Source organism: Paenibacillus larvae subsp. larvae (assembly GCF_002003265.1).
GTDB lineage: Bacteria > Bacillota > Bacilli > Paenibacillales > NBRC-103111 > Paenibacillus_H > Paenibacillus_H larvae.
This window is the reverse complement of sequence record NZ_CP019687.1, coordinates 856,098-913,768: the sequence shown is the minus strand read 5'-3', so window position 1 is coordinate 913,768 and position 57,671 is coordinate 856,098. Positions and strand designations below refer to the sequence as shown.

Sequence of the window (57,671 nt, the reverse complement as noted above, 5' to 3'; positions counted from 1 at the left end):
AAACATCATCATAATAAAGCGTCCGGACATAAAACGTGCAGTTCCTATATAAAATTGATGAGTGTCGGGATCAGCTAACTGTGCAAAGAAGATTCTCTGAGTTCCTTCAATGAGCTGGTCATTTACAACCATCGATCCGCCGAGGCTCGTTGTCCAAAACGGCATATAAAAGATGTGGTGAAGACCGAACGGGCCAAGCATGCGAAGAATAAATCCATAAAAGAAAGTACCAACGTAACCGGTTGTTTCAACAAGTCCGCCCAACTTAAAGATGCCGCTTTGTACAACGGGCCAAATTATAAACATAAGTGAACCAATAATGATGGCTGAAAACGAAGCAACAATTGGAACAAATCTGGATCCGCTGAAAAATCCCAAAAATTGTGGCAGTTGCGTTTTGTTATAACGATTATGAAGCCAAGCTACTAATGCTCCGACTACTACCCCTCCAAACACGCCGGTTTCAAGGGTGTGTATTCCTAGTATCATCCCTTGTCCTGCGGCAGCGGGGTTTGCCGAGTTTATGGTTCCTGTAATTGTCAACAAAGCAGATATAGTGGCATTCATCACCAGATAGGCAAGAACCCCCGCAAGCCCGGCAGTACCTTTATCCGACTTGGCTAATCCGACAGCAATACCTACTGCGAATAATAAAGCTAAATTGGCAAATACTACGTTACCTGCGCTTGACATGACAGTAAAAACACATTGCAGCCAAGCAACATTTAAAAATGGATAAGCTTGAATGGTATTTGGGTTAGAAAGCGCTCCTCCTATACCTAGTAAAATACCGGCAGCAGGCAATACAGCAATCGGGAGCATAAAAGATTTCCCGAATTGCTGAGCTTTCTCAAAGAAACTATTCATCAGTCACCACCCCTTGATGTAAATTATTTTCACTCTTAGTATAAAAAAATAAAGGGTTTTCAGCAAGTGTTTTTTTATATATTTCCCTACACAGCCGAAGCCAGATCCATCCTTCCTTTTTGTGAATGAGCCAGAAGGAAACACAGATTCAAAAAAACAGAATCGTATGATCGTTCGGAAACGAATTATCGATTGCATGGTCAATAAGCTTATTGACCTGCGGGAGCTCTGCAAATGGCTGATGATGCGAGTATAGCTTTCCGGCCATTTTTGCCGATGATTTCAGCAAGTTCATATCCGCTTTGAATGATTCAGGCCATGAAAATAGCCATTCCTGGAAAAATCCAGTATGACTATTAGGTAATTATATTTTTATACGAAATCTTTGTCTATCTGGAAAACTTGACTTAAGGCTAATGTGAAATTTGTCGCCTGCTTGCAGTATTTACCCATCTTTTCTTTTAAAGATTGTAAATTTTGTTCATCATTCCATAAAGTTAAAATTTGATTTTCTATATCTGTATGTTTCCAATCGTTCAAGTGCAAAACTAATTTTTGCTCTAAAAGCCGTTCTAAATTAATTTCCTCCTGACCCGGCAGCGTATGGTACACAAGAATGGGAATTTGTTTGGATAAACATTCACTAATTGTAACTCCTCCCGGTTTGGTCAGCACGGCATCGATACAATTATATAAACGATTCATCTCTTCTCTCGATTCTATATATGCCATCGGAATAATCCGCGGATGCTTCTTGTCCATAAGATATTTATATAATCTTTTGTTTTTACCGCATAAAACAATATAATTTATCTTTCCTGACTTTCCAATATTTCGAATGAAGGGTTTAATCACCCCGGCACCAAGACTTCCCCCTGAAATCAATATGGACAAATTGGAGGAATGGGCCATTTGTTTTTTATGAACACCTGTAAGCTCAGGGTGGATGGGAATGCCCGTTATGATAATTTGTTCTTTTTGAATTTCTCTTTGAATTAACCATTCTTTCATACGAAAATCCGGAACGAAATGGTAATCGATTCCTCTTCTTCCCCAAATATCATTAATAAAAAAATCTGTATAAACATTAATAACCGGAATGGAAATGATCCCTCTTTCCTTAATCCGGCTTAATAAATAAGAGGGTAAAGCATGGGTACAAAAAATATAATCAGGCTGTTTTTCATGTATTAATTTTTGTATAAATCTTAAAAAGATGATTTCCAATATAAAATACCGTCTTTCTCTTTCAAAATTACCGCAGCTCTTTCGGTAAATCCAACTATACATAAACGGCAATAGATGAATCCATTTTAAATAAAACTTAGACACCACTTTTTCCGTTTTGCCGTAGCTATAACTTAAAATATCAACTTTTTCACAATGAATGGAAGAATCCATTACTTTGATGTGCTCAATCAGCGCATCAGCAGCTTGATGATGACCGGATGTTATTTTCAAAAAAGGCAAAAACAAAACCTTTTTATTCATCTTATTCCCCCGCTACTTTTTACCTTTTCACTTAATAGTTTTTTTAGTATGTGCGGGACAAAGGCTAATCATACATTCCAGACCCATGAATCGAAAACCCTTTATAGCCATGAATTACCGCTGACAAGTTTCAATTATCAATCTATACTGGTTTATATAGAAAGGAGCCAATACTGATGTCTTTAGTTTCAACCGGATTCATCTTGATTATGCTGGCAGGCTTTCTGTATAAAGCCTATACTAATACCCGGCAAGTTAAATTTAATAAAGTGGATTTAGATATCTCGGACTGCAATGATCAAACTAAACAGCTACTAAATGTGCTGCAAATCTCGGATATGCATCTCGAAAATATTTCGGTTCTACCGGAGCAATTATATGAGAAACTCAAAGATCAGAAAATCGATCTTATTGCCCTGACTGGAGATTTTCTTGATCGAAAAGACAGCATTCCCAAACTAATACCTTATCTTAAGGTTTTGAACAGATTGCAGGCGAAACATGGAATCTATGCCGTTTTCGGCAATCACGACTATGTGCTGAAAGGCCAAGATTTTACTTTATTAAAGAACACTTTGGATCGTTATGGATGCAGAACGATGCAAAATGAATATGATGTAATTAGGATCAACGGAAAATCATTGCATATCATCGGAATAGACGATTTTAGTACTAAGCGCAGCAATATAGCTGAATCGTTCGAAGGAATTAAAGAACATGAAGGTTATACTCTCGTTCTTACGCACGATCCGAATATAGTGCTAAACATGAAAAATGTTCATTACGATTATTTGCTTTCCGGGCATTTCCATGGAGGTCAAATTCATTGGCCTAAACCATACCATCTTGTTAAAATGGGCCAACTCGTTCAAATGAACATGATTAAAGGGCTTCATATTTATCACGGAAAACCATTTTATATCAGTGAAGGATTGGGACAGACCGGAATTAACATCCGCGTAGGAAGCCGCCCTGAACTGACCCTTCATCAGCTGGCGGTATAACATTCCCTTATTCATTATTATTCCGTCGGAAGGGGATAAAACCTTATTCAGGAAAATAAGCTTCCGTCCGGGGAATTATAAAACATTCCTCAGCAGCTACGAACAAAGCAAACTCCAGATACAGGCAGCATATGAGAGGCAGAAAAGAGAAATTGGCAGGCTGGAAAGCTTTATACAAAAAAATCGGAACCGCAAGGCCAGACAAGCAAAAAGCCGTCCGGACCAAAGCCCCGTTTTATGTTTCATGTTCATGCTAATCCCGTACACCGGATCATAGAGGCCACCAATCTGATAGTCGGCTATTTTGAACCACTGTTCGGACCGATCGATTTATTGGTCAAACGTGGTGAAAAAATTGCGGTCGTCGGCCATAATGGTATCGAATCTATTCTTCGAGAAAAGAGAAGACCCCGAATAATCGCAGTTATTCAGGGTCTTCGTTTTGATTATACTGTGTTGCGGTTCATCCGAAACATTTTCTGCTGAAACTTCGCGATGGCTTCATATTCCTTATCCAGCTTTCGGAAGAAGGAAATAAAGATCGGAAGAAGCTCGTGATAGATTTCTGCATTTTTTTTGACTGGTTTATGTTCATGGGTGACCCCAACCATTCCGGAAACAACACTTAAGGAATCTGTCCTGCCAGTGGCGTACAAACCAAGTACAACGGCACCAAGACAGGAACTTTCTATGCTCTCGGGAATCACCACTTCCTGATCAAAAATATCAGCCATCATTTGCCGCCAAAGTACGGAACGGGCAAAACCACCTGTAGCGTGAATTTTACTTGGCCTGCCAATCTGCTCTTCCATAGCCAAAAGTACAGTATACATATTAAAAATGACTCCTTCTAAAACGGCGCGAATCATATGTTCTTTTCTATGGTGCATAGTTAATCCAAAGAAAGAGCCGCGCGCGTCCGAGTTCCAAAGCGGTGCCCGTTCCCCGGTCATATATGGATGAAAGATCAGTCCGTCCGCCCCAGGATTTACCTGTTCAGCGATTTTCGTCAATATATCATACGGATCAACGCCTAGTCGTTTCGCTGTCTCTATTTCGGATGAAGCGAACTCATCCCGTACCCATCGAAATAACATTCCCCCATTATTGACAGCACCACCAATTACCCAATGTTTATCAGTCAGAGCGTAACAGAAAATTCTTCCTTTAGGATCCGTTACCGGGTGGTCCACTACCGTTCGTATCGCGCCGCTTGTACCAATTGTAGCCGCGACCACTCCCGGCTCGATTGCGTTAACTCCAAGATTGGAAAGAACACCGTCACTAGCTCCTACAATAAACGGAGTGGATGCCTTAAGTCCCATCTCTTCAGCATATGCCGGGTCCAGGCCTTCCAACTGATAGGTGGTTGGAACAAGCTTGGATAGCTGCTTGCTTGAAATACCGGCAATATGCAGGGCTTCTTGATCCCAATTGAGATAGTTTAAATTCAGCATCCCGGTCGCCGAAGCAATGGAATAGTCCACCAAATATTCATTAAATAGTTTAGCAAATACATATTCCTTAATAGAGATGAATTTATATGTTTTCTGAAAGATCTCCGGGGCCTCATGACGCATCCACATTAATTTTGTTATAGGAGACATTGGATGAATAGGGGTCCCTGTGCGCAAATAAAGCTCGTGTCCGTTCATTTCGTATTTTAATTTGCCAGCGTACTGACTGCTGCGGTTATCCGCCCAAGTCACACATGGAGTAAGAGGCTTACCTTGAGTATCCACCGCTATCATACTGTGCATGGCTGAACTGAACGAGACGAATAGAATGTCATCAGGGAGGATTCGGCTTTGAGTCATCACTTGCCTGACCGATTGGATGACCGCTTGGAAAATTTGTTCCGGATCCTGCTCCGCTATAGTCGAAGCGGGTGTATATAAAGGGTACTCCCCGTTTCCTCTCGCTACAACTTTCCCGTCCTCTTCGAACAGGACGGCCTTGGTGCTTGTTGTTCCGATATCAATACCGATCATATATGTTTTCCTGTTCAAATGGTACACCTTCTTTACTGGAGTTCTGGCTATCTTACATTACTGTACTGATGAGAAGTGTAAAAAGCAAGCCTACAACGGACAAGACCGTTTCCATCACTGTCCACGACTTCAATGTCTGAGGTACAGACATATTGAAAAACTCCTTTACCATCCAAAAACCGGCATCATTAACGTGGGATAAAACAATGGACCCCGCTCCTGTTGCCAGTACCACCAGCTCAACATTTGTTCCGGGATTCATTGCAAGAACCGGAGCTATGATCCCTGCGGCTGTCGTCATGGCAACGGTCGCCGAACCGGTCGCAACACGGATTAACGCAGCTGCAAACCAGGCAAACAGAATAATATTCACGTTGGTTTGTGTCGCGATCTCGGCAATAGCTCCACCTACTCCACTTTTAATCAGAACTTGTTTAAAAGCTCCTCCCGCACCAATAATCAGAATAATTGTAGCAGTAGGTGCCAGGCACTCCGTTGTAAAACGGGATACTTCCTCCTTCGTAAATCCTCTTCCAAAACCAAGAGAAAAGAATGAGAATACCACTGCAATCAGGAGGGCAATAATTTCGTTTCCGATGAACTTACAGAATAGTGCAATGCCGCTAATTGATTGAGGATCTATAATATCAGCAACGGAACCAAACAGCATCAAAATAACCGGCAGCAAAATGGTAAATAAGGTTATACCGAACCCTGGAAGCTTCCGTTCCGTCTTAAGTGTAAACTGTTCGGCCAGCTTAGCCGGGGGCTCTACTTGAATGCGCTTACCAATGAACTTGCCGAATAAAGGACCAGCAATGATGGCTGTTGGCACTCCAATTAGAAGGGAATATAGAATCGTTTTACCTAAGTCCGCATGATAGGCATCAATGGCAATCATTGGCGCCGGATGAGGTGGAACTAGACCATGCACGGTTGAGAGTCCGGCCAAAATTGGAATACCGATCTGTAACAGAGACATCTTTGTTTTAGTTGCAACCGTAAATACAATCGGAATCAGCAGAATCAGGCCTACCTCAAAGAAAACCGGAATCCCCACTATAAATCCGACGATCATCATCGCCCAATGAACCCTTTTCTCTCCAAATTTATCTACCAGGGTCGAAGCAATTTGTTCATCACCTCCAGATTCTGCCATCATTTTACCAAGCATTGTGCCAAGTCCAATGACAATGGCAATCGTTCCTAGTGTGCCTCCTAATCCGCTTGTTATTGCGTTGACCACGTCTTGAGGTTTCATACCGGCAAGGAGTCCCAGCATCAAAGCAGAAAGTAAGAGCGTAACAAAGGGATTCCATTTGAATTTTGCTATAAATACAATAAGAAAAACGATTGAAATGAAGGTCCAAAAAAATAGCGTTACATTGTGACTGAGGACAAATAAACTGCTCATACACAAATCCTCCCTTATCAGCTGGAATCTCTCTTGACTACGTTAGCATACCCATTTTGAACTAGTATACTTGTCGACAACTGAATGCGCAGTTTGAACCACTTCCCCAATTAAAATTGGGGCAGACTATTATGTAACGTTTGTCGTGAATCCGCAAAATAGGTCCGGACCGTCTTAAGAATAATCTCTCCATTCTTGGACTCCAGCCCTCTTATAATTGTCCGGTGTTTTTCAATAACGGATTGCTTCTTCCGCTCTCCCATAGAGAAAACTTCTTCCGTTGTTATCAGCATAACAGTCATTACAATATGCCGTATGCTTGTCCAAAGGTAAAAAATTCGGTTATGTCCCGCCGCAGCCACAGTCGTTTCATGAAAGGAAAAATCCTGATAAGCAAAGTCGGCAATATCGTTATACTTTACAGCCAGTTCCATTTTATCGATAATTTGATTTAATTTAGTCATTAACGGTTCTTGATTAATAGAAGCAAGACGCTCCTGGACAAAACTTTCGATCAGAAACCGGACATCATATAACTCTTCAACATCTTTGGAGCTTAAACCAAGGACCACTGCCCCCATCCGCTCTAACCGGATCAATCCCTCATTCGATAACGTTTTCAAAGCTTCTCTTACCGGAGACCTGCTTGTGCCAAAATCGGCAGCCACCCTGTTTTCAGAAATGACTTCTCCGGGTTTAATCGTTCCATTTATAATTTGTAATCTTAATTCACAAGCTATTGATTCACCAAGTGAAACTCCTTGCAACCATGCTGATGGATAATGCATCTAATCCAACTCTCCTAATTTAAATGGTCATCCGTTTGACAAAATGACAGATAGTTCATTCTAACATATATTCGTCTGACCATTCCATTAGGACATAATAGTCCCCCTTCCCCTTAACGATTCTGTACTATTTCATGACCCCCGAACTCATTTCGTAACGCTGCTACAATTTTGCCATGGAAGGTATCGGATTCAAGCGAACGATATCTCATGAACAAGGACATGGCGATAACAGGTGCACTAGCTTGAATCTCCAAAGCAGTTTCCACGGTCCATTTCCCTTCACCTGAACTGTGCATGACGCCAGAGATCCCTTCCAGCTTCGGATCTTTCGAGAAAGCATTCTGTGTCAGCTCCATCAACCAGCTGCGAATAACGGAACCGTTCGACCAGACCCGTGCCACTTCTTCATAATCATAATCAAAATCGCTTTTTTCCAGCAGCTCAAATCCTTCCGCAATCGCTTGCATCATACCGTATTCAATACCATTATGGATCATTTTCAGAAAATGGCCGCTACCGCTACCGCCGGTGAACAGATACCCTTGATTGACTGCAATATCTTGAAATAGCGGTTCCAAGATTGCGAAAGCTTGCTTATTTCCTCCGATCATGAAGCACCCTCCCTGTGCCGTACCTGCGGTTCCGCCTGATGTACCCACGTCAAGGAAATGGATTCCATGTGTACTTAATTTCTCACCACGAACTATGGACTGTTTATAATGGGAATTCCCTCCATCTATAACGATATCCCCTTGTGAGAGAAACGGAATAAGAATGTCAATCACTTCACTTTATCCACGATCTCACCTGCCGGTACCATCATCCAGATGATACGTGGTGCTTTCAAATTGGATACCAGTTCTTCGATCGTATCAACAGAAACAGCACCTAAATCGGCTAATTTCCGTCCCGGTTCCGGATTCACATCATATGCAACAATCTCGTGTTTATGGCGGAGCATATTATTTGCGAGGTCCCATTTTACCGAGACCAATTATTCCTAACTTCATCATTTTCACTCCTTAAGACAACAAGTATACTTGTATACAACTTCAATTTTACTTTTTAATCTACTGCCCCTTCATCAATCTGTAAAGAAGAAATTTGTAAGCGTTATTTTGAGGAAATGGATAAAAGAAAGCCAGACCATGCGGTCATGACTTTCTTCATAAGATTAATTTTCTTTTAATACTTTAATGCCTTTGACAATGTTCCAAATAAAAAAGTAAATCCCGATAACAGCGAAAATACAAAAAGTTGCTACTGCACTATAGCTGGCTACTGTTCCGGTACCTTCGTTAATTCCGGCCACTCCTGTTACTACCAAACCTATAATTAAAGCCACATAAGGAACAAGATGCGTCCATAATGCTTTCTTAGCATGATATTTAACTTCTCCATTTGCTAAGAAGTACACAACGATCGGGAATAAAAACGGTGCAAAAAAGATACTAAAATAACATAGAGAAGATAAAACATTGTTTTCTTTCATAGTGCTCACCTCGAGAAATTTTTGATCTGTTTTTTGATTTAAAGAATAACCTTGATTTCCATCCGAAACGGTATAAGATACAGAAATCCGGACCGTATTTATCTATATCTTCTCCTTTAAACGCTCACCAATTCTTTTTTATGAAATTGATTCTTTATTAAAACATACTTATAATGCCAGCAATACAACACAATAAGACAAATCCACCTAAACAAGAAACCGTAACAATCTGGCTAAATATTAAATTTTTTCTTTTATCAAAACTCCGCACCTTCATATATAGCATGCAGGTTTGATTGCTTGACCTGTTTTCGGATTCACATCATATGCAACAACCTCGTGTTTATGGCGGAGCACATTATTTGCTAGGTTAAATCCTATTTTACGAGACCAATCATTCCTAATTTCATCATTTCCCCCCTTAAGATTATAAGTATACTTGTATACAACTTCAATTTCATTTTTTAGTGTACTGCCCTTTAATCAGTCTGTAAAGAAGAAATTTGTAAAGAAGGAATTTGTAAGCGTTATTTTGGGGAAATGGATAAAAGAAAGCCAGACCATACGGTCATGACTTTCTTCATAAGATTAATTTTCTTTTAATACTTTAATGCCTTTGACAATGTTCCAAATAAAACAGTAAATTGCAATAGCTATAACAATTGCTATTATAACCAATCCTCCCATTCCTGTTTCTGTTCCCCCCTTAACTCCAATTACTCCAGATGCTACGGCTCCAATAAGAATAGCTATATAAGGAATAAGGTGGTTCCATAATGCACTCTTAGCATGATATTTGACTTTTCCATTTGCTAAGAAGTACACAACGATCGGGAATAAAAATGGTGCAAAAAAGATACTAAAATAACATAGAGAAGATAAAACATTGTTTTCTTTCATAATGCTCACCTCGAGAAAATTTTTCATCTGTGTTTTTATTTATTGAACTTAAATTTTTATATTCGAATCAATTTCACAACCTATTTCCATCCGAACCGGTACAAGATACAGAAATCTCAACAACCGTATTTATCCACACCTTTTCCATATCTTCTCCATTAAACGCTCACCAATTCATTTATGAAATTGAATCTTTATTGAAACATATTTATAATGCCAGCAATACAACATAACAAGACAAATCCGCCTAAACAAGAAACCGTAACAATCTGGCTGAATATTAAATTTTTTTCTTTCATCAGAACTCAGCTCCTTCTATATAGCATGCAGGTTTGATTGCTTGATCTGTTATTAGTTTACATTCGATTAAAAATCCGCGACATCGAAGTTCCTTTCTGGTTTATTACATTTTTGTAAGCTAGATTGCAGGTGAAAATATGAACTGCTTTTCTCCTGTTAAAATTTATATTTCCTCTTCACTATTTTTTTTCAAATTAGAAACAATCTTCTATGTAAATGATTATCTTTTATTTCACATTGTTGCAATACCTTGAGTAAACGATCATTAATTTCCATTAGCATGAGATCAAACCCTTAATGTAGTATGGATTACCTATAATGGTGTTATGCTTCGACTTAAAAATGAAATCGCTTTCAAAATTCGTATCAAACCGTGGGCTTAAACCTAACGGGTCTTTCTTCCTGCCGCCTACAAACACCTCTTTATGCTTTTGCAACCAACCGTTTGTGTCAAAGAAACACAAAAAAACAGCCAAATGACTGGTTAATGTGGTCCGAAATCTTTGTTAGTCCTCTACTGTAAGAACACTTCTCTAGATGCGAATCTATTTTCTATAAACAGCGGCAACTCCCATGTTTTCGTAGATGCACAAGCTAAAGCTAAAACCTTTGCCGACGCTCTTGCAAAATCTAAACAGCATCAAAAAGAGGAGCAGGATCAGAAACAAGACCAGGACCAAGATCAAGATAAGTAAACTAAATTAACTCTGCCAAGGAAAGCCATTATAGTTTTGCTATAGCGGACTTTCTTTTTGAATAATAAAGATAAATACCCCTTCACATTCCTGCCTACAACCAACAAGTATTACCGCGGCTAACATAGAAGAGATCAATGTAAAAAAATAACCTGCCGCAAAGGCAGGTTATCTTCCTTCTCCCATTATTCCCCGTTTCATCATTATCAACCCGCATATCTTCCCCACACATTATTTAATACAAAAAGGAACGAGAAATAATAACCAATAAAATGAACAGGACTAGAATGGCTCCTGTACTTGTGAATCCTCCGTAACTTGATCCTCCATACGACATAAGTAACACTCCCTTCTTTTAGATTTAATACATTCTATGACGGAAATCAGAGCATGCTTGGACTATTGAAGCCTATCTTAGAAATGGAAGCCTTGGGCTTGTAAGGAGGCATCGGTTATGCTACTCTTGTATAGGAATTGTTGGTTTACCCACCGAACATTTTCATGATGGCTCCCTGCAAGTTCGGGAGCTATTTCTTTTACTCGTTAATATGCAAAGAGCCTCTGATGACATCTCAAAGGCTCTTTTAGTTCTGTTTATCTGGTTGTTATTTATATGCTTGGTTTGTAATACCTATGTAGGCTGAATTTCCTTACATGAATTACTCAAATATTTTCTCAATAGTCGGTGCAATTGCAATTGGAGGGTTCGAAGGGTGCATCATTTGATAAGAAACATTTACTTTATCTCCAACCACAAATTTTTCGTTTTGTGAAAGAGGAACTAGCAATACTTTATTTTGATTGACTAAATCTACCCAATTTCCTTGCAGAGCCTCTTCTTTGGTGGAAGCATCTACAACTGTTGCATACACATCACCAATGGAAGTAATGTATCCCGTGAATTGAATTTGATCCTGTTTTTCAACAGAAGATACGGACGGACTCAGAGTGTCGTCTGAATGTGCAAAAGTGGGGCTGGCTCCAGCCGAGAATGCTAACCCTAATGTAAGAGAGGTTGCTACAGCTACTAACGTCTTCTTTGTGATCATAGTTCTATTCCTCCTTGTAATTTTTGGTTACACATCTATATTTATACAAAATAGATCAAATGTCCTTTAATTTTTCATTTACTTAATAAATTTGTCACAAAATAAGAGAAAAAGAGAACTCGGGAAAATTGCCTGGGCGCTCTTTTTGTATTGCTGCAAAAAGATTGGTTTTTTGTAAGACAGTTGCAATGAACTTTTGTCAAGTACCCTTACTAAATATTATTCTATATAAGTTGAACGAAAGAAAATAGCAATCAAAGTCGCACGCACAGCCGGTCAATAATGGCATGAGGATGCTTCATGATTTCATCCATAAATTGCCCGACACGCAGACGGATTTCGGAAACGGCCGAATAGAATACGTTATTGATCACACTGGACTTGAGCCATTTCCAGAGTCCTTCTACGATATTTAACTGAGGGCTGTATGGAGGCAAGTACACAAGCTCAAGCCGATTTTTTTGCGCTTCCAGAAACGGCCGAAGCAGCTTTGCATGATGAATCCGGGCATTGTCCAAAACCAGAGCCAGTTTCCCTGTTGGATAAGTCGCCATGACCTTTTGAAGAAAGGAAAGAAACGTTTCAGCGGTGTACTGTTCATCTTCTTGCCAAACGATGTGTCCCGTTTCATAGTCAACCGTGGCCAGCAGTTTGACCCCACGATGCTTGCCCGTGGTTGGAATGATGCGTTGCTTCCCGCGAAGGAACCAGGTCTTCTGAATCGCCTGGTAGTCCCGGATCATCGACTCATCCTCGAACAGCAAGTGATCAATCTCCTCGTTCAGTAGCTTTTTTTCAGTTCAGGAAAGGTCGTTTCGGTGAAATGGCGTTGTTTCTTGGGATCTGCTGCTGCGAGCGTGTAGGTCGGTTTCGTATAGCTGAGCCCTAGCCGCTCCATGACCTTGGAAATGCCTCGGAGCGAATAGCAATGGCCCCAGTCGCGTTCCACGTACGTGGCAATCAGTTCAAGCGTCCAGTTGTGCTTTGCCGTAAAGCCGACCTCATGGGGAACCGAATAGGCGACGGTTTGTTTCAAGCGATCCTGCTGCTGCTTCGTCAACCGAGTAGGAGCACCTAAGGAATGCTTGATTTGCAAGGCTCCCAGTCCACCGTTCTCGTACGTATGAATGTAACTGCTCACCGTCATTCGGTTTCGATTCAAAATGTCAGCGATCGCCTTCATGGATGTGCCTTTCAAATGCAAATAGATCGCTTGGTAGCGTTCATACATTCGGCGCTCTTTGGTTTGTTGCATGGCTGCCGTTACTTTTGCCAGTTCGGTATGTTTATCCATTGTCATCCCCACTTGTCTATTCTTGATCTGTTTCTTATTCGACAAATGGTTCCTTTTTCCTTGCCAAGGTTTGCTAAGAATATTGATTCAACTTATATAATCAATTTGTTCTAGTACAAAACCTTGTAAAGAAACCTCTGGGTTACCTACTAAGGCAAAGCAAACAGTAGGTTCTTTAGCCGTAAAAAAATGTGTTATATTATTTCCATGATTATCGTTGTCTTTCCATTCAAGATAATTATCTAGGTCTGAGCCTAGTCCCATCGCAGCAACAAGTAAATTACCTTCAACGTTTTTTAATGTAATTTTATATCTTTTTCCGGCTTCAACTTTTATAGAATCAGTAAATACCTCCCCATAATGGAAATATTTAAGAGTCAAGGTTCCATTATGTATGCTAGATGTCGTCGGAAGAAGTTGTTTAAAGATACTACTTTCCCAACTTGTAAAATTATCTTCCACCACTAACTTATAATGATTACTTTCAACTGGGGTTTTCTCCGTCTGATTTAACGAATTGGCATGAATCGTCCCTGCTGCACTACTTCCAACTAACATTCCCGCCAATACTATTGATGTTATTATCTTTTTCATAGAATATAACCCTCCATTTGGTTTATTAGGGAGTTTGATAGATATCACCCCCCCTCTTATATCAAACTATAACACATTTTACCTTTATGTGGAATAATTTATAATATTCTACCTTTCTTAGCAAAAGGGCATACATCCTAAGTTCTGTTAAACCTTGAAAACAAAAAAAGCCGAGAGACTGGATCAATGCAAAAATAACCTGCCGCAAAGACAGGTTATCTTCCCCTCTCCCATTAAAAGAGAATTTCTGAAAGCTTAATAAGAGAACAATATCAAGATATTAATTCTTATGCGAACACTGTACCAACCCCTACTGTTCTTATAAACGGAGATATTACAGCTTATGGGCATGGATGGCAATGGTGGGTAACTTCTCTAACCCCATATTGAAACGTAATATTGCTTGTACCGTATACAATTGGTAAACTGGGTATTTGGTTATCATCTTCTAGTACAATACATAAAAAGGAGAAGTTAAAATCAGAAATTTTTGCCCTTGTAGGGATTCTAGCCGCCTATGGGGACAACAAAGAAACAGCGGCTGACGCAAAAAAGCAGCTGAGACTCCTAAAGAGAAGGAAGGCAAGAAGAGGTTTTTGACAAGATAGAAAATGGCATGACTTACGATAAGGTAAAGGAAATTGTCGGTTCTGAGGGTGAACTTTTCCACGGAATCTGGAGACAAAGGAAATGAAACCCACATGGTTACGTATATTTGGAAAGGATCTGATATTGGATCTAACGCTACCTTTACTTTCCAAGGAGGAAAGTTATCGACAAAAGCTCAGATTGGCTTAAAATAAGTTATTAGCCCTTCGGGGCTTTTTATTTTACATTTGACATGCGCTGGCGTCTCTAACACAGAATATGGAAATCTTCAGTAAAAATACCCGCAAGCCTAGCGCCTGCGAACTGCATTTGTTGTGCGACTACTAGAATAAACACGCGTTTCCGGGTGTTATGAAAACATCCAAATCGTTAAAAAGACTACTCCCCTTGATGATAAGGAAAGCAGTCTTTTAGCTTCATGGAACAAAGTTGAATCTCATGGTCTAAACATTTTTATTCACCAAATCCATGTATGATTGCAACAGATACTTCAGAATCTTTTACGGAAACTGTTTGTTTCGTACTGAGAGTAACTCCGCTGCCTAGTATCGTAGCGATCACTGCAATACTTAATAGCCATTTCTTAAATTTTTTCAACCTCCAACACCTCTCTAACCAAGTTTGTAAATTTCCCCTTTTGAAAATCCGAAGCATGGTTCAGATACTGGTCAAACTGGGCCACACACAACATAGCCATAGAGTATCTTTTTGTGGAGATGGCCAAGGAAAAGCAGTATAAAATGGATTCCAATCCTTCCACAAAGCGTCGTTGATTAAATTCATAAATTGCTTTCTGGTAATGAAATTCAATATGATGTTCAATTCTTACGGCATTTACTTCATTTTCCATAGAAGGCTCAGGGGATCGCTCTAAGATATGATCTATGGAAAATCCATATGCATTCGCAGCTTTCGTAATCAAGAGTAAACCAGCAGGAATTTCGTTAGGGTATTCGGTGAGATAATTTGTATACTCATCAAGCACGCTGACATTCCCTAAAAGTAGTTCTACACTATATTTATTCGCTTTTGCCCATAAACGAAACTTGTCTATTTCTTTCTTTCCCTGTTCATCTAAGATCTCAAACCAGCTAAGGTCTTCATATCCCTCTATATATTGTTCGGCCTTCTTATAATCACCTTGTTTATATAGCGAAACACTTTTTATAAGATAGGATTGACCATAATACACAACAAGAGGTCTTTCTGTTTTCAGTGGTTCTGATACACTGTTGTTCTTTTTTATTAATAGTTCTTCCTGATATCTGATTGTAGTAAGTATTCTTAATTCATCAGCAAATTGCTCAGCTAAAGACCACTTTTGCAAAAGAACACAAATGTTTGCTAAATGTAATAAGGCATCAGACCTAAAGTCTTCAGGCAGTCTTTTGCGGAAACCCTCAAAACGAATCACTGCTTTGTAATTTTCTTCGGCATTAGCTCCGATAGTCGACCTGAAAATTCGATAATGACTGATGGCCAGCCGATCAGAGTGATTGTACTTTTCTTCCTCAATGACTTCCTCATAAAAAAGAAGCGACTCTTCAACAAGACCATTCAGATATAATTCCTCTGCTACAGAAAAAAACAGTTCGGTGTACTTAGGATGTTCCACCAAGACATGGATCGCATTCATAATCAAGTCGGTTTTCCCCAGCTCGGCACAGCGAATTAAAAAGGATTTCATTCTGGGGACGGACACCCTATTGTTATAGAAACACTCAGAAAGGTAATATTCATAGTAATGTCCCTCGGGTAAGCCGAGTGCTTCTGTTAACGTATCTAATTGTTTCATGGTAATAGGTCGCAGTTTTTCCTTCTGAAGGCTGGCACTAAGATTACCGATAGATAATCCTCCGACTTCTGCAACACTTGATAACGTACATCCAGTTTCTGCTATGGCTTTTTCAAGTTCAACTCGCAATGCAATCCGGTTATCCATTTTTTCGACTCCTTTCTAATCTATAGTTCCATATAATTCCATAATACCATATTTAGATTTTTCTGAAAATTTGTATAAACCTATAGGTCATGTATGTAAATGGGTGGACCTGTTTAAAATTATGTGAATTTATGGAAGCCTAAGAACATATACTGAAATAAAAATGTTTTATTGTGGAAAAGTCGTATTTAGATGGAGGATATTTGCTTCCCTTGTAGAAAATGTAATCTAATTCCTATATAAGGGTCGATTAATACCAGGGAGGTAGTTAAAATGAAAAAAGTCAAGTATTTTTTGGTGTTTGCTAGTTTGATTATGTTTTTTTCGTCTGTAGGTTCCCCTATTGTTCTAGGGGCAACGGAAATGGATTACGATCAACGACTAAAGCAAATGGAGGAAGCATTTGAATTCATTGGTGAACATGCAGTATTAACAGATGAATATGGCAACATAATTGGGTTCGATTTCGACAAAATAAGAGAACGGTATGGCGAAGATCAAGGACTAAACTTATTGGAAAAAGAAATAAATGAGGCAAAGGAGAGGGATACCCATCGTGGTGCATGGTTGGAATGTATGAAGTCTGCTTTATTGGATCATTTTGGAGCAAGTGCATTTCAAGCAATGGTACAGGCTGGCATAATGACATATATAAAACAAAAGTTATGGAAGGAGGCAGCAAAAATTGCGATTAAATTTTTTGTTGGAGCCAGTGCCGGAGGATTAGTAGGAGTTTTGCTTTGGTACAGCGGTAAGTGTGCAATATGGGGAATTAAGGGGGAACATATAATTGAAAATAGAGCCTACGCGTCAAGTTAAATTGATATACTTTGTTGTATGCCCATTAGCGTTTTCTTTTAGTTTTGTCTTATACCATTTTATTTTTAACAAACAAACAAATTGGATTGATGTCCTTGGTGTAACAGCTTCTTTTTATGTTTGTATGATAGCTATCTACTTTATAACAAGAAAAAAAATCGTAAATGATATAGAGAAATTAAAGAAATAGCATCACTTTAGTTAATCCAGATCCGTATCAAAAGAATAGGGCCTTGAGGTGCTTCCTCAAAGGCCCTTTCTATGGTGGTACTTCCACACACCGTGGGTCAATTGTTATTATTCTTTCTTTACTGCACTCTTACCAGCACTATACAGGCCGCATGAAGTAAGACCGGAGATAATACCGTACATAATGCCCGTTTTAAGATCCCACGGAGCCAGGTATACAACACCTGCTACGATACCCAAAATAACAGATAGAACGGGTGCCAGACGAACCGGCAGTCCGATTCCTTTCACCATTTCAACAAGACCGACTATTACAGCAACAATGACAACATCTGTGATTTCTATATTCATAGCGTCCTCCTAAAGGCTGCTCGCCAAAATGTGGTTATTCAGCCATGCCAGCTCGTCAACGGTAAGACGACGGTTTTCTATTTTCACCATCCAACCCCAATCAGTAAACTTCCCCGCGTTCCAGGCTTTCCCCATGTTGTCATAGAGCTGTTTCCATTGCCAGTCTTCCAACTGTAATGTTCTATTCATGTCTTCTTCCTCTCCTTCGCTGTATGCTTGTTTAATTCGCTCTATAAAGCTTGGCACACTTCCCTCATCTAACATTCTGTGCGGGCAGTATTTACCACTCCAGTGCTGGTGTGGGACCACATTTTCAATAGGAATACAAAACTGTGTCATAAGCTTGGCAATGACAATAGCCGCATTGTCCTCGTCCTTATAATATCGGTTACCGCCGGACTTGGAATAACAAATTTCTACGCCGATGGACTGACGGTTTCCTGTTCCGTTCCCGTCTCCGATGCCAGGCATTTCGATCAAAAGGAATGCCCTGAACAGCTTCTTTATCGTCCACAGCAACGTGGAACGAAACCTCGTTATTATTCCGGATCATATAACGGATCTCATTTTCTGCGGAAGCATCATTAGCCGTATTATGATAGGTGATATATTTCGGTGCCACTTTATTCGGACATTTAATGCCATATTTACTTGGGTCTACTAACATTTTTCTGATTTCCATCATTCAACACTTCCTCTTCATGTTTTCCTTTTAAAATTCCTTTGATCTCGGCGATATCACTTGAAAGAAGGCTAAAAGACTTTGCTTGCTCTCGGATAACTTCCTGATTCTCACTAATGGTCTTTTGATACTCCTTCTCCCGCACTTCATTCTTTTTCATCGTGGTAAAAAGCAGCCAGATAAACAGAGCACCAAATATCCCGATATTTAGCGCTGTATTAAAAATTTGTTCCTCCATTCATGGTTCCTCCTGTTAATTCTTTCATCACACAGTTGAGTCCGTATAATTGTGTAAAAAGCTAGGTTCCAAAAAATGAAAGGAGCCATATTCATAGCCCTCAGTTAGAATAATGTTGGGACACAAAATTCTAAATATACGAGGTGTTATGAAATGGCTCAATACCAGATTAACGTAGATTCGCAGCTTTTGCATCAACTATTTTTGGGAAATTCTCAGGATGCGGGTGTAGCCAAGCTGCTCGAGTCTGTACTGAACCAAGTCTTACAAGCACAGGTGAGTGAACAAGTGGAAGCAGATCGTTATGAACGAACAGAGAATCGAAAAGCGTACCGGAATGGATCGTATCCACATGGGCTGCATACGCGGGTGGGAACCATTACACTAAGTGTTCCGCGCATCCGTGGCGGGAAGTTCACGACAGAGCTCTTTAGTCGTTACCAGAGAAGTGAACAAGCGTTAATCTTAGCGATGATGGAAATGGTCGTAAACGGCGTCTCTACGCGTAAAGTCTCGCAAGTAACCGAAGAACTCTGCGGAACCGAGTTTTCTAAATCCACTGTTTCAGACCTTTGTAAGCGGCTGGATCCCATCGTAACTGCTTGGAATAATCGAAGCCTGGCAGACAGCCTCTTTCCGTTTGTTCTCGTAGATGCGATGTATCTCAAGGTCCGTGAAGACGGTCGTGTACGCTCACGAGGCATCATGATTGCCATTGGTGTAAACACCGAGGGCTATCGTGAAGTCCTTGGCCTGATGCTGGGTGACACAGAATCTGAAGCAAGCTGGAGTGAGTTTTTCAGCTCTCTAAAAGGACGTGGATTACGAGGTGTGGATCTCATTACCTCCGACGATCATGGCGGCCTTGTACGCGCGGTACGGCAGCAGCTGCAAGGGGTAACATGGCAGCGATGCCAGACTCACTTCACGCGAAATGTATTAGAAGCCTCACCCAAAGCCTTGAAGGATGAGATCCATGGCCGTCTACGGTCGATTCTAGATGCTCCTGATACTGGAACGGCAAGGTTTTTATTAAAACAGACCTTAGCGGCTTATGAAGATAAGGCGGGTAAGGCGATGGGCGTGCTGGAAAGCGGATTTGACGATGCTACCGCCGTCTTAATGCTGCCAGAGCGTTACCGAAAACGGCTGCGCACGACAAATAGCGTTGAGCGTCTCAACGAAGAGGTTAGACGCCGGGAACGTGTCATTCGCATCTTCCCAAACCGTGAATCCGTGATTCGTCTTATTGGTGCTCTATTGATGGAACAGGATGAAAAATGGGCAGCCGGCAAGAAATATCTCGACATGACCGAGTACATGGAATGGCGGAAGGATCGGCCAAAGTCCGATGCCAAAGTGACTCGCATTATGTAGCACAGTCTAGCTGAGGGAATTTACACACAAATTTGGACTTGATCTTGCAGTTCACTAGGAACTTAAGAAGATCATTTAAGTCATGCCAGTTAAATCGGTCAACTCTTCGACAATCCTCCTCAGTAAAAGATAATTCACTTTATGAAATACAGTCCGCTCTTGTTACTGAATTGAATACCTAATTTATAGACCTCAAAATGATGCAACTATAACAGGAACATCTGCACAATCTCAATTTGATATTCCCTCATACTATATAGTGTAAAGCTTATTCTTAATGAAAAGGAGTTGGATAAAAATGGGTTACAGCTGTGGAGGTTACGGCTTGTTTACTAGCACGGGTACTATTCTGGTTCTCTTCATTCTGCTGGTTATTATCTCCCGTTCTTTTCTTTATTAATTGAATTCGCAGGAGCGCCTTGGCTCAAGGCGCTCGTTTTTTTATTAGAAAACTCAAAAACGGAATTTGAAAGCCCGCTATCTTCCGGTACATCCCTGCCTTCCCAATAAACCCAGCTCATCCCGAGAAACTGCCCGATATGTCCAATTCTGTTTTGCCCGATTTTTCTTTTCAAACGACGGTGATATCCATTTATTGAATTTATTTTTTTTATTTGGATATTCTAAATCGTAATTTAAAAAACAACCTACAGATAATAAAACATGGAGTTTACAACAAAATGACTATCGTAAATATAAACGGACATTCGATGAATTATATAGATCGTGGAGAAGGGACTGCCGTTCTCTTCATTCATCCTCCAGTACTTACAAGCTTGAATTTCACCTATCAAATCCAGGAACTGTCCCCATCTTTTCGAACTATTGCTTTTGACATAAGGGGACACGGGAAAAGCCAGCCTTCCGCACAGCCGATTACTTATCCGCTAATAGCGGAAGATATCGTGCAGCTGATAGACCGTCTTGGTATCAATAAATGTTTCTTATGCGGTTATTCTACCGGGGGTACCATTGTACTTGAATTTCTTCTGAACTATCCTGATCGGGCTTGGGGAGGTGTGGTTATCGGAGGAATGTCGGAAGTGAATGATTGGAGGTTAAAAAACTTGATATCCGTAGGCGCCGGCCTCGCCAAAATCGGAGCCGTAAACACACTCGCATTTTCTACAGCCTGGGGACAAACTAACAAGCTCTCTTTGTTCCGCAAATTATACAAGGATGCAAGAAAAGGAAATGCCCGAAACATAGAACAGTATTACCGGTACAGCTTAACCTGTAATTGTACCTCACGGCTTCAGGAAATCCGCCTTCCTGTTCTGCTGATTTACGGTGAGAAAGACAGGCATTTCCACCCCTATGCGAAAATTTTATATGACCGGTTGCCAAATAGTGAACTGGTTTTCATTTCAAAAGCTAACCATAGAATTCCAACGAAAGTACCTGTTCTATTAAATGAATTGATTGAGAAATTCGTAAACAAGCTTGGTCAATCATGAAAAAGGGATTGTATCCAAAATGATACTTTTTATCAAATAAACCTTCTGAAATCGACAGCAGAAATACCAGTGAGCAGAACCATAAATAGGCCCTTTTTTTAAACTATCCTTGCATTCATCATCATAAAATGACATTCTCTTCGTTTATTTGATAATAGCATAGGTTCAATAGGTTCTGTTTAATATTTGGTTTTCACTTAAGTCAGAGCCAACCGCCCACGCCGCTAAACATTACATTTTTATCATATCTGCTTTTTTTTATTTAAGCTTATTTTTTCATTTTGCGATGTTTTAAAAATAAGGGACTATCCAATTATCATCCTTGATGACTTTTGAAATAGGTCCCTTATCCTTCATCTATACACTTTTTCTTACAATATTGCAGTAAGAACGGACTGTCAGAAAGTAGTAACCAACATAGATAAGCACATATGCCACCATGCTCATTACTAGCGGAAGCTTGTCAGAGACTTCAAAAATAAGGGTTACCGTGTTGAGGGCAAAGATACTGTGCAAGATTCCTACAATCAGAGGTGCTACGAAGATAAAAGCAATTTGCTTGCCAATCCCCTTCTTCATTTCCTTCGGGGTTACACCTACTTTGCGTAAAATGTTATACTTGGCTTTATCCGCATTGGCTTCAGACAATTGTTTGAAGTAAATAATAGAGCCTGTGGCAATCAGGAAAACAAGTCCGACAAACGTCCCCACGAAGATCATAATACCCATGTCCTCCATTCCGGACCGGTAAGGATTATAGTAATTTTCGTCTTCCCCGTTCGTAGCTTTATCAATAGCTGCGGTTAATTCCTTACTGCTATTCTGATCCTTTACATTGATTAAACGGATTTCTGTCTCCTTTTGGACAGGATTTGCCTGTAAAGCTTTTTGATAAATTTGATCAGGTACAACAACCGCGTCGATAGTAAAATTATTTTTTAATGAGTATTCTTCACTTTTAATAATCTTCAAATTAACGGTTTCTTTTCCCGCAACTAAGGAAAATGTTTTTTGCTTCTCTTCGAAGCCCAATTTCTTACTTAAAGAAGCATTTGGATCATACTTAATAGCTTCTCCGATCCCCAGTTTTGGTTCTACATTCCTTCCAAAAGCGTGAGCCCATTTTTTAAATTCACTAAACGCTATAATTGTTGGCTTATTTTTGTCATCCAGTTTTTTTGACACATTAATTTTTTTGTCCTCGTCATGTACTCCCCCCCTTGACCTGAAGAGTTTTTATCGTAAGATCCTTTTCAACAGGATGATCTCCTTTGAATTCATTTAGAGCCTGATCCACTTTCTTATTCACTTCAGGGGAGGTCACTTCGTAAGTATAACTGTATGGATATCTCATTTCCGTTTGCTTCCCAACATTAAAGTAAAGCGAAACCGAAGTCCCAACAGCCACAAGCGTAACTGCGCTGAGGATAGCGATGGTGGCCAGTGTGGTAGCATTTCCTTTAATCCGGTAGAGGAGTTGGGATGTACTCACCAAATTCATTCCGTTGTAAAAACTGTTTTTATTTTTGCGTCTGATCCTGAGCAAAATAACGGTAAAGAAATGGAACAGCAGCCAAGTTCCGGCAACGGTAAGAAACAAAATAATCAAAGCAAGAGAATCCAACCGCACATTTAATTTCTTAGCAGCTTGAGCAAAATCAGAAGCCAGATAATACCCGGAACCAATCATTATAACGGATAATAGGGCAATCACCAAAGAGCCTTTGGGAACCTTCTCTCCCTGACTGTCCGCCTTAAAGAGATCAATCAGTTTGAAACGGTAAATCAGCCTGTATCCTTGAAAAGATGTATATAAGATGATGACAAAGAAAACAAGGGCCGTGTTGAGAACGGCTGCCGCTGGAATCTCGAAATGGACACCCATTTCTGAATCCATAAGCACCAGCAATAGCTTAGTAAAACCACTGGATAGCAAAGCGCCAATGCCAATACCAACCACCAAGGCTATGAGGCCCATAAACAGATTCTCATAAGCCAGCATTTTGGCGATTTGTCTTTTTCTCACACCCAGAAGCGAGTATAGCCCTACTTCTTTTTTGCGTTTCCGTGTGAAAAAACCATTGGAATAAATAATGAACAAAGCAGAGAACAAGATTAACAATATACTAGCAAAAGTAAGAGCTCCGGATATTTTCTTGGAACCATCAGCTGCTTGCTGAATTTGAGAATTAAATTTAATCGCTACAAAGGCATAGTAGATCACAATACTAAAGATCATGGAAAAGAAATAGATGGAATAGTTTTTAAAATTTCTCTTCATGTTACGTAAAGCAAGATTAAATAACGTCACTTACTCCACCCCCGATAGATGAAAGCATGTTCAGAATGGCGTTAAAAAATTGTTTACGAGTCAGGTCTTGCCTGTGCAGTTCCGTAAACAGCCGGCCATCCTTAATAAATAGAACTCGTTGACAGTAGCTGGCTGCGAAAGCATCATGAGTCACCATAAGAATGGTCACCCGATCTTTTTCGTTCATCTCTTTCATACTTTCCAGCAGGTCGGTTGCCGATTTTGAATCCAAAGCGCCTGTCGGCTCGTCCCCCAGGATCAGGCTCGGATTGGATACCAACGCACGGGAAGCCGCACAGCGCTGTTTCTGACCCCCGGAAATTTGGTAAGGGTATTTATCCAAAATCGGATCAATGCCGAATTTTTTGGCAATGCGGACTACCCGCTCATCAATTCCAGCAGCTTTCACATGGGAAAGAGCAAGTGGCAGGGCTATGTTTTCCCTGACTGTCAGCGAGTCAAGCAGGTTGTAATCCTGGAAAACAAAACCCAGCTTGTTTCGGCGGAACAGAGCTAACTGTTCCTCCTTCATTTTCACGATACTTTGTCCGTCAATGATAATATCCCCGGAAGTAGGTGTGTCGATAGTGGAAATCATGTTCATAAGAGTTGTTTTCCCGGCACCGGATGGTCCCATAATTCCAACGAATTCCCCTTCATTCACTTCCAAATCGATACGGTCCAAAGCCGTATACAAATTGTTTTTAATACCAAAGACTTTGCTAACACCTTTTGTAATTAGTACAGGTTTTGCCATTGTTTTTCTCCCTTCTTTTTATACGGTTTCTCAATCAAATCCAATTATCTATGAAATCTGAATAAGCAACCATTGATTAAAGTGACCCAATCTTACATTGTGGTCACGTAGAAAACAGCCATGTCATCAAAAGAAATTTCATAAAAATTATTAAGCTTTCACATTTTATTTTTTACAAGAAGTCGTGGGGCGTGCTATATTTTACTTGAACGTTTTCTCGAATAAAAAAACCGCCACAGCATTTGCCGGGCGGCCGAAATAAGTTCTATTGATTAAAGCAATAAATATTGGTGCCATTTGAGTGATTATCAAAAAGGACTGCCAGAGTCGGTTATACTTTTCCCAATTTAAATTTTTGATTTTCACCATTATGTTGTTCATATACTATAATTTTTGTCAAATTGTCAGTTTTAGGACCCTCTATCCTCCTTTCGATTACACTTTAAATATAACTTTAAAAATGTCTAAAAAAGCTTATACTTTTCACTCAGATGAAAGAATGATCCCTAAAGTGTGCCAATCAGTTTATCAAGAAAACATATAAAACCAGCCAAATGACTGGTTCGTATGAATGGAGTTTGAATACCTGATTTTGGGAATAATAAGCACGATTCCTTACAAAAATGGGGTGTAATCCAGAGAATGACGAAACCAAACAGTGACTGTGATGTTTCACCTATGCTGATAAATTTGAAAGAGGACATTAAGCTTATAGACGTTCGCATTCAAAAAGTATTGGAAAATTTTGATGACGAAAATCATTGTCTGCTCGGTTAATTTCAGAGTATTTTCACTGATTCTGAGCGACTGGAGAAATATACCGAAGACCCCGGAGGTCACCGGGAACTGATGGTTCAGCTTTGGTACCCTGCTAAGACCGGAAGTGATGAGCCGACAGCTCCATACACCGCAAATCCCAAAGAATTAGCTTCAGGTTTGGAGCATGCATTCTCGCTCCCGGCAAGGTGATAATTCCGATGCCTTGGACAAGATCGTGGAACGCTATCCCGAAATAAGATTTGAAAAGCACTAGGCACGCCTGAACCCGTAAAGCTTGCCTTTGCATGGAACAATGATGTTATAATCAGGTCAGGCGATTCATAATCATGAAGGATTTATACACTGCCGGACCATACACGAACCGTTCTATTTATTTCGCTATACTGTGTTTTATCGGGATCGCCGTATATATTCATATTGCTTCCTTTCTGGAATCCTTCATCGGGATTGCGGTAAAGCAAGACCAACGTAGCGGCTGGATCGTGACTCAGGTTATTCCCGATAAAAAGGGGGACTTGTGGGGTATCAAATGATCGTTAAGAAACAGGTTGGCCGGCAAGTACATAAACCTGTCCATTCAAACCGGCATGATGTGTACAAAAACTCATGATGGAGCTAACACTCCTTGGCATAGGCTTTTATGCCGTTCGAACAAAGCCAACATCCCGGGTAATGCGACTGTTCTGCCTGTTGAATCTCATTATGGCCATGTACATATTGGCAGCATCCACTTCACAAATCAAGTTATCCAACTTTATAAATTCCTTTTGTTCCATCTGGCTGCCTAACTTACTGCTCTCCTTTTATTTACTATTTGTATTTCCATACCATCCATAACAGGAGAAAAATCATCTTCTCATATTATCGGGGGGCATTTTTTTAGGAAAAAATGACTTAAGGTGGGGATAATATGAATTCAAATTATAATATTAAGTATAAATTACTTTCAGAAAAAGATTTGACAAAAGAACTATTGGATCATTTTAATCGTTTTCAGGAAGTGAAAAATGTTTGGAGAATAATAGACAATAAAAAGGCTTTAATAGAACATCCTTTTGTGGAACAGTGGAGCAGCGAAGAAAAAAGTAATTTGATAACCGGACATTTCACCGAATATATTAAAAATGGCGGCTGTGTATTTGCGGCATTTTATGAAAATCATGTTATTGCATTTGTCTCACTGCCGTATGATTTTTTTGGAAGTTCCAATCAATATGTGGATTTGGCTGAACTGTACACTTCCTTTGAATTTAGGGGTCTGGGAATAGGAAAACAATTATTTGCCCTATGCGCAGAAAAAGCAAGGCAATGGGGTGCTAAGAAATTATACATTTCAGCTCATTCTGCTGAAGAAACGCAAGCATTTTATCGGTCCGTCGGGTGTGTGGATGCAGTAGAAATCAATCAGCAGTTAGCTGATAAAGAACCTTTTGATATTCAGATGGAATACATCCTTTAGTATGTCGTGCGCATTGGGAGAGCTGTTGTGCTCAACAGCTCTCCCGTTTGTTATCATCCGGAAATTTCGGCTCTTTTATCGTGTACTCTTTTGTAGGTGTTGCCCTCAGAAGATGACGGACATGATTCTGGTCAGGATGCCCGCTAAAAACATATCCAAATCATTATCCTCATAAATTAGTAAAACAATCCTGAGTCGCTTTTTACAAAAATCTGAATCTTGGAGGAAAAGTTATGAAAAATCCGTCTTACCCTCATGATGTAAACATCCCACAACCGATAAGGGATGACGGTGCGGGTGCAACAGATACCGGTCCCCGGGATGTAATGCGTGATCTGGAAAATCCTGATATGCTGGTTCCGCCGTATACAGATGCTGGTACTATTCCCAATATGAAATTTTCTTTCTCCGATACCCACATGCAATTAAGTCATGGCGGTTGGTCACGGGAAGTGACAGTAAGAGAACTGCCTATCGCGACTACCCTTGCCGGGGTAAATATGCGATTGACACCGGGTGGTGTTCGCGAATTACACTGGCATAAACAGGCGGAATGGGCCTTTATGATTTCAGGATGTGCCCGCGTGACTGCGGTAGACCAGAACGGGCGCAACTTTATTGCCGATGTCGAAATGGGTGACCTCTGGTATTTCCCTCCCGGCATTCCCCACTCCATTCAAGGGCTGAAGGAAGGATGCGAGTTCCTTCTTGTCTTCGATGACGGCAACTTTTCAGAATTTGATACTTTCAGCATCTCCGATTGGTTCGCACATACGCCAAAAGATGTGCTTGCCGCAAATTTCGGCATCCCCGAAAGTGCTCTTGCTCAAATTCCAGACAAGCAAATATACATGTACCAAGGGCAAGTGCCCGGACCTCTTGAAACTCAAAAAGTACCTGATTCGAACGGTACGGTTCCGAAAAGCTTTACCCATCGTCTGTTCGCACAAAATCCAATCCGTACTCCGGGGGATCGGTTCGCATTGTCGATTCTATTAATTTCCCCGCTTCAACAACTATCGCGGCCGCTTTAGTTGAGGTCAAGCCGGGAGGAATGAGAGAGCTGCACTGGCACCCAAATAACGACGAGTGGCAGTATTATATTTCGGGAACAGGGCGCATGACAGTTTTTGCCGCAGGCGGCAAAGCCCGTACGTTCAATTGCCGTTCAGGTGATGTGGGGTATGTACCGTTTGCCTTCGGACATTACATTCAGAATATTGGGGACGAAAGTTTATGGTTTCTGGAAATGTTCAAAAGCAACCGGTTTGCCGATATATCCCTAAACCAATGGATGGCCTTGACCCCGCACCAGCTGGTTCAGGATAATTTGCATGCAAGCCGGGAACTGATGAATGCTTTGCGAAAAGAGAAGTGGCCGGTTGTCAAATATCCGAAACCATAGACTCCCATGATCAGCATTGAAAATAGCCGGACTTCCTTCGGTCAGGAATCCGGCTATTATAATCTTTACTCACTAACAAAATTTCAGAACGTACTATACACGTCCTCGCACGTTTCGGCTGTCGGTTCAAAGAAACAGTGCTTTTTGTATCTTCCGACTAAAGGCTGATTATACCATGTAGGAGGGCACTCCCCCGGCGGTCTAAAATACCATAAGCTAAATTTAGCAGGCCAGTGTCTTTCACCGTTAATGCTTCTGCGGGCTAACCGTCTTTCTCTGTCCCTCGCTTTCTGATAAAAATAACCATACAGCGTCGCTTCAAATGCATGCGGCTGAAAAACCATTTGGGGAATCGTCCGGATATCTTTAAAATCGGAACAATCGGCTCTTACCCGGTTTATAGCGACATTACCGACGAGCAGCATGCCTTGTTCACCTTCCCCTTCAGCTTCAGCACGGAGCAGCCTTGCCAGGAGGTCGATATCCGAACTACTTGCTTTAACAACAGCCATAACCTCTCACCTCACATATGGGATACTCTATCATATTGCGGCGTATCGGTTTGGATGCCTATACAATGTTCACTAATATTAGGCCTCACCTTGAGCTTCTCGGCCAAATACCACGTTGAGTAAGCGGCTGTTCGTTTTTTTATCTTCGAATGATTTGCGGATCAGATTATTTCTTTGTACGGAACAAAATACTGTCCAAAGCATATAATGAACTTCCGGCAATAGCCAGATAGATAGCAATGGCCAAATAACTCAAATCCAATTCATAGCCACCGACAAATCCGGCAGTCAGCTTGACATTCCAAATCGCCCCAACCATCACGAGGGCAAACAATACGGAAAAGACCCTTGTACCCAGTCCTAAAATCATTGCTATACCGCCAACAAGCTCGATTACAGCTGTAATGTAAGCAATAAATCCGGGAATTCCCAAACTGTCAAAGAATGAAACGGTATTGCTGATTCCTCCCTGAAATTTAGCCAAACCATGAATAAAGAACCCGATCCCTAGAAATAACCTTAAGATCAAAGCGCCCACTTCAACCTTTTTCATCATTCACAACCTTCCTTGATATTAATTAATTATTTTTTATATAGTATATTATAGTAATGTCATTACGTAAAGTGTACAACTTACTATAAGTAATATGCAGAGGAATTCGTGCGAGTTTAGGCCAATTTTGAATCTGCAGTTCTTTTCATACCCATTATATGCCTCCAGCTCCTGTTTTTATGTGATACGTCCGAGAAAATAAAAAACGCTATTGACAATTATCTGTCAGTAGCGTTTCCTTTTTGCTTCTTGACGAATCAGGCAATTCCGATGATTGGCCGGTACCGCTGTGATTTCCAAGTAGCCTCATTTTTTATCGTCAAAATTCGACATTTTTTAGACTCCACGGAAGGTTATTTCCCGGCCTTATCATAAAAAAACACTGCTGGCCTCCCTATTGGCAGCAGTATTTGATATAATTTTTTTGATTTTCCGGCATACCGAGGCGTCAACTAATCCCTTTTCGAGAAGGAACATTCATTTACACTGATTCATCATGAATTAATAAAAAGCAATTTTCCATCCGATATTCCCCAAACTTCATCCACAACGGATGTGACCTTTTTGGAATGGGTGACGATAATGATGCACTTTCCTTCATCATGGGCAAGAGACATCAAAATGTTCAAAATTTGGGATTCTGTATCCTGATCCAAATTCCCGGTCGGTTCATCGGCAATAACAATATCCGGATTGTGCGACAATGCCCGTGCGATACCGACGCGTTATTGTTCCCCCCTGATAGCTTCAGTATTTTACGATCCGCTATCTCACGGTTTATCCCGACCTTTTCAAAAGCGCATAGGCAAACGCCTTTTTGTCCTTTTCCTTGCTTCCGCTGATATTCATGGAAAGTACAATGTTTTCTACCGCAGTCACATTCGTAAGCAAATTGAAACTTTGAAAGATAACCCCGATCCTTTTAGCCCTGTAACTATCGCGGTCAAGTTTCTTCAAACTGTTTCCCGCATACAAGATTTCTCCGTCGGCATAAATCAATCCCGGCAATGAGGGATAACAGGGTAGATTTTCCTGAACCTGATTTCCCGACAATGGTGTACAACTTTCTTCTTTCAAACGACACATTGACATCTTTCAAGACGAGTTTTTTCGTACCCTCATATTGATATGAAACGTTTTGTAAGGCTAATACGCTCATTACAGACCTCCTAATTCCTTTCCATCAAGATTTTGATAGGTTCTTATTTTGTAATCCTGCTGAGAGCTGTAATCCCGGCTATTGACGCAAGCAATAAAGAAATCCCTATAATTTCCATAAGAGTATCCATTCCCAGTGAAACGTTGAGTTCTTCAAGCGGTTTTATAGAATTGTTTAAGGAATTTCCTCCCGTACCGGCGACCACCACGGCCTTTCCTTGTGCTGCTGAGTTGTCCGCAGCCTTTGCGTTTTCGATTTGCCCTGCCAATAAAGAATTGGTTACGGGCTGTGTAATAGAAGCGCCCACCCCTATTCCTATTACAAGGCATATACAGGTAATAACGGTCATCTCAGTCCAAAGCCCTAATGCGACTTTCCTTTTTTCATGCCTATTGCACGAAGAACGCCGATTTCATATTTTCGTTCTCTTATGGCAATAGACGATAATAAGATGAGAATAACCGCACCAAGCACCAGAACGATAACTATATACGTGACGGAAATGTTTCGAAGTCCTTCTACCGGGCCTACAACTTTTTGATAGCCCGCTTAATCCGTGCTGACTTTGAATATATCGTTTAACCCCTTTGCCCGCAATTCCGCTTCAAATCCTTGAGCATTGACGGTTTTTTCAAATAATAATTTGCACTGACCTGAACGCCGGTTTCGCCGGACTTCAAGGGATTTAAAACAGTATCAAACGTCGTCAGGATTTCATTGCGTTTGTTCAGAAGTGGGGTTTTAAACATACCACCGGCAGAATATTCATCAGTACTGTCAAAATAAATGCCTGTTACGGTAAGCGTACGGGTAATTGTACGGACTTTTCTTTCTTCGTTAAACACTTAGCTTTTTAGCGTAATGGTATCCCCGACGGAAATTTTGTTTAATTCCGCAAGCTCTTGACTAATAACACATTCGTTATCTTTTTCAACCATCCTGCCGTCAACGATTTTTCTCTTACCATTGTCAAATTCAGCCCATGAATCACCAATTAATTGCATTTTGGGTGTTACAAATTCATCGCCCCCGCTTCCAATACTACCAAACTTTGTACCGTTTCCCCCATATTTCATGGCATTTGAAATAAGATTAGACACTGCACGGCTAATCCATAGTTCCCGAGCGCAAATCAATGTGTCACATAGGAACTAAGCCGGACATAATCAAGTGCATACGCCTCAAATCTCTCCTTAATATTGCAATACGCCTGGGCAATAGCGGGGTGCTGGTACTGCTCCATTATGGAGGTTTCCTCATCTATGTTGTTTAATTGTTTTGCCAATAACAATGCCTTTTTCTCATGCTGTATTTTTAATATCTTGTATAAGGCAACTGTCCCAATAACAATCATCCCCATCAGACATACAATTAGATAGGGGATGTTCTTGTATAGCGCACCGATATAATAATCCTCTAAACTCGTTTTGTTGATCGGAGAAAGAGACGAAACATCTAAATACATTCCCGAATTTCCGCTCTGTATGGAAAATGGAATATTTTTGTCGTTTATAACATATAAATAATTCGGCAAATTGGACTGCGGGACAGATACTGTACATATAAAAATAATAAAAATAAGAAACAAACATACTGTTACTGCAAGGGAATAATAAAGAAGTATCCGGCTGACTTTCATTGTTTTTCCCCGCATAACTGATACCCGCTTCCTTTCATTGTAACCAGCAATCCATTTCCTCCTTTTTTCGTCAATTTTTTGCGCAGATTGGCAATGTGCACCCTAAGTACAGATGAAAACGGATCAAAAGATTCATCGTACACATGCTCCGCAATGTCTTCGCTTGATACTATATCCGGACTCCTGCTTGCCAAATATTCCAATATATCAAATTCCTTCGCCGACAGTATAATCTCTAGCCCGTCAATATAAGCCTTGCGGGTTTGCGGGCATACCTTGATTTGCCAATGTCAATTTCATTTTTGGCTCGCCCATAATACCTGCGGATTACGGCTTGTATTCTTGCTTCAAACTCCACAAAATCAAAGGGCTTGATAATATAGTCATCTGCACCACTGTTTAATCCGAGTGCTCTATGATACACATCATCCCGCGCAGTGACGATCACAATCGGAGTATGGATATGGTTTTCCCGCAAAAAAGACAAAATTTCTATCCCGTCTTTATCCGGCAGGTTTAAGTCAAGTAAAATAGAATCATACCTGCTCACAAAACTTTTTTCCTCGCCGTCCATTCCTGTATTTGCGACATCGACCTTAAACCCGCCTTTTTCCAGCCCGGATTTCATTACATGGGACAATTCTATATCATCTTCTATAATAAGGAGACGCATTTTTACCACCTCTTAAACTATTATACATTCATATATGTTAATTTTGCGTTAAGGAAAAAAGACCCAGGAACAGGGAGTCCAGGGCCTATACATGATAGAATTGTCAAACCGAATATGAATTTATCGGCATTATGGTCTTATAATTAATAAGTTCTCTTCCCTTCGCTGGTATAAGCTTTACGATCATGGTGATACTGTTTCGCAAAGGACTTTTTACGTACTATTATTTTTCTTTGAATAGACTTTCCTTCTTCAAAGTAGTAATACAGAAAACACTTGACACCTACACAAACATAATTTAGATTTGTTTATGTTAATATAGATTAAATAAAAAATGTTTGCTTTAGGAAGATGAGAAATGAATGACCTTATCTCGCGTCAGCAACAAAGATGACTTGAATTCACAGAGTAAAGAAATCGGAGGCCGATCCATACGCCGTTCCATGATCCTGTTTCTTATACCGATGATTCTAAGCAATGTTCTGCAATCTATTGGTCAGTTAGCCGGAAGTATTATTGTCGGAAGATGGCTTGGTGTTGATGCCTTGGCCGCCATATCGGCCTTCTTTCCCCTGTTTTTCCTGCTTGTGTCCTTTACCATCGGCATTGGTTCAGGCAGCTCAATTCTCATTGGCCAGGCTTACGGTGCACGCAATGAGGAACGTTTAAAAGCCATTGTCGGTACCACCCTCACGTTTACTTTTCTGCTCGGACTGGTCCTTGCTATACTGGGCGGCATTTTTACCTGGGATATTCTCCGCCTTATCGGGACACCTGAAAATATTATTGCGGTTACCGTGCATTATGCGCGGATCTTATTCTGGTCCATGCCCATTATGTTTCTGTATTTTGTATATACTACTTTCATGCGCGGGACCGGTGATTCCAAAACGCCATTTTATTTCCTCGTTGTTAGCACAGTGTTTAATCTGGTATTGCTTCCGGTTCTGGTGTTCGGCTGGCTGGGTCTTCCCAGGCTGGGGATTTATGGAGTCGCTTATGCAAACGTCATATCTACAATTTTGACATTTATGTTTATGCTTTTCTACCTTCGCAGGACAAAACATGCACTTCGTTTCGATGCTTCTGTCGGAAAACATCTTCGGATGGATAAGGGATTGCTGGCCTTATTGCTGCGCCTGGGAATTCCCTCCAGCATCAACATGATCCTGGTATCATTATCCGAAATTGCTGTCATCGCCTTTGTCAATCATTACGGATCGGATGCGACCGCAGCGTATGGTGCAGTGAATCAGGTGGCAAGTTATGTTCAAATGCCCGCAATCAGTCTGGGCATTACAGTGTCTATCTTTGCCGCTCAGTCCATCGGGGCTAATCAGCTTGGCAAACTCAAGCAAGTAACCCGCACAGGCATATTATTTAATTATGTGATTGGCGGAATGGTCATCCTGCTGATCTATGTGTTTTCCAAACACATTTTATCCTGGTTCCTGACCAGTTCCAATGCGCTAAATATCGCACACAGTTTACTGATGATTACACTATGGAGTTACTTGATATTTGGCCATGCCCAAATTTATAGTGCAACAATGCGAGCCAGTGGAACTGTCTTATGGCCGACGTTATTCAGCATATTATCAATCTGGTGCGTAGAAGTACCTGTTGCCTATTATCTCTCTCATAAAACCAGCCTTGGCATTCATGGAATATGGATTGGATACCCGGCTGCGTTTATTGTAAGTATGCTCCTGCAATATACGTACTACCGCTTGTCATGGAAGAAGAAGCGAATCGCACGTCTTGTTGACTAAATATTCGATTTCCCAGGAAATCCCTCTTACAAAGAGGGAGATATCCTTTATCAACAGAAGGCGGATTCCCCTTTCTCCCTTCTTCCGGCCTTTTATTCTGCAATTGTCTCACCTTCTTTGCGAATTCCGGAAAGGAACATACTGATTGCCGTGTAAATAACAACGGCTATTATCACCCAGATCAGGATATTTAGGTTCACGCTTTGGACAAATTGAACAGCTAAAATAACCCCAATAATCCCGCCAATGGTCAGACCTATAACACCTTTTCTGGAATATTTACCTTGTTTGATAAATTCCAGGCTAGCTGTCGGCATAATCGCGGAACAAGATGCCATCATGATGGGAAAAGTAACAAGCGGATTTAAACCAAGCATAAATACCATCGCCATACATGGTGCATATAGACCTACACCTACTGTCATCAGACCGCCAAGAATGAAGTTTCCAACTACTGCGATAATTAGCAAACCGCCTGTTAGTCCCGTCGATTCATTTCCTTGTCCAAGGATATCAAGGACATTCAATTGTTTTAACATCATCAAAACAGCCGTGACTGCTAGCGCAATCCCCATAGTAATTTGAATTTTTTTCTCAGAAAATTTTGTTACGGTCCGTGCGCCAATCCATGAACCGGCCATTGCTGCAAGAACCATCGAAAGAAATGTGATACTATTCACTTTCACAACTTTAATGAAGAGAAAAGCTTGCACGATAACAGGAATTGAATGCCCTACATTAAGAGTCCCAGGTAGAAGATGGTCATTTTTCAAAAATTTTGTGATTTTAAAACCAAGCGTCGTTGTTGCAAAAGAACCAATTCCTAGAGAATCAAGAAAATCTGTAATGATACCAATAATCCCGGCAACCCAAGTATTTTCTGACCCAAGATTCCTCTTATGGGCAATTAAATCCCTTATTAAGAAAAGTGTAAATATAACACCTAAAACTGCCAGCAACATTAAAATAACTGTAACCATATTTTTACCGTTCCTTTCCTGGTTCCCCTAGGGGTAAAAATCCCAAAGTAGATTTATTGTAATCAGATCCTTTTTAATGTTTTCACTTTTTCAGGAACAGGTCTAAACCGAAAATAATTAAAACTGCTTCAAGCACTTTCATGACTTGTTCTGAAAGCCTGGACGCTCCTTTATTCCCTACGCGCATCCTGCCTCATTTTTATCTTTAACAATACCAATGCTTTCCTGGCATCCGTGAATCGGGGTTATTTTCACAAATGACTTCCGTCTCTGTCCTGGATTTAGATTTGTTGATATTGACAATAAAATCAGAATATTCATTTGTGACTGCAAAGGTCACTTTCCTGCTAATGAATTTTAAACCTACTATGCTAATATTCCGGTTACCGACTTCCATCATGGTGTTCATATAATCTACATCTGAACTTCCCCAGCCGTCCGAAGAAATAATCGCACCTTTACAACCCATATCTTCCAGTGAAACTGACACCCTTTTCCCAACCAAGTGCTTTTCCGCATTATTTTGTGATGGGCCAATTCCCTTTCATACTTCCTCCTCTGCTATGTTAGAGAACGCAGTGCGCCATTCCAGCGCTTTTATTGCTATAATTCCTTTTTCAGCACCAACAGCTTTCATCGCATACAGAAGCCCTTTGATAAGCTTCATTGGACTAGACTCAATCCGCTGAATATTGTATGACAGAATGGGTTCAGATTCAACAGCATTAACTATGACTGTGCCATGATTCAACTTTTTTTGAAGCTTGATATGTGTTGGATACAGCTCTTGTTCAATTTCTCAAATTTTCTGATCAAAAAGGGATTCGTTTGGATTGATAGAGGAGTTACAAGTCCAACAATACTGAGCCTAGTGGAAAAGCATTTTTGTTGGTCCTATTGTTTTTTTGCAAAATAAATTCATAAACTATACACTCTACTTATTTCCAAAGTATAATGAAAATGTAAGACACACTTGGGCTATGCAAAATGAAGTACGCAGGAAATAATGAAAATCTTATGGTGTAAAGGAGTGATGTGTGTAAATCATAATCATGAGCAATGGCATGATGGTTCCCATTATGTTCGTCGTCCCCTATGAAGGCTATATTCAAGTTAGACATATATGAGGAGGATTACTATATTATGAAAATTAAAAAGGTAATGATAACATTCATATACATAGCAGTTCTTTCAGCCTCTCTGGCAGCATGTTCAGGAACGTCCGAAAAAAACATACCGAAAGAAGAAAAGACAAAATTAACAGACCAGCAGTTGATGGCTGATCTATGGTTCCAAACAGCCGGCGAGACAAAAGCATTATATTATCAGGGCTATAACATTGGCAGGTTGAAACTTGATACGGCTCTGGCGAAAGGTACTAATAAAAAACCGGCCATTATATTAGATTTAGACGAAACTGTTTTAGATAATAGTCCTTACCAAGCTATGACGGTTAAGGAAGGAAAGACATATCCTTATAAATGGGATGAATGGATCGATAAAGCAGAATCGGAAGCCCTTCCTGGTGCAATTGATTTCTTGAAATATGCCGAATCTAAAGGTGTGGATATTTATTACATTTCAGACCGCAGGATAAATCAATTGGATGCGACTATTAAAAATCTGGAGCATGTTGATGCTCCACAAGCAACAAAAGAACATGTTTTATTAAAAGATCCCCAAGAAAAAGGAAAAGAAAAACGCCGTGAAATTGTTTCTCAGAAAAATGATATCGTATTACTGTTCGGTGATAACTTATCTGACTTCACTGATTTTGATCATAAATCTGTAAAAGAGCGCAATAACATGGTTGACGAAACTAAAGAGCAATTTGGCGATAAATATATCATTTTTCCTAACCCAATGTACGGTAACTGGGAAAGTGCACTATATGATTACAACTCTGATAAATCAGACCAAGAGAAAATTGAAATTCGCCAAAAAAACTTAAAAACATTTGAAGCAAAACAATGAGCTTGAGACTTGCAAACGCTTATGTGAAAATTTTTTGAAGCTAAAATCTGCGACGCCCAAGTGTAACGCAACAATAAAACAAATGGCCGGACCCAACCAGATCCGGCCATTTGCTTTATTTTAATCGAATGCAATATCGTATTCCATATTTTTGGCAGTTAACTCCGCTATCTCTTTTCCTAGCAGCCGTTTTACAAGATGAAAAGACATATGAATTCCCGCAGAAATACCCCCGGAAGTTAAAAGATGCCCTTCATCCGCAAATTTTACGTCCCTGAGGATATTCACGTTCTAACTGGTCATAACTGTTCCAGTGGGTTGTGGCTTTCTTCCCGTTCAGCAGTCCTGCTTTTGCTAAAAATATTCGGTAGGAGTTTGATTGTAAGCTTCTCTTATTTGCACAACCTCTTTCCTTGGTTTCTGCCAGGTGAATATGAATCGGCACTTCTCTTTCCGCCGCTAGCCCGATCACTTCCCGCAAAGGCTCGGGCGGACAAGGGATAAGGGGCGTGAAGCCCCAGCATAGTCGTGATTCTGCCTTCCGCATGCCCACGAGGGCCTGGCGGTCAAAGTTCCAATGGTCCCGCCAGTTCGAACGTAAATCCCGCAACTTTTCTTCCCCATTATTTTATACTAAGAAAGGGCTGATTCTCTTTCGAATGAAAAAAATTTCTGATCTTTACTATGAAGCTATCTCTCTTGTCCAGTAACTCCTTCAAACCGAAGAGCTTTTACAGCAAGGTCTCCCATCCAGGCTATGCCCAGAATAAAGAAAGGATATAGAGGGAACATATAGCGGGGTTGACCTTCAGAGAAAAAGATAACGACAGTCAAAAAAGCGATAAACATCAGGTTGAGCTTATGCATGACATTCATAGGTCTGAATCGTATGAATTGATACAAAATAATCAGTGCATAGACAAGTCCGCCCCCAACCACTATCAGGGAAAAGGCACTCGAACCCTGAATTAATGGTTTGACCCACTCCTTATTAAACCTTGCTTCATTCCCTTCAGGCATCGACCAGTACCCCACTTCATCCCCGGCATTTAAATAACTGGCAGCCAGACGGTCTATTCCAAGAAAGAAAAACTTCTTCGGATGGGACAAAATCCATTTTACTGCTTCCGACTTCGCTGCCTTCATCGCATCAGGTTCATTGTAGTTCCCGTTCTCATCCAAGATCCGGTCTGTTTTAAATATGGAGTCCGGCACTTTCATGGCATCCATATATAAACCCTGGTTCAAATCATTATTATTAATGTAAAGAACAAAATCCCCATTCGTGGATATCGGAACAAATCTGTCAAACGCAATATAATTGCGGACCGTCCAGGGGGAAATCACGATTGCCATGGCTATGGTTGCATAAACCACCGGCAAGACAACCTCTTTGATCTGCCTCCGTTTATTCTGCGGGGTTACATACTCCTTACTCAACCACCACATTAAAATCAGGTGAAGGATGGGAAAGGCAGCAAAATAAGGCTTTACGAGTGCCAGGAATCCGATCAATGCTCCTTGAATGAATGGTCCTGTAGTACGCCCGCCGATACGGTATACTTGCAGGCATAAAATAAAGAGGAGTAAAGCAACCGAAAATACTTCTGTCCCCAGTATACTTGTATATCCAATCGCCGGCGGAAAAATGGCGGTCAGGAATGCAGCCCATAATCCTACCCGTTCATTAAAATACTTGCGTCCAAGTAAGTATGCACAAACGATCCATACCATACCGAAAAAAACATTCGCCAGTTTTGCCGCAAGAATGGACGGCCAGATGGCATAGATTGCTACAAGTAAAAACGGATAGCCTGGCGGACGAAAAGCTGTCGGATATTGAACCCCCTGCTGGATATAATCAGTGTTTTGTTTGATGTAGTCAAGCCCTTCGGGCATAGTATAAGACCCGTTATGTAAGAGTGACATGGCAAGGTCGTGATAATGCTTGAAATCAAAGATGGGTTGTGTGTTTACAAAATAAACCCAGAGAAGTCTAAGTACGGTTCCAAGTATGAGTATTGGGATCAACCGTTTTGCAGATAAAGCCCATTTCATTGTCTTTCCTCCATTGTCTGTACAACATACTCATCTAATACTACATGGTTCTGCATAATTAGACAATGATTGCTTTCAGAAAAAGACATGTTTGTCTAAAATCGTCGATGTTATGCCTAACTTGATGGATTTATTTTACAATTGATTTTACATAACTTCCGGAGGAGAGGATATTGTTTTATTTTTTCGATATAATTGGTAGATAAGGGACGAGAAGAAGTTTATTTTATAAATAGTTTAACTTCAATTTCCTTTTATTTTAATGATTATTGTTATTATTCGCATTATAAGAGGGTGAGATGATACGTATGAGCATAAAGCGCCGTTTGTTTATTTCTAACATTTTGATGCTCGTCATGCCGATATTACTGACTATCCTAATGAGTTTTTGCTTATTGCTCATATTCATGGGCATTACAGGAATCCATGATATGCGTTCATTAAAATATGGAAATTTGTTTAACAGTTTGATTGATGAGGTTGATACGTTATCCGTAAAGTGGTCACAAAATAACGAAATTCCAACAATAAGATCGGACATAGATCATTTTAATAATCAATACAATGCCGAAGGAATTTCTCTGGCCATCTATAAAGGAAAGGATCAGTTGTATCCACAGACGGCTGTAAGTAATTCTGTATTAGATATAGCGTTAGCGCAAGATGGCAAATATAGTCTGATTAGGGATAATGACGCTATATACCGCTTAAGAACAGGGGAATATACCGTTATTTTATCGGACACAAATTTCACTAACTATAGGCGTGATGCCTTTGGATTTCATTTTTATCTTGGCATAGTTATTTTTACATTTCTTATAGCGGTAGTTTTTCTGACAAATCGGATTTTAACCCGTTTTGTATTTCGCAGCATCATAACGCCCATAGAAACGCTGGTGCATGGTGTACACCAAATTCGCGACGGAAACTTGACCTATCGTATTAAATATGACAAGAATGATGAGTTTACCAGTGTTTGCTTAGATTTTAACGAGATGGCCGGACGTCTTTCAGAAATGGTAAATGCAAGACAAAAAGACGAAACCAATCGACGGGAATTAATTGCTGGCATCTCCCACGACTTGCGTACCCCTCTCACTTCTATCAAGGCATATATAGAGGGAATTGAAAAAGGTATAGCATCCACACCACAGGTGCGAAAACGATATTTGGAAACAATAAAGAGCAAGACCCATGACTTAGAATACATTATTAATCAATTATTCTTGTTCTCAAAGTTAGATATTGGCGAGTTTCCGTTTCGTTTGGAACAAATCGATATTGGCAAGGAGTTAAGCAGCCTGATTGCTGGTCATATAAAAGAATACGAAGAAAAGGGGCTTACGATTTCTTTGATTCAAAACGTACAAAACGTTTATGTAGAAATAGATGTTGTACAATTCCGCAATGTGATTCATAATGTTTTAGAAAACAGCGTGAAGTACAAAATTAAGGAACACGCAGCAACAAAAATAGCTTGTCGTGAAAATGATACCCATGTGCTAATTACATTAACCGATAACGGCCCCGGCGTTTCTGAAGAGGCGATAGAACAGCTGTTTGATGTCTTTTACCGCAGTGATTTATCCAGAAAAAATCCGAGCAAAGGTAGCGGCCTAGGACTTGCTATCACAGAGAAAATCATAGAACGCTTGGGAGGAGAAATAAAAGCTGAAAATGTCCCCGATGGCGGTCTTGCTATTGTCATAACGCTCCCAAAACTCAAAGGAGAAGAGAATGTTAAAAAAAATATTGATTATTGAGGATGATACATCAATCGCTGAAATCGAGCGGGATTTTTTGGAGATTGACGGCTTTGAGACGACCATTGCAACGGATGGAATAGAAGGGTTAAACCAAGCATCTACTGAGAAATTTGATTTGATTTTACTTGATTTGATGCTGCCCGGTATAGACGGGTATGAAATATGCCGGAAAATACGAGGAAAAACCGAGGTTCCAATCCTCATGGTAACAGCAAGGATAGAAGACGCGGATAAAATAAGGGGACTTGGGCTTGGTGCGGATGATTATATCTCAAAGCCGTTTTCACCAACCGAGCTTGTCGCAAGGGTAAAGGCGAATCTGGCACAGTATGAGCGGTTAACAACCGGTAGCGTGGTTAGATCCGAGGAAGTGCAAGTAGGCCCTGTGCGGATTAATAGGCTGACACATCGTGTTTATATAAATAATCATGAACTCGAATTCAAAAATAAAGAATACGAGCTGCTTTTGTTTCTTATCTCAAATCCGGATATTGTTTTTAGTAAAGAGCAGCTATATGAACGTATCTGGGGAATGGATGCAATCGGCGATTTAAAAACAGTTGCCGTGCATATTAACCGTCTTCGGGAAAAAATTGAAAAGGACCCTCAAAACCCTGTATATATACAAACGGTATGGGGTTCCGGGTATCATTTTAAAATATAATCCTATAACCACGTTAATCCCTAATTGGAATAATTACCGTAATAGCAACATCTTTTATGATTAGTTTACCTCGATTTAAACAATTAGGGATTTCGTGTTTAACATTACCTGTTATGATTTTGTTAGCCTAAAACAAGGTGACAAAAACAACAGGAGGATTTATCATGTCAAAACTTAAACTCACCGATGTAAAAAAGACGTATGGAAACGGTGAAATCGTTCATGCGTTAAAAGGCATATCCCTTGAGTTTAGGGAAAGTGAACTGGTTTCAATATTAGGGCCGTCCGGTTGCGGAAAGACCTCGCTCCTCAACATCATCGGAGGGCTTGACCGCTATGATTCGGGCGATTTAATGTTGGACGACCTATCGACAAAAAATTTCAAAGATGATGATTGGGATGCTTACAGAAACCATTCGATTGGGTTCGTTTTTCAAAGTTACAATTTAATCCCACATCAAACCATTTTGCAAAATGTGGAAATAGCCATGACGTTATCCGGAGTTTCGGCATCCGAAAGAAAACAAAGGGCAAAGGAAGCTCTTACATCTGTAGGACTTGCCGACCAAATAAAGAAAAAGCCGTCTCAGCTCTCAGGTGGGCAAATGCAACGCGTCGCCATAGCAAGAGCACTTGTCAACAACCCTGATATCATATTAGCCGATGAACCAACTGGCGCGTTGGACAGCCATACAAGTGAGCAAGTCATGGAGATTTTAAAGGAAATATCCAAATCCAAGCTGGTTATTATGGTTACCCATAACGGAGAGTTGGCGGATAAATATAGTAGCAGAGTGATTCATTTGCGGGATGGCGGAGTGCAGTCGGATAGCAATCCTCTATTTAAAGATGAATTTGAAAAAAGACAAAAGGAAGCCAAGCCAAGTAGCAACAAAAAGGTAAAACTTAAAAAGACGTCCATGTCGCTGTTTACTGCTACCTCGCTATCATTCAAGAATCTTTTGACCAAAAAAGGGCGAACGATTATCACATCCTTTGCCGGAAGTATAGGTATTATCGGAGTGGCGCTGGTGCTTGCGCTATCAAACGGTTTGTCAATTTATATGACAAACACACAGCAAAACGCATTGTCGGGGTTTCCAATTTCTGTCAGTACGTCATCACAAAACGTGGATGTTAACCAAAAAATGCAGGCGATGGCGATGGACAATAACGCAAACAGCAATCAATACAAGGCATTCACGGCTGATGATGTCATTTACAATTATGACAGTAATGCAAACACCGTCCAACATACAAATGTGCTGACACAGGACTATCTTGACTATGTAGCAAAGCTGCCTACTGAAGTACCGGATGCCGTCAGCAACATTTCCTACACCAGAGGCGTGGACATCAATCTGCTGGTAAAAGGCGAAAGCTCTGTACAAAAATTCAACACCACAGCTTACACCGGCAACATTAGAGAAACGATTACCGGCGCTAACAATAAATATTGGTCTGAAATGCCCGACAACAAAGACTTTATCCTGGGTAACTATGACCTGATTGGTGAAGGAAGCCGCCTGCCTTCCAAAAAAAATGAAGTCGCACTTGTTGTTGATGAATATAATAGGCTGGACTCGCATTTCTTAGAAAAATTAGGCATGAATTCTAACACTAAGGAATATAAGTTATCAGACTTTATCGGTAAAAAAATACTCAAGGTAATTCCGAATAACAATTTTTACACAAAAATGCGGATGGCCTATACAGTGCAATACCAGCGGCAAACTATGAAAACTTATATGACAGCAATGTGGGCTTAGATTTGACAATCACAGGAATTTTGCGTGTTAAGGATGGCGCGCCAAGCAACTTTTTATCAGAGGGTATCGTATATCCTACAGCTTTGACCGACTACATTGTTGATAATGCAAGCAAGTCGGACGTGGCAATAGCACAAAAAGCGTCAGATAAGGACATTATTCTTAACACTCCTTTTGCTAACGATGACGCCAAAAAAGCAAGACTGCAAAGCTTAGGCGCTAATACAACGCCAACTGCCATTAACATTTATCCGAAAGATTTTGCCAGCAAGGACAAAATCAAAACCTATTTGGATAGCTATAACACGGGCAAGGCCGATGAAAACAAAGTGATTTATACCGACCTTGCCGAAACGATAAACAACATGATGAATTCGCTTATTAAGACAATAAGCTATGTCCTTATAGGATTTGCAGCGATTTCGCTTTTGGTTTCCACCATTATGATTGGTATAATCACCTATATATCTGTGCTGGAACGCACAAAGGAAATTGGCATACTCAGAAGTGTAGGTGCGCGCAAAAAAGATATCGGAAGGGTGTTTAATGCAGAGACCATGATTGTGGGTTGCATCGCAGGGCTCCTAGGTGTAGGGTTATCCTATCTGCTTATTCTTCCAATCAATATGGTTATTAAAGGACTTGCAAATATTCCGAACCTTGCAAACCTCAACCCGATATCCGCAATAGTGCTGATACTCGGAAGTATGGTGCTGACACTTATAGCAGGACTTATTCCTTCAAGGATGGCAGCAAAAAAAGACCCTGTTCGTGCATTACGATCAGAGTAATTGTACCCATCCGGCAATTATTGAGCAGGTGCAGTAGGACAGAGTTCAGGAACTTCGCAACAAGCTAAGAAAATCCGTATTTTTAAGCCAGTCAAAGAGCATGGAAAAGCACGCAGAAAGTTGAGCATATGCCACATGGGTAGTTGTGATTAATGTCTCCACTTCTGAAGAGATCGAAAGATCTGATCAGCAGCACAAGCTGGCGAAACTTGCAAAACAACAGAAAGCAGTGTAGCGGAAACCGCTGCACTGCCAATACAAGCGAATGTTTCCTTGATGTTTTTTCATCATAATACCGGGGATCAGGCTTCCCTTTGGCTATGCAATATTCAAAGCCGTAACGAAATCTCTGCCTACGACCAAACGGTTACCCATGTTATTTTTTCAAGTGTAAAAACGAAGGTGAATTTTAGCCAATCTTAGAACTATAAAAAAAGGACCCCTGTTTTCCTTAGTAAGGGGACAGGAGTTAAACCAGAAATAAAAGGTAAGATGGTAAAACAGGATGGTTCAAATAACAGGTTAGCTTGTTTTGCCGATTTTTGCTGTGACAAAAAGCGCATTTCTGTTCACCGTTTTTTCCTGTTTATTTATTATCTTCTGATTGTAAAATCTCAGCAAACTTTCTCCCAAATGCTTTGCACGCTTCCTTCTCCTCTTTGGAAGGACTTAATTCAATTTTAAATCCTTCCAGAACATTCTCGTTAAGTTTGTCAAGCAGCAGATCAACCGCAGCTCCAAACTGGGCGTAAGAAGAATCAGCAGAACCAAAAACCGCGGAGATCCGTCCGTTTAGTTCAATATCCTCCATCTCTTCGTAAAAATCAAGAAATTCGTCAGGAAGTTCTCCATCCCCCAAGTATAAGCTCCCAGTATAATACCCTGATAATCTTCCAATTCATTGGCGGATGCATCTATCACTTCTTTAACAGTCAGTTCCAGACCGGTTTCCCGAATGCCTTCACTAATAGCGTCCGCCATTTCCTCTGTATTTCCGGTTAAACTGACATAAACCAATACGATCTTGCTCAACAGAATCCCTCCGTTCATAATTGATAATGATTTTCATTATCATTAAGTATTGTAACGGAAAAGAAATCATTCTTCAATACGGAAGTCTTTTTCTCAAAAAACTTGTCGGGGAATATTCTGGCCAGTTTTAAAAAAACAAGTAGAAGAAATCACTTCCACTTGTTCATGCCGGAACATAATCAAATTTCACAATATTAAGTAAACCGACTTCATAGATTTAAGAGTATTGTTGCAACAGTGAAATATATAATTAATCCTGTTCCATCAACAAATGTTGTAATAAATGGTCCGGAAACGACCGCCGGATCAAGCTTTAACTTAGTTAGCAGTATAGGTAAGACAGATGCTACAAGTGAAGACCAAACAATAATACATAATACTGTAATGGATACGACTTGAGCAACTTCTATTCCTACACTGGGTCCCATAATACTGGAACGAATTAACATGGCTATTCCTAATGCACATCCAAGTAAAAGTCCCGTTAAGGCCTCTTTTCCCATGACACGCAATATATGCTTAATTTTCACTTCACCAAGACTTATTGCACGGATGAGTGTAGCGGTAACTTGAGTGCCAATATTACCTCCGGTCCCGACTAACAAGGGAATAAAGAAAGCGAGCGCAACTACCTGGGAAAGCACGTCTTCATAATGGCTTAGAATAGTTGAGGTGTATGCTTCAGCTACAAAAAGAAGTAATAACCAGCCTATACGTTTACGAAAAACAGTCCAAACCGAAGTTTCGAAATATGGAGTATTAAGAGGGGAACTTCCTCCTAATTGATGAATGTCTTTCGTTGCTTCATCTTGAATCACATCGATGGCATCATCAAACGTAATAATGCCGATCATACGGTTATCAGATGTTGTCACAGGGAGTGCCGCAAAGTTATAATCCGTCAGTTTTTGTGCAGCTTCTTGTTGATCTGAATCTGCATTCACTGAAATCACAGATTGATTCATAATGTCTGATAATACCGTATCTTCTTTTCTTAACAATAATTGTCTAATGGAAACAACGCCATTCAAGTGTCCAAGACTATCAAGAACATAAATATAAGAAAGGGATTCCAGCCTGTCACCAATTTTTCTTATATGGGAAAGGGTATCTTTGACTGACCAATGTTCTCTGGCCGCAATATAATCAGTCGTAACATGACCTCCGGCTGTTTCGGGTGAGTATTCCATCAGCTTTTTTATGTTTTGCTGGGTTTCTTTTGGTAAATAATCCATCAAACGTTCAGCCTGATTCGGATGAAGGGCCAATAGTACATCCACAATATCGTCAATTGATTGCTTGTCAAATAATAGCTTTGCTTTATCGTCAGACAGATGAGTTAGAATACGGTATTGTTCTTCAGGAGTAAGATGACTAATAATCTGGGCACCATTTTCAATCGGGAATAATTCAATAAGAGTGACTTGGTCCTTATGAGAACAAGTTTTTAATTCTTTGGCAATATCAAAGGAATTTTGGTATAGCAGGTCTTTTTGTAAAGTAATATCCTTTGAATGGAGTAATTGCTGTAAAATATGTTTCATGATACTCCCTCCTTTAGAAGTATTATTTTCTTTCAACGAAATCGTATTCGAATCAATTTCATAACTTAGATTTCCATCCGAAGTTGCATTATGAAATTGATTCATTCTTATAACCATTCTTTAAATTTGCGGATATACCACGTTTTCACACCTTGTGTGAGAAGCGCATAACCAAGCAGAATGGCAACAAGCCATGGGAAGTAGGTCAGCGGAAGCGGAACAAGACCGATAGCTTCGCCGAATGCCGAGAAAGGAATCGCTATGCCGGCAGCCGCTATGACGATTGTCATGACTAGCACAGGCAGACTGGCCCTGCTTTGAATGAAAGGAATCTTCTCTGTCCGGATCATATGCACGATTAAGGTTTGTGAGAGCAGTCCTTCAATAAACCAGCCCGAGTGGAACAAAGCCTGATCTGCCGGTGTATGGGCAGCAAAGACAAAATACATCAGACCAAATGTCAAATAATCGAAGATCGAGCTGGTGGGGCCTACGAAGAACATAAACCTTCCTACTGATTTCGCATCCCAGTTCCGGGGTTTTTTCAAAAATTCCTTATCCAGGTTATCCCAGGGAATCGCAATTTGTGAAATATCGTAAAACAGGTTTTGAATAAGCAAATGAATCGGCAGCATAGGAAGAAACGGCAGAAAAGCACTTGCCCCAAGCACACTAAACACATTACCGAAATTAGAGCTTGTGGTCATTTTGATATATTTGATGATATTCCCGAAGGTTCTTCTGCCTTCCAGAATGCCTTTTTCCAAAACCATCAAGCTTTTTTCCAGCAGGATAATATCTGCGGATTCTTTGGCTATATCCACTGCCGTATCGACAGAAATACCAATATCGGCATCCTTCAGGGAAGCGGCATCGTTAATGCCGTCACCCATAAAACCAACCGTATGCCCTTTGCTTTGCAGCGCGCGGACCAGCTCTGACTTCTGATGCGGGTTCAACTTCGCGAACACGTTATACTTCTCCGCTTTTTCCGCCAGCTGGGAGCCGGTTAATCCAATCAGATCTGTACCCAGTATAATATCTTTCACTTCTATACCGACATCCTGACAAACTTTGCGTGTGACTTCCGCGTTATCACCTGTCAGCACTTTTACTGTCACACCATTTTCCCTAAGGGCCCTGATAGCATCTGCAGAACTCTCTTTCGGCGGGTCCAGGAACCCGATCATTCCGACCAGAACCAAATCCTGCTCATCCTGGATGCCGTAAACTTCCCGGTTTCCGGCTGCATGCTTCACAGCTACACCCACAACCCTTAGTCCATCCGCATTCATCTGCCGTACCTTGTTTTGGACAGTAAGGGATAGTTCCTCCGTAAACTCTACCGCTTTTCCGTCATTGTAGGCATGTGTACATATGCTGAGCATCTCTTCCACGGCACCTTTACAAATGAGCACATGCCCATTCCCCTGCTTACTCACCACTACAGACATTCTGCGGCGGTGAAAATCAAAAGGAATTTCGTCCACTTTGGTATAGTATTTTTCAGATCCCAAAACTTCTGTTAACTCTGCATGCTCCAGCACAGCAACATCGAGCAGATTTTTTAATCCGGTTTGATGGAAACTATTGAGATAAGCGTAGGTCAGTACCTCTTTATTTTCGTTCCCGTTTATATCCTGATAAGTCTCTAAAATGATTTTGTCTCTAGTGAGGGTACCGGTCTTATCCGTACAGAGGATATCCATGGCCCCTAAATTTTGAATGGCATTCAGCTTCTTGACTACCACTTTATGTTTGGACATCGTATTAGCGCCTTTAGCCAGGTTGGCGGTAACAATTACCGGCAGCATTTCCGGCGTCAATCCAACCGCCACAGACAAACCGAAAAACATGGCTTCCCACCAGTCACCCTTGGTAAAACCATTGATGAAAAAGATAATCGGAACCATAATAAGCATAAAACGAATCAAAATATACGTAATGCTGGTAACACCCCGGTCAAAGCTGGTAAGAGGTCTTTTTGCAGTCAATGTCCCTGCCATGGAACCGAAATAAGTGGAACTTCCCGTTGCTACGACCAAAGCCTCAGCTGTGCCGCTGTTCACATTCGTTCCCATGTAACACATGTTATCAAGTTCTAGTGCGTTTGCTTTTTCCAGCAGTTTTCGCTTTGCTTTGATTAATCCGCCATTAGGAATATCCCGTTTTTCCACAGGCATTGATTCTCCTGTAAGAACTGATTCTCCTACAGATAGATCTTTGGCTGCCAGCAGCCGGACATCAGCCGGAACCAAATCCCCGGCAGATAAACGAATCCTGTCGCCGGGAACAAGTTCTTCCATATTTATTTCCCGGTATTCTCCGTTTCGCATGACGGTTACTGTCGTTTTCACCATTTCTTTCAGTTTCTCTGCCATCCGCATCGAGCGGAATTCCTGGGTAAACGTAATGAGAACGCTAATGGTGACCATCGTACTTATAATCAGCACGGCTTCAATGTCATCTGTCAGATAAGAAAACAAAGCCAATCCGAGAAGAATGAGTATAAACGGATTCTTAAAGCAGGACAGTAGTTGAATGTACCAGGCCGGCAACTTTTCATGGGTGATATGATTGGGGCCGTATTCTTTAAGACGTTTTACCGCTTCCTTCTCCGTTAATCCGCTTATTCTGCTGGTCCTGTACTGTTCCAGCAAATCTTCCTCGTGGCAAATAAACATTTCTATCAGATGATCGCTGATTTTTTTGTTGTTCAAATCCGTTTGGCATTGTTTGTTACCGAAAAAGGTCATGTTGTTCTCTCTCCTTTCAAAAAAAACCACAAAAAAAATCCCCCTGTATCAGGAGGAGCTGCCGGATCTTTATGGTTTCTCTTTACTCAGAAGTGCATACTCAAATAACCCTTGCCATAAGGAAGGAGTCATCCGTGTCAACGGGTATTCCATCTGCAATAAAAAGAACCGATCCGCTCTCTTTGACCAGGACCTGTATCTGTCTATCATTATCGTTTGCCTGCTTGGACTCCCGTCCATGGTTTCTCCCCCCTTTAAATTCAAGTCATAAGTCTCATGATTAATCACTTAAACAAAACGGCTCTGAAAATCTGAACAACCAGAAAACCCCTGGTTCAGACCAGGGGTATAGAATTCGCACGCAAAAATAGCTGCCGTTCCCCCTGGTTGAGTTTTGGCACTATGCAACGTAAAGAGAAGGTATCCTTCCCTTAGCCACATTATGAAAAGCCTTAATCCGGCAATCCCTGTTCTACCCATGGGCATCTTTCGATATTTCTGGGCAGTGGCCTGTATTTGCATAGGAGCCTCACCTAACGAGGTCTTATGAAGTTCTTTCTGCATTGTAATAGAGACCTGTATAATTGTCAATGGTTTTTTTCTTTATTTTTTGTCTTCCGGATAATCATCAGGAAAAATATTAAAGAGTCTGTTCGAATGAAAACAAAGGGGTTTACAGTAAATGGCCCCGCTGTGTTAAACTAAAAGCAACTTGATCTATGGAGGCGTGTAAACATGCGGCAAAACAAACCTGAAAGGGTACAATCTATAGGGGAACACACATAATTGACCCTGTAAACTGCACTTTCCCCGCATTTTAAAGGGGTTAAATGAAAGTGCAACAACAAAATAAAATACGTATTCCCGGATTCGTTCCGGTATCAAAAAAATGCTGCAATTCGGTATGTTGACCTACGGTTTTGGTTCGGTCATCGGCCTGTTATGTCACGCCTGGTATCCGTCGGCATTCTTTCATTTGCGTTATTCACGACAATGTACCATTGGGTATATCTGGCTTCAAGTATAGTTTGGTTCGTTCTCCTCGCCTGTCATACCCGCAGGCAGCGTGAACCTTTTCTTGAACCGTTCCTGTTCCGGAACAAAAGGTATATCTCGGGTGTTCTCATTGGTGCCCTACTGCTCGGCACAGTTGCCGGTTTTATTTCCATGGTGCCTTATTTAATGAGGGAGGTCTATCAATATGCCGACCGGCCTCATCGGAAGCAGTATTCTATTTCCGGGTACATTAAGTGTAATCTTATTCGGAATGCTCGGGGGATGCTGGCTGACCGCCGGGGACATATTATCGCCGGCTTTCTGGTCGTATTTTTCTATACAGACCGGACACCTTGGCATATCGCGGGAACCATGATTCTTACGTTTGGCGGTCTTTCATTTGTCAAAACCGTTATTTCCGCAAGTGCTGCGAAGGCGCTGAAACCCGATGAAGCAGGTTCCGGTATGGCATGCTTAATTTTATCTGCTTCCTGTCCGAAGGTATCGGCATTGCCGGGGTAGGGGGTTTGCTGGCAAAATCATGGTTGAACTTTCCGCTGATTCCTTCTGTAACCGTCCAGGCTGCTAACCTTTTTAGTAATATGATGCTCATTTTTATTGTACTTATAGTTTCCGGAAGCATCTTATTCATCCTGTTCTATCGCGATAATCATAAATAAAATCAATCGTTTCTATTGAAAAATGTAGAGCCATATTCCCGCCTCAACGAAGCGGATTTGAATATGGCTCAGTAAACACTTCATGACGGACTAATTATTGCGGCAAATTGGCCAATCTTTTGGCAATAATCCGATAAAAAGCAGTGATATCAGAAAATCCCAGCGTATCAGAAATATCCAATCCAATGAGATCAAAATGATCCCAGTTATGTTTGGTCTCTATATGATTCCATATTCCAATCTGTGGCGTACCGCGGTAAGATATAATTTTATCCGTAGATGGACCTATCATCGAATTTGTATTTATCACTCCGTCATTTTGCCACCAGGACGAACCAATGGTCGGACGGTTCTTTTCATATCTTGTATAGGAACCTATGAAAACAGCGTTTGGCATTAATAATTTATTCATGGTGAAATGCGGGAGATGGAAGCCTGTAAATAGAACGGGGAATGTTGCATGGGCACTGTAGGAAAAATAATATACATCCGGTTGTGCCTTTACCCATTGATTTATTTCTTTTGCCCCGTCTGTACTTGCGTCCCATTGGCTAATATCTTTCGTATTTCCCCAGATCGAGCTATTTATCATACGGTCAAAATATTGAACAAAAGACTCTCCCTTTTTCTTTTTTATGCCCCATTGATCCAATTTGAAATCATAAAGGGACAGACTACTGCTTTCACCTAGAGCTGCCATTGCGATAATCCATTGTTTGATACATGGCAGAAGCAAACTTCCGTCTGCCAGAGTCGTTCCGTTATGGGGACTGCCTATTGTTGTCACGCTATGAACATATGATTTTCCTCCTTCAAACAAGGGTGATAATTTCACATCAGCATGTTGCTGGGCATAATTTCTTTCTTCATCGCTTCCTTCTTTTAATAATTGTACAAGCATCCGGATGGTTTGACCGCCCATACTATGTCCAAGCAGATGGACTTTATTGGTTTCATCCCAATTTTTAATAAACCCTGTGTATGTTCTACCGTATCGGGCATGTCCGTGTTTGGCGGCATGTGCTGCACCGTAATCGACTGTCCCTCCATGAATTTGTGCGTATAGTTCGCATGCCCGGTCCCAGTTGCTTGATACCGGGCCTACAGCTGCTGTATAAACAGGATAACCTTCTTTTTTCAAATTTTCCTGAATATCGTGAACCCCCCCCAATATTTCACACCCAACAGCTCATCCCGCCCCCAGCCTGCCAAACCATGAACCAGAATAATGGGATACTGGTTCTGCTTTCCCTTTTCTGCTTGCACCGGTAATGGCAACAGTAAACCTAAAACCAACAAAATAAAAAGGATACATCTTTTGAACGGTTTTCTCATTAAATAACCTCCCTTCTTAATACTTCTTATGTTAGCGCTTTCATGGTTAACACTATTTTATTACAATTTTTTGAATTTTCCCATCAGATTTTCATCCAGAATACACCCATCCCATTGGAATTAGCGATGAATAGATAAGAAGACATCTTATTAGGCACCTATTCAAACTAATTATGTATGGTGGAAAGGATTTGAAATAATAAAAAACAGCCCTTCGGTCATTCTGAACCGAAGGGCTGTCTTCATTTCATATTAGGATAAAGATTGGAGCTGCTTGTTTCTGGCCCGGTGTGTAGCTTCCACCATGTTCTTGAGCGAAGCAATAGTTTCCTCTCTTCCACGAGTCTTGAGACCACAATCCGGATTTATCCAGAAGAGAGAGGGGTCAAGTACTTTCAGTGCCCGGTCTATCATTTGCTCCATCTCTTCCACGGAAGGGACCCTTGGACTGTGAATATCATAGACGCCCAGGCCGATTCCCTGTTCATACGTATCTTCTTCAAACGCCCCGATAAGTTCTCCATGGCTCCGGGATGTCTCAATTGAGATCACATCGGCATCCATCGCTTTGATAGAATCCAGCACATCCTGAAACTCGCAATAACACATATGAGTATGAATCTGTGTCGTATCTTTGACTGTGCAGGTGGCTATCTTGAAGGCCTTAACCGCCCACCGCAGGTAACCATCTTTGTCTTTCACCTGAAGAGGGAGACCTTCACGAAGGGCAGGTTCATCCACTTGAATCATTTCAATTCCCGATTTCTCCAGTTCCTCTATTTCCTTGCGCAGAGCCAGGGCAATTTGATTAGCTACAGCTTCTCGTGAAATATCATCCCGTACAAAGGACCAGTTTAAAATGGTCACTGGACCTGTAAGCATACCTTTCATCGGTTTTGATGTAAGGGACTGGGCGTATACACTTTCCTTCACGGTCATCGGAGAATCAAAATACACATCCCCGTAAATGACAGGAGGTTTTACACAGCGGGATCCATAAGACTGTACCCATCCGTTTTTCGTAAAGGCAAAGCCGCCTAATTTTTCACCAAAAAATTCTACCATGTCTGTCCGTTCGAATTCGCCATGTACCAGGACATCCAGGCCGATTTCTTCCTGAATTTGAACCCAATCCCTGATTTCCGCTTCAATGAAAGCCTGGTACTGCTCGTTGGTAATATCACCTTTGCGCCATTTAAGCCGTGTTTGCCTAACTTCCTTCGTTTGCGGGAAACTGCCGATGGTAGTTGTAGGCAATAGAGGAAGCTGCCATTTGTCCTGCTGCAGCTGTTTGCGTCTGGTGAATGGACTGATTCGTTTGCCTGTCTCATTTTTTAGCTGTTCTACCGCTTTCTGCACTTCCGTATGATTCCGGGCAGCGGATTCTTTCAGGGCACGGACTGCCTCTTCGTTGCTGGTTAAATCCGCTTGAACTGAATCACTGCCTTCTGTCCAATACTTAGTCAGCAGGACCAATTCATCCAGCTTTTCATCGGCAAAAGCTAAAGCTTGTTTCAAAACGGAATCCAGCCCCGATTCCTGCTCCAGGCTGACTGGCACATGCAGCAGGCTGCAGGAAGGTTGAAGAATCCACCTGGAAGAAGGTACCGCTGCGGAAATGGATTCAAGCGTCCGTATTTTTTCCTTTAAATCCGAAGCCCATATATTCCGGCCATCGATAATGCCGATACCTAAGATTTTGTCTTCCGGAAAACCGAAACGCTGAATAGCTTGGAGATTTCCTTCCGCTCCTTGGACAAAGTCAAGACCAAGCGCCTGTACGGGCAATCCTGCAGCAGCTTCATAGTATGGAACGGAATCAAAATAAGTTTGCAGTAAAATGTTCAATTCCGGTGCAGCCTTATGAAGTTCTTGATAAACGTTTTGCAAAACCTGAACATCCTCATTTGTAAATAAAGATGCAGCTAATACCGGTTCATCAATTTGGACCCAGGCAACCCCTTCCTGTTCCAGCTCTATTAGAATCTGTTTATACAAAGGAAGGAACTGATCTGCCAGGGAGGCAAACCGGTCCGGCTCATAACCTTTAGATAATTTCAGAAAGGTGAGCAGCCCGATCAGGACAGGCTTTGTTTCTACGCCTAATTCCTGTTTAGCCTCACGGTAGGCCTCAAGCGGCCGGTTTACCGTTAAGGATGGCGCCGCGCCCTGTAATTCAGGCACAATATAGTGATAGTTGGTATTAAACCATTTGGTCATTTCACAAGCTGTAGCCTGCTTATTTCCCCGAGCCATCGCGAAATAAGTCTCTAAGGATACAGGCCCTCCATCATAATGGAAACGGCTTGGAACCAGGCCGAACATTGCCGCATGGTCCAGCATTTGATCGTACAAAGTAAAATCGTTTACGGGGATTAGCTGAATGCCCTTCTCTATTTGCTTTCTCAAATGGCTGAGACGAAGCTGGCGAGTCGTGGAAAGAAGCTCATCTTCCCCTATTTTTCCGGACCAAAAACTTTCCAGAGCTTTCTTCCATTCCCTGTTCAAACCGATTCTCGGATAACCCAAATTACCGTTTACCAAATTACTCATTCATATGGCTCCTCTCATAATAGGAATCATTTTGCTTATGGAAAGCAAAGAGATGGCAGGTAAAGGTGCAGAAAGCCAATAACAAAAAGGCATCCTTCCTTTTCTGGCGCATAGGGAAAGATGCCCGTGTTTGCATAATAAACTGGCATGGTCATCTAACACCTTCCTATCGTCCGTAGGTTAGCAGTGTCGTTAGAACAGGCAGGTCTCCTGGCTTCCAGATTCATCGCCTTAAAGCCGCCTTCCCAGTCATCTTAGACCAGTGGCGTTTGCCTGGCACAAGGCTCCTCTGTTACAGTGGCGGGACCGCGACGGATTTACACCGATCTTCCCTTTTAAGTTTCATCGTTACAGACGAAGCACCTGTCTCCACAATATGCAATATTTTGCAGAACGATTTGTATTCACTATACAAGATAATCCCAAGTTTCTCAATAGGAAATTAACTCTTCCTTGATATGCAGGCAATTCGGTCTTCCCGTATGGTTATCTGATTATCAGGCATTGTACCGGTCCTGAAGCTCCGATATACTGAAACTAGCGATTTGTCCCGCAAATTAAGAATGAAATACCGAGGTGACCTACATGAACATACAAAAACAAAAAGACCGTGAAGAACTGGACAAAAAACTTCCCCACATGCCCTGGTACGTGGATAAATATATTCATCATAAACTGCCGGATCTTTCTCCCTCCACTCTTTTGGAATATGTGCGGGACTACGAAACTTTTTTCGGTTGGATGATGGCGGAAGGACTGACAGAAGCGGAACAAATGCCCGGCATCCCTCTGGAAGATCTGGAGCGGCTTCATACGGACAGCATCGACAATTTCAAAGCTTTCCTGGCCACGCATAAGAATCACCTGAATAAAAAAATCACCATAACCCGTAAATTATCCTCCCTTCGGTCCCTGTTTCATTATTTGAGCCAAATTGCAGAAGATGAAAACTTTTATCCCCTGCTTAAAAGAAACGTTATGGCCAAGATCGAAATCAAACGGACCAACCGCTCCAAGGATATCGCCAGCAAGCTTGAAGGCAAACTGCTGCAGGAGGAAGAAATCATCGAGTTTATCCACTATATCAGGGAAGGGTACGAACACGATGTGGCTGATAATAAACAGGCTTTATATGCTTACAAACAAAATCATGTGCGGGACGCCTGTATTGTCAGTCTGATCCTCCATTCCGGCTTACGTGTTTCCGAAGTGGTCAATTTGACTCTGGACGACTTGGATATTAAGAAAAAGACCATCTATGTATTCCGCAAGGGGAATAATGACGGCAGCTTTAAAACAAGAGTCTATTTCCGGCAGGAAGCGATGGAAGATCTTTCCCGTTATTTGGAAATCAGAGAGACACGATACCGGCCGCCCAAAAAAGAAAAGGCCCTGTTTCTCACCATTCCTAACGGGAGGTCCGAAGGAAAAATGATGACAAAACGGGCCATGCAAGAGATGGTGCTCAAATATGCCAAAAGGTTTGGCAAGCCGTATTTGAGCGTCCATAAACTGCGGCATTCCTTTGCCACGGATTATTACTTGCAAAATGATTTGTATAAAACGCAGGAGCAGTTGGGCCATGCATCTTCCGATACTACCCAGATCTATGCCCACTTGACAGACAAGACCATGGAAGAAGCCATTGACCGGCGCAGGGAAGATTAGCTACCCCTGCTTCATATCTGTTTTATGATGCAATTACTATGCTAGGCAACCAGAAGCAAATTTAAACAAGCGTCTGCACATTGAACAGCCTTGCATAGCTGCCTTCCTGTTCCAGCAGTTCCATGTGCGTCCCTTGCTCTACAATCTCCCCGTTTTCCATGACAACAATTTGGTCTGCATGTGTGATAGTAGATAAACGGTGTGCCACGATGAGTGTTGTACGATTATGCGCCAATTCCTGCAGGGACTGCTGGATCAGATGCTCAGACTCTAAATCCAAAGCGGAAGTGGCTTCGTCCAGAATGAGGACCTGCGGGTTTTTCAGGAAAACGCGGGCAATAGCTACACGCTGTTTCTGCCCTCCGGACAATTTGATACCTCTCTCGCCGATTTCCGTGTCATAACCATCTGGAAGCTGGGTAATAAAGCCGTGGGCATTTGCCGAAACGGCAGCTGCTATCATTTCTTCTTCCGTAGCGTTCGGATTTCCCAGCAAAATGTTTTCCCTGACCGTACCGCTGAACAGAAAATTTTCCTGC

52 protein-coding genes, 10 pseudogenes and 2 riboswitches (2 of these 64 cut by a window edge) are annotated in these 57,671 nt (G+C 41.1%); of the genes and pseudogenes, 20 read left to right on the top strand and 42 right to left on the bottom strand.

Annotated features, from left to right (window positions below):
* The 3 genes and pseudogenes from BXP28_RS04865 to BXP28_RS04855 all read right to left on the bottom strand — a co-directional run.
* Positions 1–867: the 5' portion of a PTS transporter subunit EIIC gene (locus BXP28_RS04865; protein ID WP_036654185.1), read on the bottom strand. 666 nt of this gene lie to the left of the window's left edge; only the first 867 of its 1,533 coding nucleotides appear in the window; the start codon lies at positions 865–867; its stop codon lies beyond the left edge, outside the window.
* A 151-nt stretch (positions 868–1,018) separates the two neighbouring features.
* Positions 1,019–1,154, bottom strand: a pseudogene (locus tag BXP28_RS04860) (undecaprenyl-diphosphatase); the annotation flags it as partial.
* Between the two features lie 85 nt (positions 1,155–1,239).
* On the bottom strand, positions 1,240–2,358 hold the full coding sequence (locus BXP28_RS04855) for an MGDG synthase family glycosyltransferase (protein WP_023484736.1): 1,119 nt from the start codon (positions 2,356–2,358) through the stop codon (positions 1,240–1,242).
* Positions 2,359–2,534: 176 nt separating this feature from the next.
* Here BXP28_RS04855 and BXP28_RS04850 point away from each other — a divergent pair, with 176 nt between their 5' ends.
* Entirely contained in the window at positions 2,535–3,362 is an 828-nt protein-coding gene (locus BXP28_RS04850; protein WP_023484737.1) for a metallophosphoesterase, read from the top strand.
* Between the two features lie 70 nt (positions 3,363–3,432).
* Positions 3,433–3,743 (top strand): annotated as a pseudogene (locus BXP28_RS23945) (ABC transporter ATP-binding protein); the annotation flags it as partial.
* Positions 3,744–3,808: 65 nt separating this feature from the next.
* On the opposite strand, the gene gntK reads toward BXP28_RS23945, so the two are convergent.
* The 6 genes and pseudogenes from gntK to BXP28_RS04815 all read right to left on the bottom strand — a co-directional run bounded on the left by gntK (position 3,809) and on the right by BXP28_RS04815 (position 9,950).
* Positions 3,809–5,353 (bottom strand): gluconokinase, encoded by a 1,545-nt coding sequence (gntK, locus tag BXP28_RS04840; RefSeq protein WP_394804626.1) that lies wholly within the window; start codon positions 5,351–5,353, stop codon positions 3,809–3,811.
* Between the two features lie 52 nt (positions 5,354–5,405).
* Positions 5,406–6,767 carry a GntP family permease gene (locus BXP28_RS04835; RefSeq protein ID WP_036654178.1) on the bottom strand — a complete coding sequence of 454 codons (1,362 nt, stop codon included), beginning with the start codon at positions 6,765–6,767 and terminating at the stop codon, positions 5,406–5,408.
* 110 nt (positions 6,768–6,877) lie between these two features.
* Positions 6,878–7,555: a GntR family transcriptional regulator gene (locus BXP28_RS04830; protein WP_024094123.1), complete on the bottom strand. Its 678-nt coding sequence runs from the start codon at positions 7,553–7,555 to the stop codon at positions 6,878–6,880.
* A gap of 113 nt (positions 7,556–7,668) precedes the next feature.
* Positions 7,669–8,568 (bottom strand): annotated as a pseudogene (gene gnd, locus BXP28_RS04825) (phosphogluconate dehydrogenase (NAD(+)-dependent, decarboxylating)).
* A gap of 164 nt (positions 8,569–8,732) precedes the next feature.
* Positions 8,733–9,050: a magnetosome magnetite crystal formation protein family gene (locus tag BXP28_RS04820; protein ID WP_023484741.1), complete on the bottom strand. Its 318-nt coding sequence runs from the start codon at positions 9,048–9,050 to the stop codon at positions 8,733–8,735.
* Positions 9,051–9,638: 588 nt separating this feature from the next.
* Positions 9,639–9,950, bottom strand: coding sequence for a magnetosome magnetite crystal formation protein family (locus BXP28_RS04815; RefSeq protein ID WP_036654176.1), 312 nt, complete (start codon positions 9,948–9,950; stop codon positions 9,639–9,641).
* A gap of 803 nt (positions 9,951–10,753) precedes the next feature.
* Between BXP28_RS04815 and BXP28_RS04810 the strand changes: the two genes are divergently transcribed.
* Positions 10,754–10,945, top strand: coding sequence for a hypothetical protein (locus BXP28_RS04810; protein WP_036654173.1), 192 nt, complete (start codon positions 10,754–10,756; stop codon positions 10,943–10,945).
* Positions 10,946–11,180: 235 nt separating this feature from the next.
* On the opposite strand, the gene BXP28_RS23935 is transcribed toward BXP28_RS04810, so the two are convergent.
* The 4 genes from BXP28_RS23935 to BXP28_RS04795 form a co-directional block, all read right to left on the bottom strand.
* The gene (locus BXP28_RS23935) at positions 11,181–11,282 is read right to left on the bottom strand and encodes a YjcZ family sporulation protein (RefSeq protein ID WP_230460686.1); all 102 of its coding nucleotides are present in this window, start codon (positions 11,280–11,282) and stop codon (positions 11,181–11,183) included.
* A gap of 322 nt (positions 11,283–11,604) precedes the next feature.
* Positions 11,605–11,994 carry a DUF3221 domain-containing protein gene (locus BXP28_RS04805; protein ID WP_036654171.1) on the bottom strand — a complete coding sequence of 130 codons (390 nt, stop codon included), beginning with the start codon at positions 11,992–11,994 and terminating at the stop codon, positions 11,605–11,607.
* 254 nt (positions 11,995–12,248) lie between these two features.
* Positions 12,249–13,294, bottom strand: a protein-coding gene (locus BXP28_RS04800) for an IS630 family transposase (protein WP_104932616.1) whose coding sequence is annotated in 2 segments (ribosomal slippage) — positions 12,249–12,788 and positions 12,791–13,294 — 1,044 coding nt in all. Because the reading frame shifts where the segments join, the coding sequence is not laid out codon by codon here.
* Positions 13,295–13,375: 81 nt separating this feature from the next.
* Positions 13,376–13,882, bottom strand: a complete 507-nt coding sequence (locus tag BXP28_RS04795) for a hypothetical protein (protein ID WP_036654169.1) — start codon at positions 13,880–13,882, stop codon at positions 13,376–13,378.
* 701 nt (positions 13,883–14,583) lie between these two features.
* Between BXP28_RS04795 and BXP28_RS25740 the strand changes: the two genes are divergently transcribed.
* Positions 14,584–14,685 carry a hypothetical protein gene (locus tag BXP28_RS25740; RefSeq protein WP_496543684.1) on the top strand — a complete coding sequence of 34 codons (102 nt, stop codon included), beginning with the start codon at positions 14,584–14,586 and terminating at the stop codon, positions 14,683–14,685.
* 389 nt (positions 14,686–15,074) lie between these two features.
* On the opposite strand, the gene BXP28_RS04780 is transcribed toward BXP28_RS25740, so the two are convergent.
* Entirely contained in the window at positions 15,075–16,433 is a 1,359-nt protein-coding gene (locus BXP28_RS04780) for a hypothetical protein (RefSeq protein ID WP_036654167.1), read from the bottom strand.
* A 273-nt stretch (positions 16,434–16,706) separates the two neighbouring features.
* Here BXP28_RS04780 and BXP28_RS04775 point away from each other — a divergent pair, with 273 nt between their 5' ends.
* Positions 16,707–17,252 (top strand): hypothetical protein, encoded by a 546-nt coding sequence (locus BXP28_RS04775; RefSeq protein ID WP_051427819.1) that lies wholly within the window; start codon positions 16,707–16,709, stop codon positions 17,250–17,252.
* Positions 17,253–17,549: 297 nt separating this feature from the next.
* On the opposite strand, the gene BXP28_RS04765 is transcribed toward BXP28_RS04775, so the two are convergent.
* The 3 genes and pseudogenes from BXP28_RS04765 to BXP28_RS04755 all read right to left on the bottom strand — a co-directional run bounded on the left by BXP28_RS04765 (position 17,550) and on the right by BXP28_RS04755 (position 18,712).
* Positions 17,550–17,792: a hypothetical protein gene (locus tag BXP28_RS04765; RefSeq protein WP_051427818.1), complete on the bottom strand. Its 243-nt coding sequence runs from the start codon at positions 17,790–17,792 to the stop codon at positions 17,550–17,552.
* Positions 17,793–17,993: 201 nt separating this feature from the next.
* A pseudogene (locus BXP28_RS04760) lies at positions 17,994–18,474 on the bottom strand (peptidoglycan recognition protein family protein); the annotation flags it as partial.
* Positions 18,440–18,712 (bottom strand): BhlA/UviB family holin-like peptide, encoded by a 273-nt coding sequence (locus tag BXP28_RS04755; RefSeq protein ID WP_036654163.1) that lies wholly within the window; start codon positions 18,710–18,712, stop codon positions 18,440–18,442. The pseudogene BXP28_RS04760 and the gene BXP28_RS04755, both read right to left, overlap by 35 nt.
* 153 nt (positions 18,713–18,865) lie before the next feature.
* Between BXP28_RS04755 and BXP28_RS04750 the strand changes: the two genes are divergently transcribed.
* From BXP28_RS04750 to BXP28_RS04740, 3 genes are all read left to right on the top strand, one after another.
* The gene (locus BXP28_RS04750; protein ID WP_023483236.1) at positions 18,866–20,089 is read left to right on the top strand and encodes an IS256 family transposase; all 1,224 of its coding nucleotides are present in this window, start codon (positions 18,866–18,868) and stop codon (positions 20,087–20,089) included.
* 298 nt (positions 20,090–20,387) lie between these two features.
* Positions 20,388–20,489, top strand: a complete 102-nt coding sequence (locus BXP28_RS23930) for a dihydroorotate dehydrogenase (RefSeq protein WP_104932489.1) — start codon at positions 20,388–20,390, stop codon at positions 20,487–20,489.
* A 280-nt stretch (positions 20,490–20,769) separates the two neighbouring features.
* Positions 20,770–21,546 (top strand): alpha/beta fold hydrolase, encoded by a 777-nt coding sequence (locus tag BXP28_RS04740; RefSeq protein ID WP_036654158.1) that lies wholly within the window; start codon positions 20,770–20,772, stop codon positions 21,544–21,546.
* 357 nt (positions 21,547–21,903) lie between these two features.
* Here BXP28_RS04740 and BXP28_RS23925 read toward each other — a convergent pair.
* Positions 21,904–23,857 (bottom strand): annotated as a pseudogene (locus BXP28_RS23925) (FtsX-like permease family protein).
* The gene (locus BXP28_RS04730; protein ID WP_040931540.1) at positions 23,844–24,614 is read right to left on the bottom strand and encodes an ABC transporter ATP-binding protein; all 771 of its coding nucleotides are present in this window, start codon (positions 24,612–24,614) and stop codon (positions 23,844–23,846) included. The pseudogene BXP28_RS23925 and the gene BXP28_RS04730 overlap by 14 nt, the downstream one beginning before the upstream one ends.
* Before the next feature lie 642 nt (positions 24,615–25,256).
* Between BXP28_RS04730 and BXP28_RS23920 the strand changes: the two genes are divergently transcribed.
* The 4 genes and pseudogenes from BXP28_RS23920 to BXP28_RS04715 all read left to right on the top strand — a co-directional run bounded on the left by BXP28_RS23920 (position 25,257) and on the right by BXP28_RS04715 (position 28,258).
* Positions 25,257–25,391: a hypothetical protein gene (locus BXP28_RS23920; RefSeq protein WP_257125667.1), complete on the top strand. Its 135-nt coding sequence runs from the start codon at positions 25,257–25,259 to the stop codon at positions 25,389–25,391.
* Between the two features lie 329 nt (positions 25,392–25,720).
* Positions 25,721–25,927, top strand: coding sequence for a hypothetical protein (locus BXP28_RS04725; RefSeq protein WP_024094129.1), 207 nt, complete (start codon positions 25,721–25,723; stop codon positions 25,925–25,927).
* Positions 25,928–26,304: 377 nt separating this feature from the next.
* Complete coding sequence (locus BXP28_RS04720) at positions 26,305–26,853, top strand: GNAT family N-acetyltransferase (RefSeq protein ID WP_023484630.1); 549 nt, start codon at positions 26,305–26,307, stop codon at positions 26,851–26,853.
* A 233-nt stretch (positions 26,854–27,086) separates the two neighbouring features.
* A pseudogene (locus BXP28_RS04715) lies at positions 27,087–28,258 on the top strand (oxalate decarboxylase family bicupin).
* Between the two features lie 83 nt (positions 28,259–28,341).
* On the opposite strand, the gene BXP28_RS04710 reads toward BXP28_RS04715, so the two are convergent.
* The 11 genes from BXP28_RS04710 to BXP28_RS23910 form a co-directional block, all read right to left on the bottom strand.
* Positions 28,342–28,770 (bottom strand): cell wall hydrolase, encoded by a 429-nt coding sequence (locus BXP28_RS04710; protein ID WP_023484628.1) that lies wholly within the window; start codon positions 28,768–28,770, stop codon positions 28,342–28,344.
* A 166-nt stretch (positions 28,771–28,936) separates the two neighbouring features.
* The gene (locus BXP28_RS04705; RefSeq protein ID WP_023484627.1) at positions 28,937–29,326 is read right to left on the bottom strand and encodes a DoxX family protein; all 390 of its coding nucleotides are present in this window, start codon (positions 29,324–29,326) and stop codon (positions 28,937–28,939) included.
* A 491-nt stretch (positions 29,327–29,817) separates the two neighbouring features.
* The gene (locus BXP28_RS23540; protein ID WP_023484626.1) at positions 29,818–30,027 is read right to left on the bottom strand and encodes a P-loop NTPase family protein; all 210 of its coding nucleotides are present in this window, start codon (positions 30,025–30,027) and stop codon (positions 29,818–29,820) included.
* 73 nt (positions 30,028–30,100) lie between these two features.
* Positions 30,101–30,280, bottom strand: coding sequence for a P-loop NTPase family protein (locus BXP28_RS23535; RefSeq protein ID WP_218918699.1), 180 nt, complete (start codon positions 30,278–30,280; stop codon positions 30,101–30,103).
* Positions 30,267–30,482 (bottom strand): ATP-binding cassette domain-containing protein, encoded by a 216-nt coding sequence (locus BXP28_RS23530; RefSeq protein ID WP_218918698.1) that lies wholly within the window; start codon positions 30,480–30,482, stop codon positions 30,267–30,269. Before BXP28_RS23530 ends, BXP28_RS23535 begins: the two co-directional genes overlap by 14 nt.
* A gap of 43 nt (positions 30,483–30,525) precedes the next feature.
* Complete coding sequence (locus tag BXP28_RS04695) at positions 30,526–30,831, bottom strand: FtsX-like permease family protein (protein ID WP_051427817.1); 306 nt, start codon at positions 30,829–30,831, stop codon at positions 30,526–30,528.
* Positions 30,832–30,845: 14 nt separating this feature from the next.
* Positions 30,846–30,956: an FtsX-like permease family protein gene (locus tag BXP28_RS24950; protein WP_367869696.1), complete on the bottom strand. Its 111-nt coding sequence runs from the start codon at positions 30,954–30,956 to the stop codon at positions 30,846–30,848.
* 371 nt (positions 30,957–31,327) lie between these two features.
* Positions 31,328–31,582, bottom strand: coding sequence for an ABC transporter permease (locus tag BXP28_RS04680; protein ID WP_051427815.1), 255 nt, complete (start codon positions 31,580–31,582; stop codon positions 31,328–31,330).
* Positions 31,583–31,614: 32 nt separating this feature from the next.
* Positions 31,615–32,136: a hypothetical protein gene (locus BXP28_RS04675; RefSeq protein WP_036654154.1), complete on the bottom strand. Its 522-nt coding sequence runs from the start codon at positions 32,134–32,136 to the stop codon at positions 31,615–31,617.
* A complete protein-coding gene (locus BXP28_RS23915; RefSeq protein ID WP_235430676.1) occupies positions 32,118–32,324 on the bottom strand; it encodes a winged helix-turn-helix domain-containing protein in 207 nt (68 codons plus the stop codon). Before BXP28_RS23915 ends, BXP28_RS04675 begins: the two co-directional genes overlap by 19 nt.
* A gap of 32 nt (positions 32,325–32,356) precedes the next feature.
* Entirely contained in the window at positions 32,357–32,794 is a 438-nt protein-coding gene (locus BXP28_RS23910) for a response regulator transcription factor (protein ID WP_023484623.1), read from the bottom strand.
* Positions 32,795–33,237: 443 nt separating this feature from the next.
* Between BXP28_RS23910 and BXP28_RS04665 the strand changes: the two genes are divergently transcribed.
* Positions 33,238–34,566, top strand: coding sequence for an MATE family efflux transporter (locus BXP28_RS04665; protein ID WP_412070819.1), 1,329 nt, complete (start codon positions 33,238–33,240; stop codon positions 34,564–34,566).
* 92 nt (positions 34,567–34,658) lie between these two features.
* On the opposite strand, the gene BXP28_RS04660 is transcribed toward BXP28_RS04665, so the two are convergent.
* The 3 genes from BXP28_RS04660 to BXP28_RS04650 all read right to left on the bottom strand — a co-directional run bounded on the left by BXP28_RS04660 (position 34,659) and on the right by BXP28_RS04650 (position 36,297).
* Entirely contained in the window at positions 34,659–35,546 is an 888-nt protein-coding gene (locus BXP28_RS04660) for an anion permease (protein WP_023484621.1), read from the bottom strand.
* Between the two features lie 205 nt (positions 35,547–35,751).
* Entirely contained in the window at positions 35,752–36,036 is a 285-nt protein-coding gene (locus BXP28_RS04655) for a hypothetical protein (RefSeq protein WP_024094139.1), read from the bottom strand.
* Positions 36,037–36,090: 54 nt separating this feature from the next.
* A complete protein-coding gene (locus tag BXP28_RS04650) occupies positions 36,091–36,297 on the bottom strand; it encodes a hypothetical protein (RefSeq protein ID WP_040931545.1) in 207 nt (68 codons plus the stop codon).
* Positions 36,298–36,689: 392 nt separating this feature from the next.
* Between BXP28_RS04650 and BXP28_RS04645 the strand changes: the two genes are divergently transcribed.
* Complete coding sequence (locus BXP28_RS04645) at positions 36,690–37,520, top strand: 5'-nucleotidase, lipoprotein e(P4) family (RefSeq protein WP_036654150.1); 831 nt, start codon at positions 36,690–36,692, stop codon at positions 37,518–37,520.
* A gap of 120 nt (positions 37,521–37,640) precedes the next feature.
* Here the strand turns inward: BXP28_RS04645 and BXP28_RS04640 are convergent.
* The 3 genes and pseudogenes from BXP28_RS04640 to BXP28_RS04630 all read right to left on the bottom strand — a co-directional run.
* Positions 37,641–37,884: pseudogene (locus BXP28_RS04640) on the bottom strand (type 1 glutamine amidotransferase family protein); the annotation flags it as partial.
* Positions 37,881–38,071 (bottom strand): annotated as a pseudogene (locus BXP28_RS04635) (amidohydrolase family protein); the annotation flags it as partial. The pseudogenes BXP28_RS04640 and BXP28_RS04635, both read right to left, overlap by 4 nt.
* Positions 38,072–38,210: 139 nt before the next feature.
* A complete protein-coding gene (locus BXP28_RS04630) occupies positions 38,211–39,578 on the bottom strand; it encodes an ArnT family glycosyltransferase (RefSeq protein WP_024094142.1) in 1,368 nt (455 codons plus the stop codon).
* 308 nt (positions 39,579–39,886) lie between these two features.
* Between BXP28_RS04630 and BXP28_RS04625 the strand changes: the two genes are divergently transcribed.
* The 4 genes from BXP28_RS04625 (at position 39,887) to BXP28_RS23905 (ending at position 44,568) form a co-directional block, all read left to right on the top strand.
* Entirely contained in the window at positions 39,887–41,341 is a 1,455-nt protein-coding gene (locus BXP28_RS04625; RefSeq protein WP_036656612.1) for a sensor histidine kinase, read from the top strand.
* Complete coding sequence (locus BXP28_RS04620; RefSeq protein ID WP_036654146.1) at positions 41,316–42,008, top strand: response regulator transcription factor; 693 nt, start codon at positions 41,316–41,318, stop codon at positions 42,006–42,008. The genes BXP28_RS04625 and BXP28_RS04620 overlap by 26 nt, the downstream gene beginning before the upstream one ends.
* Positions 42,009–42,172: 164 nt before the next feature.
* Positions 42,173–43,777, top strand: coding sequence for an ABC transporter ATP-binding protein (locus BXP28_RS04615; protein WP_235430677.1), 1,605 nt, complete (start codon positions 42,173–42,175; stop codon positions 43,775–43,777).
* Between the two features lie 2 nt (positions 43,778–43,779).
* Entirely contained in the window at positions 43,780–44,568 is a 789-nt protein-coding gene (locus BXP28_RS23905) for an ABC transporter permease (protein WP_036654143.1), read from the top strand.
* Between the two features lie 586 nt (positions 44,569–45,154).
* Here the strand turns inward: BXP28_RS23905 and BXP28_RS04610 are convergent.
* The 3 genes and pseudogenes from BXP28_RS04610 to mgtA form a co-directional block, all read right to left on the bottom strand.
* A pseudogene (locus BXP28_RS04610) lies at positions 45,155–45,600 on the bottom strand (flavodoxin).
* A 209-nt stretch (positions 45,601–45,809) separates the two neighbouring features.
* Complete coding sequence (gene mgtE, locus BXP28_RS04605; RefSeq protein WP_036656608.1) at positions 45,810–47,144, bottom strand: magnesium transporter; 1,335 nt, start codon at positions 47,142–47,144, stop codon at positions 45,810–45,812.
* Positions 47,145–47,251: 107 nt separating this feature from the next.
* Positions 47,252–49,900, bottom strand: a complete 2,649-nt coding sequence (gene mgtA / locus BXP28_RS04600) for a magnesium-translocating P-type ATPase (protein ID WP_023484612.1) — start codon at positions 49,898–49,900, stop codon at positions 47,252–47,254.
* A gap of 372 nt (positions 49,901–50,272) precedes the next feature.
* Positions 50,273–50,448, bottom strand: a riboswitch (M-box (ykoK) riboswitch).
* Between the two features lie 394 nt (positions 50,449–50,842).
* Between mgtA and BXP28_RS04590 the strand changes: the two genes are divergently transcribed.
* Complete coding sequence (locus BXP28_RS04590) at positions 50,843–51,418, top strand: MFS transporter (RefSeq protein ID WP_077584919.1); 576 nt, start codon at positions 50,843–50,845, stop codon at positions 51,416–51,418.
* 252 nt (positions 51,419–51,670) lie between these two features.
* On the opposite strand, the pseudogene BXP28_RS04585 reads toward BXP28_RS04590, so the two are convergent.
* Positions 51,671–52,911: pseudogene (locus BXP28_RS04585) on the bottom strand (esterase/lipase family protein).
* A 252-nt stretch (positions 52,912–53,163) separates the two neighbouring features.
* Positions 53,164–55,464: a 5-methyltetrahydropteroyltriglutamate--homocysteine S-methyltransferase gene (gene metE, locus BXP28_RS04580; protein WP_023484609.1), complete on the bottom strand. Its 2,301-nt coding sequence runs from the start codon at positions 55,462–55,464 to the stop codon at positions 53,164–53,166.
* Positions 55,465–55,647: 183 nt separating this feature from the next.
* Positions 55,648–55,846, bottom strand: a riboswitch (cobalamin riboswitch).
* 203 nt (positions 55,847–56,049) lie between these two features.
* On the opposite strand from metE, the gene xerS reads away from it, so the two are divergent.
* Positions 56,050–57,132 carry a tyrosine recombinase XerS gene (xerS, locus tag BXP28_RS04575; RefSeq protein ID WP_023484608.1) on the top strand — a complete coding sequence of 361 codons (1,083 nt, stop codon included), beginning with the start codon at positions 56,050–56,052 and terminating at the stop codon, positions 57,130–57,132.
* Between the two features lie 61 nt (positions 57,133–57,193).
* Here the strand turns inward: xerS and BXP28_RS04570 are convergent, their stop codons facing one another.
* A protein-coding gene (locus tag BXP28_RS04570) for an ABC transporter ATP-binding protein (protein WP_036654135.1) crosses the window boundary here: on the bottom strand, positions 57,194–57,671 show its final stretch. It continues 1,268 nt past the right edge of the window; the window shows 478 of its 1,746 coding nt (coding positions 1,269–1,746); its start codon lies off the right edge, out of view; the stop codon is at positions 57,194–57,196.

Excerpts from the sequence above, each read along its gene's own strand:
- BXP28_RS04855 (WP_023484736.1), bottom strand. The coding sequence starts at position 2,358 with ATGAATAAAAAGGTTTTGTTTTTGCCTTTTTTGAAAATAACATCCGGT.
- BXP28_RS04850 (WP_023484737.1), top strand. The coding sequence starts at position 2,535 with ATGTCTTTAGTTTCAACCGGATTCATCTTGATTATGCTGGCAGGCTTT.
- gntK (WP_394804626.1), bottom strand. The coding sequence starts at position 5,353 with ATGATCGGTATTGATATCGGAACAACAAGCACCAAGGCCGTCCTGTTC.
- BXP28_RS04835 (WP_036654178.1), bottom strand. The coding sequence starts at position 6,767 with ATGAGCAGTTTATTTGTCCTCAGTCACAATGTAACGCTATTTTTTTGG.
- BXP28_RS04830 (WP_024094123.1), bottom strand. The coding sequence starts at position 7,555 with ATGCATTATCCATCAGCATGGTTGCAAGGAGTTTCACTTGGTGAATCA.
- BXP28_RS04820 (WP_023484741.1), bottom strand. The coding sequence starts at position 9,050 with ATGAAAGAAAACAATGTTTTATCTTCTCTATGTTATTTTAGTATCTTT.
- BXP28_RS04815 (WP_036654176.1), bottom strand. The coding sequence starts at position 9,950 with ATGAAAGAAAACAATGTTTTATCTTCTCTATGTTATTTTAGTATCTTT.
- BXP28_RS23935 (WP_230460686.1), bottom strand. The coding sequence starts at position 11,282 with ATGTCGTATGGAGGATCAAGTTACGGAGGATTCACAAGTACAGGAGCC.
- BXP28_RS04805 (WP_036654171.1), bottom strand. The coding sequence starts at position 11,994 with ATGATCACAAAGAAGACGTTAGTAGCTGTAGCAACCTCTCTTACATTA.
- BXP28_RS04795 (WP_036654169.1), bottom strand. The coding sequence starts at position 13,882 with ATGAAAAAGATAATAACATCAATAGTATTGGCGGGAATGTTAGTTGGA.
- BXP28_RS25740 (WP_496543684.1), top strand. The coding sequence starts at position 14,584 with ATGGTTACGTATATTTGGAAAGGATCTGATATTGGATCTAACGCTACC.
- BXP28_RS04780 (WP_036654167.1), bottom strand. The coding sequence starts at position 16,433 with ATGGATAACCGGATTGCATTGCGAGTTGAACTTGAAAAAGCCATAGCA.
- BXP28_RS04775 (WP_051427819.1), top strand. The coding sequence starts at position 16,707 with ATGAAAAAAGTCAAGTATTTTTTGGTGTTTGCTAGTTTGATTATGTTT.
- BXP28_RS04765 (WP_051427818.1), bottom strand. The coding sequence starts at position 17,792 with ATGAATATAGAAATCACAGATGTTGTCATTGTTGCTGTAATAGTCGGT.
- BXP28_RS04755 (WP_036654163.1), bottom strand. The coding sequence starts at position 18,712 with ATGGAGGAACAAATTTTTAATACAGCGCTAAATATCGGGATATTTGGT.
- BXP28_RS04750 (WP_023483236.1), top strand. The coding sequence starts at position 18,866 with ATGGCTCAATACCAGATTAACGTAGATTCGCAGCTTTTGCATCAACTA.
- BXP28_RS23930 (WP_104932489.1), top strand. The coding sequence starts at position 20,388 with ATGGGTTACAGCTGTGGAGGTTACGGCTTGTTTACTAGCACGGGTACT.
- BXP28_RS04740 (WP_036654158.1), top strand. The coding sequence starts at position 20,770 with ATGACTATCGTAAATATAAACGGACATTCGATGAATTATATAGATCGT.
- BXP28_RS04730 (WP_040931540.1), bottom strand. The coding sequence starts at position 24,614 with ATGGCAAAACCTGTACTAATTACAAAAGGTGTTAGCAAAGTCTTTGGT.
- BXP28_RS23920 (WP_257125667.1), top strand. The coding sequence starts at position 25,257 with ATGACGAAACCAAACAGTGACTGTGATGTTTCACCTATGCTGATAAAT.
- BXP28_RS04725 (WP_024094129.1), top strand. The coding sequence starts at position 25,721 with ATGAAGGATTTATACACTGCCGGACCATACACGAACCGTTCTATTTAT.
- BXP28_RS04720 (WP_023484630.1), top strand. The coding sequence starts at position 26,305 with ATGAATTCAAATTATAATATTAAGTATAAATTACTTTCAGAAAAAGAT.
- BXP28_RS04710 (WP_023484628.1), bottom strand. The coding sequence starts at position 28,770 with ATGGCTGTTGTTAAAGCAAGTAGTTCGGATATCGACCTCCTGGCAAGG.
- BXP28_RS04705 (WP_023484627.1), bottom strand. The coding sequence starts at position 29,326 with ATGATGAAAAAGGTTGAAGTGGGCGCTTTGATCTTAAGGTTATTTCTA.
- BXP28_RS23530 (WP_218918698.1), bottom strand. The coding sequence starts at position 30,482 with ATGAGCGTATTAGCCTTACAAAACGTTTCATATCAATATGAGGGTACG.
- BXP28_RS04695 (WP_051427817.1), bottom strand. The coding sequence starts at position 30,831 with ATGACCGTTATTACCTGTATATGCCTTGTAATAGGAATAGGGGTGGGC.
- BXP28_RS04675 (WP_036654154.1), bottom strand. The coding sequence starts at position 32,136 with ATGCGGGGAAAAACAATGAAAGTCAGCCGGATACTTCTTTATTATTCC.
- BXP28_RS23910 (WP_023484623.1), bottom strand. The coding sequence starts at position 32,794 with ATGCGTCTCCTTATTATAGAAGATGATATAGAATTGTCCCATGTAATG.
- BXP28_RS04665 (WP_412070819.1), top strand. The coding sequence starts at position 33,238 with ATGATCCTGTTTCTTATACCGATGATTCTAAGCAATGTTCTGCAATCT.
- BXP28_RS04660 (WP_023484621.1), bottom strand. The coding sequence starts at position 35,546 with ATGGTTACAGTTATTTTAATGTTGCTGGCAGTTTTAGGTGTTATATTT.
- BXP28_RS04645 (WP_036654150.1), top strand. The coding sequence starts at position 36,690 with ATGAAAATTAAAAAGGTAATGATAACATTCATATACATAGCAGTTCTT.
- BXP28_RS04630 (WP_024094142.1), bottom strand. The coding sequence starts at position 39,578 with ATGAAATGGGCTTTATCTGCAAAACGGTTGATCCCAATACTCATACTT.
- BXP28_RS04625 (WP_036656612.1), top strand. The coding sequence starts at position 39,887 with ATGAGCATAAAGCGCCGTTTGTTTATTTCTAACATTTTGATGCTCGTC.
- BXP28_RS04620 (WP_036654146.1), top strand. The coding sequence starts at position 41,316 with ATGTTAAAAAAAATATTGATTATTGAGGATGATACATCAATCGCTGAA.
- BXP28_RS04615 (WP_235430677.1), top strand. The coding sequence starts at position 42,173 with ATGTCAAAACTTAAACTCACCGATGTAAAAAAGACGTATGGAAACGGT.
- mgtE (WP_036656608.1), bottom strand. The coding sequence starts at position 47,144 with ATGAAACATATTTTACAGCAATTACTCCATTCAAAGGATATTACTTTA.
- mgtA (WP_023484612.1), bottom strand. The coding sequence starts at position 49,900 with ATGACCTTTTTCGGTAACAAACAATGCCAAACGGATTTGAACAACAAA.
- BXP28_RS04590 (WP_077584919.1), top strand. The coding sequence starts at position 50,843 with ATGTCACGCCTGGTATCCGTCGGCATTCTTTCATTTGCGTTATTCACG.
- metE (WP_023484609.1), bottom strand. The coding sequence starts at position 55,464 with ATGAGTAATTTGGTAAACGGTAATTTGGGTTATCCGAGAATCGGTTTG.
- xerS (WP_023484608.1), top strand. The coding sequence starts at position 56,050 with ATGAACATACAAAAACAAAAAGACCGTGAAGAACTGGACAAAAAACTT.